Source organism: Defluviimonas sp. SAOS-178_SWC (assembly GCF_039830135.1).
GTDB lineage: Bacteria > Pseudomonadota > Alphaproteobacteria > Rhodobacterales > Rhodobacteraceae > Albidovulum.
This window is the reverse complement of record NZ_CP156080.1, coordinates 1-55,530: the sequence shown is the minus strand read 5'-3', so window position 1 is coordinate 55,530 and position 55,530 is coordinate 1. Positions and strand designations below refer to the sequence as shown.

The following is a 55,530-nucleotide window of genomic DNA, read 5'->3' as shown; positions in this document are numbered from 1 at the left end:
CATCCTCCGATGGCGGTCGCCGGATCGACCTTCAGCGCGGCGCGCACGCCGAGCCCGCTGGCCGCGATACAGACAACGATGATGATTCCCGCCAGCACGGCGGCGTTAAAGGGTTCCAGCACCACCCGGCGCGGGAAGTAGTCCTTGACCAGCAGGATCAGCAGCAGGCCGAAGCTCCACCCCACAAGCCCGAGGGCGAGCGATTGCTGGACGATCAGTCCGATTATGGTGCGGTCCGGCGCGCCGATCAGCTTCAGCGTGGCGATCTGCTTCAGCTTCTCCATGGTCATCGTGTAGATGATCAGGGCAATCACCACGGCCGATACGGTCAGAAGGATGCCGAGAAACAGGCCGATCTGGCGCTTGGCGCGATCCACGACCGAGTCCAGCAGGATCGCCTCCTGCTGGGCCTGGGTCATGGCGCCGAGATGCTTCCACTGCCGCACGTGCCGCGCCACGCCGTCGAGATCCGCCGCCGGCTCGAGCCTCGCGATGACCGCCGAAACGGTATCGGCGCTTTCCAGAAGGCCCGCACCACGCGCTTCCTGCACACGCTGCGCCGGCGGCGCCAGTTCGGATTGCAGGGTCTGCGCGTCGGCGAGCGTGATGAAGGCGGCCGGATCGCCCCCCGAGTTGGTGACATCCTCGACCAGGCCGACGACGGTGAAATCGTCGCGCCCGAGGCGAACGCGGTCGCCGAGCGAAAGCCCGGTCTTGCGGTCCACCACGATCTCGAAATGGCTGCGGGCGATGCCACGCCCTTCGGCGATCCGCTCCGGCCCGCCCGGGCGGCCGGGCTCGTAGCCGATCACATAGAGCCGCAGCGCGTCGCCTGCATGGGCCGTCTCGACCGTCTGATAGCTGATGCTTCCCGCGTCGGCCACGCCGTGCAGACGCGCCACCGCATCGCGCGTGCCGCCGGGAATCTTCGAGGCTTCGGCGAAGGGCCCCTGTGTGCCGGACTCGACCACCCACAGATCGACGCGCGGTGCGCGGACGATGTTCAGCGCGTCGGCGACCAGACCGTTGTAGATACCGATCATGGCGAGGACGACCGCCATCAGCAGGCTGAGACCGAGGCAGGTCAGCACGAAGCGGAACAGGTTGTGCCGGACGTCGCGCAAGGCCAGGTTCATGGCGCGTCCTTCCGGCCGGTGCGCAGCCTGCGCCCCTCGGTCAGCCCGGCGACGGGCACCGCCACGACGTCCGCGCCCACGGGCAGGCCATCCACGATCTGGGCGCGCGAATCCTCGGTGCGATGTCCGAAGGTGACGGTCGCTTCGGTTGCGGCCCCGTCCATCACGGTCCAGACCCGGCCCGTATGGCCGTCAAAGCCGCGGATCGCGATCTCGGGCACAAGCAGCGCCTCGGGCAGGGTCGCGACGGTGATGCGGATCTCTGCCTGTTCGCCGAGATACACCTGCGCCGGACAGGTGTCGCAGGTTATCCAGACGCGCCGCTCCTCGTTGACCCGGTCGCTCTCGATCCCGATCCGCGACACGTGGCCGGTGAACACCGAATGCGGCAGCGACCGCAAACGGATCTCGGCCGGCTGGCCCAGGGCGATGGCGCCGGCCCGCGCCTCGTCTATATAGGCCAGCGTCCAGACGCTCGCCGGGTCGATCAGGGTAAAGACCGGCTCACCCGCCCGCACCACGGTTCCGGCCTCGACATGCCGGGCGACCACGACCGCATCGAAGGGCGCGTGCAGCTCATGATGATCGAGAAGCACACGCTCATAGCGCAGCGCGGCCGTCGCATCGGCGTGCTGGGCGGCGGCAACGGCGATCTCGCTTTCAGCCACCGCCAGATCGGCGGCGGCGACCGCCACATCCCGCTCGGCCTCTTCTGCGGTCTGGTCCGAGATCGTGTTGCGCCGGGCCAGAGCCTGCTGGCGGGCATTGGTCAGTTCGTACTGCGCAAGATCGGCACGGGCGCGGGCAACCGCGGCTTCGGCCTTGGTCTGGCCGGCCGCGGCCGCCTCGACAGCCGCCTCGGCCCGTGCGATGCGGGCTTCCTGCTCGCTCGGATGCAAGCGCGCGAGAACCTGTCCCGCGGAGACCCTGTCGCCGCTGTCGGCGGAAAGCTCCGTCAGAGCGGCGCCGACCTCGAACCCGATCCGCGAGAGGATGCGCGCCTCCACGGTGCCGAGACCGTAGACCGTGACCGGCACGTCCCGTTCGATCGATACGATGGGAACGACCAGCGGCCGTTCGTTCAGGAACAGATATCCCGCCAGGGCCGCCAGACCCAGCGCGCCGCCGACGATGGCCAGTGTCATGCGCCGCATCAGCCTGTCCTCCCCTCATCCGCGGGGCGGCTCATCAAGGCGAGCTGGGTTTCGAGAAGCCGCCGCCCCTCCGCCTGAAGCGTGAAGGCGCGCCCGCCGAGCGTCCACCGCATCGCGAGACTCTGGACCAGCGAGATCAGCAGGAGCGCCCCATCCCCCGGATCGAGACCGCGCCGGATCAGACCCATCCCGCGCGCCCTCTCAAGTTCCGCCGCGAGCAAGCCCAGAAACCGCATCATGATCGTCCGAAACCGGCGATGAAGATCCGGATTTTCCGCCTGGAGTTCGCGCGAATGGAGGATCGCCGGGATCGCCGGGGTGCGCTCGATCTGAGCAAGCTGTGTCAGAATAAGCGCACGGAGCCTGTCTTCCGGCGCCTTGGCCTTGGACAGGACGGCGTCCCAGTTCGCGCTCATCTGCGCGTCCATCGCTTCGCCGACGGCCTGCCACAGGGCCTGCTTCGTCCGAAAGTGCCGGAAGATCCCGGGCTGGGTCAGTCCGACGGCGTCGGCGATCGCCTGCGTCGTCAGACGATCCGGGCCAAGCTCGTCCGCGAGCCGCAGTGTCGCTGCGATGATTTCGGCCTTACGGGACTCAGCAGACATGCGCTTCATGCGGGGCACCATAGTTAGTTATTGATCACTAATTAATTGGGCCCGACGCGAGATTCAAGATGGCCGCAGGCGGTATCCGGGCCGTTCGCCCCGCGACCAGCCCCGATTTGCGCCCGTGGGGCTACGCCGGCTGGCCTGGCATGACACTGGCGGTTCCTGGCATTTCCCTCGGGGCAATTCGCAGCGCGCGCAGGGCGTTCAGGATCACGGCGACGTCGATCACTTCCTGGAGCAAGGCGCCCTCGACCGGGGTCAGATAGCCATAGGCGGCGGCGATCATGCCGAGAACCGACAGGCCGATCCCGGCGATGACGCTTTCCAACGCGATCCGGCGCGAGGCGCGGGCGATCTCGATCCCCGGGCCCAGCCGGTCGATCCGGTCGACGAGAAGCACGACGTCGGCCGCCTCGGCAGAGGCGGCGGCGCCCCGCGCGCCCATGGCGACACCGACATCGGCCGCCGCCAGCGCCGGCGCGTCGTTCACCCCGTCGCCCACCATCATCACCGGGCCGTTCTTGCGCTCGGAGAGGACCAGCAGAACCTTCTGGTCCGGCGCCAGTTCCGCCCGCAGACCGTCGAGGCCGAGCCCCTCGGTCACGCGCTCGGCCACGTCCGCGCGGTCGCCGGTGGCGAGCAGGATGCGCCCGATCCCCTCGCGGCGCAGACCGTCCAGCATCGCGCCCGCACCGTCGCGCAAGGGGTCGGACATGACGAGATGCCCCGCCATGTGCCCGTCGACCGCGACCGCGACCAGCACCGATCCGGCGGCCATGGCGGGATGATCGCCGGGTCTCCGTCCGACGCGGGACGCGACGAAGCCGTCGCCGCCGACGATGACCTGGCGTCCCTCGACGTGACCCACGACGCCTTCGCCCGGGATCTCCGCGACCTCCGATGGGACCGGCAGCATGAAACACCTTGCCTTCGCGGCGGCAACGATGGCTTGCGCCACCGGATGCTGCGACGCCTGGTCGAGCGCGGCGGCGAGGCGCAGGATATCGTCCTCGGCCATCCCGTCATGGCTGTCGATGGACACGATCCGCGGGCGGCCGTCCGTCAGGGTGCCGGTCTTGTCGAGGATCAGCGTACGGATGCGCGCCATCGTCTCGAGCGGTCCCGCCCCCTTGATCAGCACCCCGAAATGCGCCGCGCGCGAAAGGCCGGCGACCAGCGCCACCGGCACCGCGAGGATCAGCGGACAGGGCGTGGCGACGACCAGCACTGCGACCGCCCGGATCGGGTCGCCGGTGAACCACCAGGCCGCAAAGGCGATGCCGATGGTGATCACGAGGAAGCCCAGCGACCAGCGGTCGGCGAGCCGCGACATCGGTGCCTTCGACGCCTGCGCTTCCTCGACCAGCCGGACGATCCCGGCATAAGTGCTGTCCTTCGCCTCCCGCGTCGCGGTCAGGTCGAAGGCCTCGCCAGCATTGGTCGAGCCGCTCATGGCGTCGGCCCCGCGCGTCAGCCGGACCGGCAGGGATTCGCCCGTCAGCGCCGAGGTGTCGACGAAGGCGGTCTCGGACGCCACGGTGCCATCGACCGGCACGACGTCGCCCTGCCGGATCAGGAGGCGGTCGCCGGGGGCGATCCCGTCGAGCGGCACGTCTTCCAGCCCGCCATTCAGATGCCGGGTCGCCGTCCGGGGCACGCGGGACAGAAGGTCGTGCATCTCGCGCCGGGCGCGGCCTTCGGCGAAGGCCTCAAGGAAGGTGCCGCCGGAATACATCACCGCGACGACCGCCGCCGCGAGCGTCTCGCCGAAGACGAGCGCCGCCGACATGGAGAGCGCCGCGACGATATCCAGCCCGACCTCTCCGCGACGCAGGCTGCGCAGGATCTCGACCACCAGCGCGGCAAGCGCGGGAACGACGCCGGCGAACCAGACGCGGCGCGCGAGGTCGGACTGGCCAGCAAAGTGGAACGCAAGTCCCGCGATCAGGCCGGTCGCGGCCAAGAGCAGGATGGCGGTCTTGAAGCGGTCGGTCCGGGTGGTTTCCATGCCCCTCATCTCCCGTCGGTTAAGGCGATTGCCGCCGGGTCTTCGGCAAAAAGCCGCCCGACTCGCACACCGCTCGCGCTGCCATCCTCATCGCGCAGGAGGAAGAGGGCGTCGAGCCCGCTTTTTCTCGCGAGGGTCGCGCCTCTCTCCGGCCCGAGTACCATGAAGGCCGTCGCCCAGCCATCGGCTTCGGCACAGGTGCGGGCCACAACGGTGACGGAGGCCGGCGGCGCGCTCAGCGGTGCGCCGCGTGCCGGGTCCATCGTGTGCGACAGGCGCCGCCCCTGTACCTCGACCCAGTGGCGGTAGTCGCCGGAGGTCGCGACGGCGGCATTCTGAAGCGCGAGGATCGAATGGGGCGTCCGGCGCCCGGCGTCCGGCGCCTCGACGGCGATGGTCCAGGCCGCACCGTCCGGGCGAAAGCCGAGGGCGCGCATCTCGCCGTCGATCCCGACGAGGGCGTTGTCGATCCCGTGATCACGCAGTGTCTCGGTCAGCCGGTCAACGCCGTAGCCCTTGGCGATGCCGTTGAGGTCGAGCGCGATGGGCGCGGACTTGCGCACAAGGGCGCCGTCGATCTCCAGCACCTCATGCGCCGGACGGCGACGGGCGCCCATCGCGGCGCGGATGCCCGTGGGCGCAGCGGCATCCGGCCCGAACCCCCAGGCCGCGACCGCGTCGCCCATGCCGATGTCGAAGGCTCCGCCGGAGGCGCGTCCGATCTCCAGGCCGAGGCGCAGGACCGCGCGCAGCCGCGTGGGCACCGCAACCCATGCGCCCGTCGGTGCCGCGTTGAGCCGCATCAGGTCGCTGACCGCATTCCAGGTCGACATCTGCGCGTCCACCTCGTCGACGGCCGCCTGAAGCGCGGCCCGGACCGTCTCTGTGTCGAAACCGGGTTCCGTGAAGAAGAGCGCGGACCAGCGCGTGCCCATGGTCGGGCCGTTCAGCGCGACGCGCGCCGGTTCAGTAGACATCCTCGACATACCGCCCCTCCGCCTTCAGGACCGCCGGCGAAAGCCCGACCGGCGCGAGAATCTCGGCCAGCGCATCGGCCACGCCCGCCGCCATGTCGCGTCCCCCGCAGACCATCACGCGCGCGCCACTGCGGATAAGCGCCGCAACCCGCGTCGCCTCGCCCCGCAGAGCGTCCTGCACGTAGTGGGGCCGCGCTCCGCGCGAAGCGGCCGCGACCAGCCGGGTGAGACGCCCCTCTTCCTGCCAGGCGGGCAATTCCTCCCCGTAGAAGAAGTCGGAGTCGGGATGACGCATGCCGAAGAACAGGTGAACCGGCCTGCGCCGCCGATTGCCGCGTATGAGACCCGCGAACGGCCCGATGCCGGTCCCGGCGCCGATCAGGATCAGCGGCGCCCGGCTCCGACCCGGACGGAAACCCGGGTTGCGGCGGAGGAAGGCGGCCACCGTATCGCCCGGCTCCAGCGCCGTGAGCTGGCCCGAGCAGAGACCGCCCGGATGCTTCCGCACAACGATCTCGATAAACCCGTCGCGGCGCGCGGATGCGAGCGAGTAAAGCCGCGGGACGGTGCCGCCTTCGGGCAGAATGCCGATCAGGTCGCCGGCCTCGAACCGGGCGAACCCGGATCCAGTCAGCCGCTGCCAGAGCGAGGCGCGCGGCAGCGCGAAGCGAAGGATCGCGGTCGGGGCCTGCACCTCGGCGCCGTAGTCCCGGCGCGAAACCAAGGTCATCGTGTCGGCTTTCGGCGGGACGGGCCGGTGCGACAATTCCAGGGGGATCCCCAGCGCCTCGCCAAGCGCGCGGCCCCAGCGCGCGAAATCCTGCGGCGACTGGCGGTCGACAGTGTCGAGCGGCAGGAGTTCGGGCCAGCCCTTCGCCTCGGCAGCTGTGGCAACGGCTTTGGCGAAGGCGCAGTAGGCGGGAAAGCTGCGATCCCCGAGGCCGAGTACGGCCAGAGGGATGTCGGGCGCGCAATCGAGCGTACCCAGCCGGTCGAGGAACCCCTTGGCCGAGGCTGGCGCCGCGCCGTCGCCATAGGTCGCTGCGAGCACGACAATCCGCTCGGCGCGGATGTAACGCTCCGGGGCGAAGCCCGACATCGCGCCGACATGGACGCTCCGCCCGGCTTGCGCGAGGGCGGCATGCAAGGTCGCGGCGAAACCCCAGGTGCTGCCGCCTTCGCTGCCGACGAGCAGAATCGTATCAGCCCGCCCCGCGGGCTGGTTGCCCCGGATGCGCGGCCGTCCGCGACGTGCTGCGAGCCAGACCAGAACGCCGGTCGCGCCCATGACCGGGACGCCGAGCGCCATGAGCCCCAGCACGAGGCCGAGCGTCGCGGCGCCCTCTCCGGTGTGCAGCATGTAGACGGTTTCCGACACGCGCTCCCACCCGGTCAGGTCCGCCCAGGCCAGAAGCGCGCCGGTGCCCTGGTCGAGATAGCCGGTTCCCCCGTCGGTCTTGAGCGTGAAGACATCGGTCGCGTCGCCGGGATAGGGAAAGCTCAGTTCGCGCAGCTCGGCGACGGGTATTTGCTGCAACGTCGTCATCTGATCGGGCGCCAGCCCCGTCTCGCCGCTCACCTCGGCCGGAAGCGCTGGCATTGTGCCGCCGCCGGGGAGCAGATCAAAGGTGGCGCCCGCCATCCACAGCGCCGTGACGGAGGATAGGACAAGACCGGCCACGGCCAGCCGGGCGATCTCGACATGCAGCCGGCCGGCGCGTGGACCGCGCAGAGGCGCGAACCAATGCCGCCAGCCGCCCGCCCGCCGCGCGACCAGCGCCGCGCCCGAGAGCGAGAGAACCAGCATCGCCGCCGCCCCCGCGGCCATCGCGATGCGCCCGCCATCCCCAAGGAACAGCGAGCGGTGCAGGTTCGCAAGCCACCGCCTGACCTGGCTGGGATCGGCCGAGGCCACGCCCTTGCCGGTCGCCGGGTCGATCACGGCGGCACCCGGCATACCCTGATCGAACCAGTAGGCGGTGATCCGGCCCGAGGGCGATCGGCGGATCTGCTCGACGCCCGGCTGGACCGCCCGGATGCGGCCCGCGAGCGTTGCGACCGTGAGATCGGCCTCCGCCTGCGGCGCGCCGATGCGCTCGGCGGCGGGAAAGACGGACAGTGCCGCGCCACTCAGGGCGAGCACGACGACAAGCGCGAGGGCCACAAGGCCCGGCCAGCGGTGGAGCGCGCGGATCATGCCCTTGCTCCTCACATGTCGTAGGCGAAGCTGGCGATATAGCGGCGTCCGCGCACCGATGTGCCGGCGCCTTCGGTCGTGAGCGGCACGGCCACTTCGTTGGGGCTGTCGCGCATGTCCTCGACGGCGGCGTCGATATGCAGCGTGAAACCCGCATCGAACAGCGCGTCGGCCAGATCGAGCGTGATCTCCAGCGTGCGGCCCGCGCCGACGCTGGCGCCGGTGATGCCGTTGATCTGGCCCGGGTCGCCGCCCGTGGCGCGATACCAGTCGCTCAGATGCTCGTAGTATTTCGACTTGCTGCCGGCCATCCACAGGCTGCCGACATAGGCGCCCGAGGCGTCGGTCACGTAAAGTGCGAGATAGGCGCCGTCGCCGCCATAGTTGTTGAGGGTGGTGGTGAGCGTCACGGGCCGGGCAATGGCAAGGCCGGGAAGCGTCAGCGCCGTGGTCAGCGCGAGAGATGCGAGAAGCGATTTCATCGGGTAGATCCTTGTTCGGAGGGGTGCGGCGGAACGGCTCAGTTCACCTGGACCTGCGGCGGGGCGCCATTCCCGAAAAGACCGTTCTGCGGCGGCGCGACAGTGCCCGCGGGCGCGGGGTTGCGGGCGCGTTTGCCGTCCTTCTCCTCGTAGTCCATCTCGACGATCTGCAATGTCGCCGGATCGAGCTTCACCTCGATCTCCCGCCCGTCGCGGTCGCGGCCCTCGATCTCGTAGCAGCCATCGTCGATCTCGAAGTCCTTCACGGTCCAGCCGTTCTGCCGGGCCAGGTGCATCAGGGCCTCGTGCGGCTGCCACCGGTCGCGGGGGGCGTTGCAATCGTCGTCGGCGAAGGCGGCGCCGGCGGGCAGAATGATTGCGAGCGCAAATGCGGTCAGGGTGGTTTTCATGGCAAGGTCTCCTTTCGTCTGCTGAACCCTGTCTGGAGAGCCGACCTGAGGACTTCCTGACGGCGGCGCGATTTCGGCTTCAGCTTCCCGTCAGAAATGAAAAGGCCGGCTGCGCCAGCCGGCCTTCCTTGCGTGTTTGGCGCGATGCCGATCATCTCTCCGTCCGCATGGCCGCCTCGACAAGCAGAGCAGCCGGGTAGAGAACGTCGATGTCGCTGGTCTGGTGCCAGATCATCGTCTCTGCCAGCCGCGCCGTTTCGGCCTCTCCGGCCTCATCCGCAGCGGCATAAAGCTCGACCAACGCGGTCACGAGTTCCACGTCACCGTCATGGAGTTGCGACAGTTCCGCCGCGATGCGACTCTGGTCGGGATAGTCTGCCGCGTTCAGACGGCCTGCCGGCGCCGCATCGGCCCAGCCAAGCAGCGGCAGGACCAGCCGTTCCTGCGCGGCATTTTGCGATGCCATAAGATCGCCGGCCACGCGGGCGGCCGCGCCGATTGCGCCGGGCATGTCGGCGGCACGTTCCAGGCAGAGCTGAAAGTCCGCGTGCACCGCACCCAGGGCGTAGGGGGTTTCACTGGCAGCCGCATGGGCCGGGATGGCAAGGGCCGACAGGGCCGCGGCGACGATCAGGGTCTTATGCATTCTAGCCTCCTCTCACTTGATGACCCCAATGTGACGGTCCTGCCTGATGCTTTCCTGACGACACCGCGATTCACGCTTCAGTTTGCCGTCAGGAAAAAAGGCCCCGCCGGGAAGGGCGGGGCCGGAGCCAGAAGGGACAGCCAGTCTTGGCGTCTGCGCCGGTCAGGCAATGTCACCGGGGCCCGCAGCGCGCTTGGCGCCTGTGACCATGGCGCGGGCGAGGTTCTCGTGATGCCGGAAGGAGGCGAGCACAACACCCCCCACATGCAGCGCGGCAAGCAACAGCATCAGGTTGGCCAGCGACTCGTGAACCTCTTCCAGCGCGCCTTCGACATCGCCGCGCGCACCATGCGCATCGCCGTCGTCATCCGCCCAGGCGGGCGCCACGATGGCGGGCATGTCCGGCAGCATCGCCACGCGGGTCTCGTCAGCCATGAGCCAGCCGCTGAAGGCGGTGCCCGAGAGCGTCAGCAGAAGCGCCACGACCATGGCGGCACCCGCCGGGTTATGGCCGAGGTAGCGCCGCTCGCGCCCTCGCGCCATTTCGCCGATATAGGCGAGCGTTTCGCCGGGCCCCTTCAGAAACCCGGCGAAGCGCGCATGGCGGCTGCCGGCAAGGCCCCAGACCAGACGGAACGCCACAAGTCCGGCGACGGTGTAGCCCGCGACCTCATGCGCGATCTGCCAGTCATCCGCAGTCAGCCAGGCAGCGGTGAAGGCGGCGACAAGGCCCCAGTGGAAGATGCGCACCAGCGGATCCCAGACCCGGACCATGCCGGCCGGGCCGGTGGCCGTCTCCGGCGCGTCATGCGTGGTTGCATCAGTCATCGGTGCGTCCTTCGCGATTGCGCTTGTCATCCTCGTCGTCGTACTCGAGCTCGATCACGCGGAGCGTCCCGGGATGGACCGTCACCTCGATCCCACGCCCTGCGGCATCCTTGCCGTCGATCTCGTAACAGCCATCGTCGATCTTGATGCGGCGCACCGCCCAGCCGTTCTCCTCGGCCAGGCGCGCGACGGCATCGCGCGGCTGCCAGTCGGCCATCGGCACGAAGCAATCGTCGTCCGCCAATGCGGCACCGGCCGGGAAGACCGCGAGAAAGCCGAGAATTGTCAACGTCTTCTTCATGGGTCAAACTCCTCGCCGCACGCCTCTTGACGCAATTTCTGCACTGCGAAGCTGACGGCAGCCTGAAGGGGCCTGGCGCACCCGCTTCAGCCTGGTGTCAGCCGAACGGATCATGGAGGGTCGGCGTGGAAGGACGGGAGCGGGGATGCGCATTCTGCTGATCGAGGACGACACGGTTCTGGGGGCCGCAGTGCGCGACCAGATCGTGGCCGATGGCCAGTCGGTGGACTGGATGACGCGCCTTGACGCCGCCGGCGACGCCCTGCGCGCCACCTCCTACGACCTGATCCTCCTCGATCTGATGCTGCCGGACGGGCGTGGCATCGGGTTCCTCAAAGGCTTGCGGGCGCGGGGCGAGGTGACGCCGGTCATGATCCTGACCGCGCTCGACCAGGTCTCGGACCGGATCGAGGGTCTGAACGCGGGGGCCGACGATTACCTTGTAAAGCCCTTCGACCTCGCGGAGCTGTCGGCCCGGATCGGTTCGGTGGCCCGGCGCTACAGCGGCAACCCCAACCCCATCGTCAAACACGGGCCACTTGAGATCGACCTGGCCGCACGCAGCGTTCACCGCGACGGCAGGCCTGTCCAGCTGACGGCCCGCGAATGGGCGCTTTTCGAAGCCTTCCTCGCGCGGCCGGGGCAGCTGCTGTCCAAGGCGCAGCTGGAAGAAAAGCTCTATGCCTTCGATACGGAAGTGGAGAGCAACACCATCGAGGTTCATGTCAGCCGGCTGCGCAAGAAGCTGGGAAGCACGGTCATCGAGACCGAGCGCGGCATGGGCTACAGGCTGGGCAGGCCATGAGGTGGCCCGCCAGCCTTCAGGCGCGGCTGGGTCTGTCGGTCGGTCTCGTGCTGACGCTCCTGTGGCTTCTGGCCGCCACCGTTACCGCGGTGATCGTCCGGGGCGAACTGGACGAGGTCTTCGACAGCGCCCTGCGGGAGACGGCAGAGCGCATCCTGCCGCTGGCCGTGACCGATATCGTCGGGCGGGAAGATCAGGCGGTCACGCAGCGGCTCGCCCAGATCCGGGAACACGAGGAGTTCTTCACCTATCTGGTGCGCGATGCCGAAGGGCGCATCCTGTTGCAGTCGCACGCGGCCGACCCCGCCCTGTTCCCGCCCTGGGACGGGCCGGGGTTTAGCCAGACACCCACCCACCGGCTCTACAGCGATGCCGCGCTTCAGGGGACAATCCGCATCACCGTGGCCGAACCGCTGGCGCATCGCGCGGCGGTCGCGGGGGACATCCGGATGGCCCTCGGCCTGCCGCTGCTCATCGTCCTGCCCGTCGCACTGGCGGCGATCGTCCTCGCCGTCCGCTTCAGCCTCGGCCCCCTGCGCCGGTTCCGTGCGCGTCTCGATGCGCGCGGCGCCCGCGACCTGACGGAGGTTCCGGCAGAGGACCTGCCGACAGAGATCGGCCCGCTGGCCGAGACGCTGAACAGCCTTCTGGCCAGGTTGCGCGAGGCGTTCGAGGCCGAACGCAGCTTCGCCGCGAACGCCGCGCACGAATTGCGCACCCCGCTCGCCGGCGCCATCGCGCAGGCGCAGCGGCTGAAGGCCGAGACCACCGACCCCGCCACGGGGGCACGGGTCCGCGATATCGAGGAAACGCTGAAAAAGCTTACCCGCCTCGCCGAGCGTCTTTTGCAACTGGCCCGTGCGGAGGGGGGACGGCTTCGGCTGGATCACGCGTCCGACATGCGGCTGGTCGCGCGCGTCATGGTGGAGGACCTTGCGCGCAGCCACGGGCCCGGCCGCATCGCGCTTTCGCTGCCCGACGCGCCGGTGATGTCCGATCTCGATCCCGATGCCTTCGCGATTCTCTGCCGCAACCTGGTGGAGAACGCGCTGCGCCACGGGGACAGGTCTGAACCGGTCGAGGTGACGCTGTCCGCCGACGGAACCCTGACCGTCGCCAATGACGGCCCTGTCCTGCCGCCCGAGGCGCTCGCGCGGCTCACCGACCGGTTCGAACGCGCGGGAGCGATGCGCGACGGCAGCGGCCTCGGTCTTGCCATCGTGAAGGCCATCGCGACAGGGGCCGACGCCGACCTTTCGCTGCGATCTCCCCGTCCCGGCCGGGCGACCGGCTTTGAGGCGCGCGTCCGCTTCCCGCTATCCCGCTCGGGATCGTGATCCGTCGCGCGCCATCGTCAGGGCCGTGCGAGTCCGGTCATGTCGACCGACGTCTTCTCGCCCAGGCTCTCCAGGCTGTCGTGCAGAAGCTGGATCGCATAAAGCGGGTTATGAACATGGGCCGCCCCGTCCTTGGCCACGAACTGATAGTTGTAAGCCGCCTTCAGTAGGCGCGGCGTCCAGTTCTGGTATCGGTTAGGAAAGATAGCCTCGTCCTTGCCGGCGATGCCGTCGCCATTGGTGTCGGCGAAGAAGTAGGGATAGGCATGGGCGTCATAGGCGATCGGGCTACCGGCCACCTGCATGCCGTAGGTCCGGATCGCCTCGCCCAGCCTTTCGTGCAAGGTGGCAACCTCGGCGGCGATGCCTTCCGTGGTATCGCCGTCGCCATCGCTGTCGAGCCTGGTGATGCGGATGGCGGAATACTGCGTCGTGCCCTTGTGGCATTCGGCGCAGGTCTCGATCGCGGCCGGTTTCAGGCTGTGCTGATTGTGGCAGGTGAGACAGGTCGAGGGCTCGTTCTTCACATGGTCGAAGCGCCCGGCATAGGTCTTGCCCGGATATTGATAGCCGCCGGCCGCGAGACTGCCCGCCTGGGTTGCCGCGGCCGCCCTGTAATGGATGTTGATGAAGCCCAGGTCGCCCGCGACCGCGTCGTCCTCGCGGCCCGCGACGGCCTTGTCGACATCCGCGCCCGACGCCCGGCCCTGATGGCAGGTCGAACAGATCGCCTCGTGTCCCAGCCCGTCGAGCCGCGCGCCCGAGGGAAAGACGACACTTTGCAGCGCCATCGAGCCGGGGTTGTGGCAAGTCACGCAATCCACCGTCGAGCCGAGCGGCTGCGGCGCATCGACGACATTGACCGCGCGAAGGTCGGCGCCGAGATAGTCGATGATGCCGCGGCTGGTGTGGCAGGTCGCACACTCGCCGGGCACGGCACGCTCCGCCTCGCCATCCCAGTGGCGGAAGGCTTCGGCGGTGCGGTCGGCATGGGGCGAGGCAAGCCAGGCCGCGGTGATCTTCGCCAGATCCGGCTTCGTCCCTTCCTGCGCGAGGGCCGGAAGGGTCGCCACCGCGCCGGCGAGAAGCATGATGGCGACAGTGAGGTTTCGAGAACGCATGGCAAGACCCCGGGTGCAGTTTCGTTTCGAGTGCGCGCGAGTCGCATCGACGATCAGGAGAGGACGGGAACCTGTCCTTGATCTGGGTCAAATCGACACTGCGATAGCCCGGAAAGGTCGAATATCGCCGCGCGCAGTCAATCCTATGGAAGCCGACGCGGGGTGGCGGCCCTGCCCGATGCGGCTGGTGTCAGAATCCGGGTGCCGGCAGCGTCACCCTGACGGTGAAGCCGCCCTTGTCCTTCGCGTCCTCGAACCCGACCTGCCCCCCATGCAACGCAACGATTCTCGATACGATGGACAGCCCCAGGCCGCAGCCGGGCCGGTGATTGCCCTCCACACGGTAGAACCTGTCGAACACCCTTTCTCGCAATTCGGCCGGGATGCCGGGGCCGCTGTCGACGACCCGCAGCACAACCTCGCCACCGCCGGATTCGACCGCCGCGGTCACCTCTCCGCCCGCCGGCGTGTAGCGAACCGCATTGTCGATCAGGTTGCGGATCATGACGCGGAGCAGTTCGCGATTTCCGGTCACGACCGTTTCGCCACCGCCGGCTTCGGCGGCGCCCAGATCGACGCCCGTCAGTGCGGCGCCGGGGGCTGCCTCGGCAACGCAATCAATGACCAGGGCACGCAGATCGACCGGCCCGGTCGCGCCGGTCAGCGCGTCCTGATCCAGACGCGAGAGCACGAGCAGCTGTTCGACGAGGCGGCTGCCCCGGTCGCTGCCTGCAATCACCCCCTCGATCGCCTCGGCGCATCGTGTGGGGTCGCGTTCCTGCCGGGCGACTTCGGCGTGGGTCCGGATGGCGGCGAGCGGTGTGCGCAGTTCATGGGCGGCGTCGGCGGCAAAGCGCCGTTCCCGCTCCAGAAGGGCGGCGATCCGGGCAAGGAGCCGGTCAAGCGCATCGATCAGCGGCTGCACCTCAGACGGTGCCCAGCGAATGTCGAGCGGCTGCACATCGTCGGCGCGGCGCCGCTCGACCGTTGCCGCGATCGCCCGCAACGGCTTCAGCCCCCAGCGCACCGAGAACCAGACAAGAAGGGCGAGCAGGGGAACCGCAAACCAGAGCGGGTGCAGAATGTGCACCGCCACGCGGTCGGCAAACCTGGCGCGCGCCTCCTGGCGCAACGCCACCTCGACGAAACGGCCGGCCCCGTCGGCAGCGCCGAACACCCGCCAGCGGCCCCCATCGGTGACGGTATCGGTGAAGCCCGACTGCCACTTGTCGGTCGGAAAATCCGGGTCGCCGACTGACTTCCATGCCGTGCCGCCGTCATTCACCGACACCCGGTAGGCGATCATCCGGTCCGCCCCGGCGGCCGGCAGGTGAAGCGACGTGCCGTCGAGGCGCTCCTGCGGCACGCGGTCGAGCAGGGTCAGAAGCAGGGAGGCCGACTGTTCGAGTTGCGCATCGAGCATGTCGTCGATCAGCCGCCTTGTATCGAGATAGGTGAAGAAGGCCGTGGCCAGCCAGGCCGCGACGATGCTGGCGCCCAGGATCAGCAGCAGACGCCGGCCAAGCGAACGGTTCATGTCTCGGACCCCGGGATGACATAGCCCACGCCCCGGACCGTGCGGATGAGCCCGGCATAGAGCTTCCGGCGCAGGTTGTGGACGTAGACCTCGACGGTGTTGCTTCCGATCTCGTCGCCCCAGCCATAAAGGCTGTCCTCGAGCTGGCTGCGGGTTCGCACCCGGCCGGCATTCAGCATCAGTTCCTGCAAGGTGGCGAATTCGCGGGCCGACAGCGCGACGGGTACGCCGTCCAGCAGCACCGTGCGGCCGGCCGGGTCGAGCGCGACCCGGCCATGGTGCAGGATCGGTGCCGCCGCGCCCTTCGACCGGCGCACGAGCGCCCGCAACCGGGCTTGCAGTTCGGCGAGTTCGAACGGCTTGACCAGGTAATCGTCGCCCCCTGCATCGAGGCCGGCGACCCGGTCGGCAGTCGTGTCTCGGGCGGTCAGCACGAGAACCGGCGTCGGATCCATCTTGGCCCGCAACTGCCGGAGCACCGTGAGCCCGTCGATGCCCGGCAGGCCGAGATCGAGAACGACCGCGTCGTAGGCGGTGGCGCGCAGGGCCGTCTCGGCATCGAGGCCGTCGGTCACCCAGTCGACCGCCCAGCCGGCCTGGACGAGCCCCGCCGACACGCCCCGGCCCAGCAGCGTATCGTCTTCGACCAGCAGAATGCGCATCGTGCCAACCTCTCCGTTCGGCAAGCGGATGTCAGTCCGTGTGCCGCATCAGGCACGGGCCACCATGCCGGGCGGCCCGTGTCGCTGCAATCGGGTCCGCCGCTCAGTTCAGCGATTGCCAGCCCGGATGCACAAAATGCTCGCCATAGGCGTTGAGGGCCATGACGACCTTCACCGCGCCGCCGCGTGGCGCGTCGCTTTCCTCCATGTCCGACACGCCCTCGATGATCTGCCCGAGGACGATGTGCAGCTGCGCGTCGGTCTCGGGCTCAAGGTCGCAGTTCTCGATCATGAAGTCGGTCTGTCCCATGACCGTGGCGGCAAGCGCCCGGTACTCTTCCTCGGGCAGGCGATCCTCATGAATGGCGTCGAGACGGGCGGCCACGGCCTGCCGGATCGCGTCCATGCCCTTGTGCATGTTCTCGTCGCCCTGCCATTTCTGCCCGGCATTCAGCGAAAGCGCGATCTCGCCCGCCGCATGTCCCTGGTGGGAGGCGGTCTCGGCAAGGCCGGGTCCGCCGGCGAGCGCGAGGGAGGCCGCGACCAGCGCGGGCGCGATCTGTCTGATGGAAAGCATGTCGGTTTCTCCTTTAACATGGATGTCGGCGCCTTGTGGATGCGCTGGCCCCGGTTTGCTTAACGAATCTTAAACGTCGCTTAAGCGCCGGGATAAATTCGCGGATTGAACCGCGCCACGGGGCGCGGGGGGCGCGGGGCTGTCATGCCCTGCGGCTTGCCTTGGGGATGCGCCAGCCCGTCATCGCATCGAGCAGGGCAATGGCGATCGCGACGGTGAACGCGCCGGCCAGCGTCAGCACGGTCCGCGTGAAGATGGCATAGGCGACATCCTGCGTGCTGAACGCCCCGGCCACCAGCGCCAGCGCAACCGAGAAGGCGTATTGATAGACCATGCTGGGTTGCGGGCCGAACAGCATCTTCTGGGCAAGCCAGAGACCGCCGAGGAAGGTCAGCCCCAGGATGATCGGCAGATGCGGCGAGACGACGAACGGCGCAAGGATGCCAAGCGCCGGCGCGCCGCCGTAAAGCGTCGCCCGCATGCGCTGGAACGCTTCGGAGAATACTGCCTTGCGCGTCGGGAAGACCAGCACCATGGCCGCCGTACCGGGAGTTCGTGGAGGGTCCTGCCCCGCAACTCGTAACCTATGATCTGCCCGTCGACCCAGGCGTAACCGCCATCGGGTACCTCAAGGTGGTTGATGCAGCGCAGCAGCGTCGCCTTGCCACTGCCGGAAGGCCCGAGGATGCACAGAACCTCGCCGTAGCTGACCTCGAGGTCGATGCCCTTCAATACCTCGTGGCCGGTGAAGGCTTTCCGGATGCCGACAGTGCGGACGGCGACGGTCATGCCCGCCTTCCGGCGCTGCGGCCGAAAAGGCGCTCGAGATAGTGCTGGCCGATCGACAGGACGGTCGTCCCCGCCAGATACCAGATGGCGCAGACGAACAGCATCTCGATCACGGCGCCGTTGATGAAGTAGATCCGCTGCGCCGCGTTCAGCATTTCCGGCATGGCGATGGTCGCGGCGAGCAAGGTGAACTTCAGCATCCCGACCGCGCTGTTGCCGAGAACCGGCAGGATCAGCCGCATGGTCTGGGGCAGGATGATGCGCGACATGGTCCTCGCCGGGCTCATCCCGAGCGTATGCGCCGCCTCGATCTGGCCGCGATCCACCGAAACGATGCCACCGCGAACGGCCTCGGTGAGATATGAGCCTTCGTTGATCCCCAGCCCGAGGATCGCCGCCACGAACAGATCTACAGAACCGCGCGCGCGGCGCGTGTCCTGCGGCCCAAAATGCTTGACCAGGACGGTCCCTTTGCCGAAGCCCGAAACCTAGGCTTCGGAGCCGCGAGCGATCAGCACATCGCAGGGAGGATCCCGGACAAGATCAGCAGTGAAATGCCCGAGGCCCGTGAAAGACACCGCCCGCGTGTTTGCTCCGACGGCCAGCAGGTCCGGCGCGAAGCTCTTCATTTCGCGGCTCAGACCCTGGGCGACGCTGTCGTGGATCAGATCGACTTTTGCCAGCGATGCGGGCAGGCTTGCGGACCAGGCCGTCGCCTGCGCTGCCGTCTCACGCTGGACGGCCCGCGCGAAATCCGAGGACGCCCCCCCGGTAAGCCCTTCAAATGGCGCCATCCACGCATGGAAAAGGCGGAACGCCGCTTTGGGAGCGAGGCAAAGCGAAACTTCGACCACCCGTTGACACGCCGGAGAAAAGCCGACCGGCGCGAGGACGCGACCGTAGGCGGCATGGGCCGGTGCGGCGACAAGCAGAATTGGTCTCAGCGATTGGGAAACGACACTCTCAACGGTCGTTGGTCTCAGCCCGTCAAAGACGCCACGACTCCTGTGTATTCCGACGACAGCCATGTCGAAGCCACCCGAGTTCACGATCTCCACCAGCTGAGAGATCGCGTCGCCCCTTCTGACAATGATTTCAAACTCGACGTCGCCCGCGAGAGACGATGCGGTCGCATGCAGGAGGTCACGGCTCCGCCTCTCAAGCTCCGCTATCAACTCCTCCGGCAGCGAGTCATCCATGATCGAAACGACAGTTGCGCGTGCGCCCATTTCGGCCGCCAGCATAAAACCGCGCTGAATGGCGCGATCCGAACGTTCGGACAGATCCGACGCAATGAGCAGAGACTTGATCGGCACTATTTCTGACCCTTCTTGACTTACCCAGTTTGAATTTGCGGAGGCGGATCGCGGAAACTGCCCGAATCTGGCCCTGGCCAACGCATTTGGCAGCGCAGACCGGGAATGCATCATCCGGCTTGGGATCACGAATTTCCCCGGAACGTGGACGCAGCGTGTCCCGCCCGGATCAGGAGCGGTTCGGCAACGATCCTGCGAGGCGCGGGAATCTCCTCTGAAGGCTGAACGTCGTCATCTCTCCTATATGGCCGTTGCGCCAAAGGTTTCAATCGGCGGGGTGGCGGTCATCGGGGATGATGACGGCATGTGTCTTCTGGCGGCCGCTCAGGGTGCCGAAAGCGGGAAGCACCCGGCCCTCCGCCTGACCGCCGTTCTCAGCGCCAGAATCGTCGACCGGCAAGAGGGAAGCCCGGGGCCGGCTGGCTCACCACGTCGAGAAGCGTGATCGTGCCGAAAGTGAAATCCGAGCGCAGCAAGGGCGCGCTGTGACCCGCGGACAATCCGATCACCGTCGCCCCGGCGAGCGAGCACACCGACAGATGATCCGAGTCGGCCTGCCGCGATACCCGATGGAAGAGCAGTCCGGTTCGCGGATCGTTTTCGTTTATCCGGTAACGGATCAGGCTGTTCCCGATGGCCAGTTCGGGCGGAACATCCGCCTCCTCGACGATCTGGCTATGGTCAAGCTTCTTTCGAAGGATTTCGCCGACCAGCCTGGGAATGACGGCGTTCGACGCCTCGCACTGGTGAAGATGCGTTTCGATCTGCCGGACATCCTTGATGGTCAGGCGCGTCGCGGCACCCTGGTCGCGCAGCGTTGCAAGCACTGCGGCGGAAAGGCCGGACGGTCCGAGCTGAGCCTCGTTGTCGTAACTGCCAAACATGACATCTCCTCGACGGACGCGCCGTCGTTTCGCGGGAAGCTGCGCAATTCAGGAGAGCCCCGGGCGGTGATGTCAGTTGCAGACGCTCACACCACCCGGGGAAGCGGGCGCGTCAGGAGGATGAACCTCAGATCCACATCGCGTTCGACCATCGGCGGAGGTTAGGAAAGCCGCCACCGGGTGTCAATCGCGAAGGTCCGGCACCTGGGCCCGACACCTGCCGGGCACCGCGGGCCGATTGCGTCCGTCGCCCGCGTCACGGGCTGGTTCAAACGCTCGCCTGGCCTCCGGCGCGCGGCCGGGGCTGGCCGGTCCGGGTACCGGCCGCGCCGCGGCTTTGCGGTCATGCCCGGAAGACAGAAACTCGTCGAAGTCGGCCTTGCTGAGCATCATCGGTTTCGCTCCTCTTCATATCCGTTTCAGGTTTGCTGGTGGAATTCGCGGGATGGCGCGCCGCCGGCAACTCAGGATGCCGGGACGTATCCCGACCGCTCCGCCGTTTCCTTGCACGAGGCCGCGGCCAGCGGAGTCATGCCAAGCTCCCGGTCATCGAAGCCCTCGACAACAAGCGTAATGTCGGCGCGGGCGATCCCGATATCGGCGAGCGTCCGGTCGCTCAGACGCTCCAGCGCGGCGGTCATGCGGCGCCGGCGCCAGCGGCGCGCGGCCGCGTCGAACGCGCTTTGCAGGATGCCGCCGAGCCGCCTCGGCGCATCGGGCCGCGCGATTTCGGCAAGTCTGCTCTGGCTCAGATAATCCCGGTGGGACAGGAACGGATGCATGTCATTCTCCAATCTCAAGCACATATGGGCCGGAACGTGGGCGCCTGCGGGCACGGCAACTGGCCCTGCGATCTTGCGCAGGCCACCGTCCGGGCCACGCGCGGCGCACCGTTTCGAGCGGTCAGATCAGGAAAATCCCCAAGGCGTGGAATGGCGCGACGGCCAGCCCCGCCCGGGGTCAGACGCGGTTCAGCAGATTTCCCGCGAAAAGCAGGAACCTCTTATGGAGCGCAGACATTATCATGGCCTCTACATGGCCGCGACGGCTCCGGGTATCAATCGACCGGCCGTCCGGTGCGACCTTTTGGCTCGATCCTGCCTGTTTTCGGGCCATTTTTGTCACTCCGGCGCGCAGGCCGGCGCCGCCGGCGTGGCGGTCATTGACGCAAAGGCGACCGCGCCCTAACTATGGCCTCATGTTGGTCCATGCAGATCATTTCCGCTTCCTCCTGCTGACCCGCCCGCATCCCCGGGCGGTCTAGGCGCGTTCGCGCCTGCCATACCTCCCGGGGTCTCCTCATCGTCCTGAACCGAACCTGCGACGCGCGATCGTCCGAGGAGAGATCATGTCCAACATCCGTCCGTCACACCTGCCCGCAGCCGGTCACCGCGCGCATTCGGCAACCTCACGCCGCAATCGCGCGCTTTTGCATGATATCGACCGCCAGCAACTCATGCGGCATCTGGCATCGTGCGAAGCGGCGCAGCAGACGTCCTCGCCCTTCCTCGCCCCGGTCATCCACCGGAAGATCGAGACCAGCCTGCCCTGTGGCGCGGAGCCGCCCGAAGATGTCGTGACCGGCAGCTGCCGCGTGACCTATTCGATCGACGGCGGAGAGGCGCAGACCGGCCTCCTGACCCATAATGCGCGTATGCCGGTAACGAACAGCGGTGTCATCCCGGTTCCCTCGCTGCTCGGTGCGACGCTGATCGGGCTGAGGGTGGGTCAGACGGTGCCGATGCTCTGCGAGGACGGCAGCGTTCTGAGACTGACGGTCCTCGACGTTACCCACGCCTGAACATCCGCCTGGCGGACGAACCTGCATGAACCGCGCATCTTCGGCGCGGCCTGCGCCACCTGTAGCCAAAGGAGCTGACCCGATGATGACTCACATGAACGGCATCGCGAAAACGAAAGGCCGGACGCGCCACCCGAAGATCGTCGTCAATGCCGACGACCTCGCCCGTATCGAAGCGCTCGCGGAAGGCGCGATGCAGCGCAATCCCGTGCTGGCGGACCGGCTGCTGGAAGAGCTTGGCCGCGCCCGCGTCGTGCCCGCCGCAAAGATGCCGGCATCCGTCGTCGAGATCGGCAGCAGGGTAACCTACCGTGACGAGGCCACCGGACAAGTGAAATCCGTGACGCTGGTCTTTCCCGAGGCCGCCGACATATCCCGCCAGCGGGTGTCGGTGATGACGCCGATCGGCGTGGCGCTGCTGGGCCTCGCCGAAGGCGCGGCCTTCCATTGGGACACGCGCGACAACCAGCGGCGGACGCTGACCGTGATCCGTGTCGAGCAGAACGCCGACCGCGATGACTGACGCTGTGCCCCGCGACGGCAACCGGGCGGCGCGGACAGGCCGCGCCGAAGCCGGCTCCCGGACGGAGTGATCCGGGTGCCGGCTCCGGCCGGCCGTACCCCGCCCGTTTCCAAGTTTCCCCTCCCGTGGAGTGAGCGCCATGACCCTGCGCCCCATTCGACAGACCTGCGGCAACTGCGACAAGGCCCTGCCGCGCGCTGCCCTCGCCAGATGCCCGCACTGCCGCAAGCCCGTGGCTCCCGTAGCGGCGGCATTGGTCGTCTCATGCCGGCGCTGCAAGCGTCCCCTGCCGGGCGCCCATGCCGGCCAGTGCCCGACCTGCGCGGTTGCCGCCCGGCACGGCGCGGACCGGGCGGGGGTCGGGGGGCGGCCGCGATGAGCACGAAGCAGCATGCACTCCTGCTGGTCTGGCCGAGCGTCCTGATGGTCCTGAGCCTCGCTCTGGCCCTCTTCGGCGTCGATCTGACCGCGCGGCTCGGGCTTGGCGACGATGTGACGCTCGGCGCAACGGCGCTGGCCTATTTCGCTGCGGCATGGTTCGTAAGCCGCATACTGTCGCTGGCGCTCGACCGGGCCGGACGGCGGCGGCCCTACCCGCGGCTCCTGAAGGATATCATCGCGGCGATCCTGTTCCTTGTCGCCCTGGCGGCGGCGGTGGCGCTATTCTCCGGACAAGGCGCGGCCGGTGTGCTGGCCGGGTCGGGCCTCCTGCTCGCCATGCTCGGCTTTGCCATCCGCAACGTCGTGGCCGACACGCTCTCGGGGGTTGCGCTTGGTATCGAGGCGCCGTTCCGGATCGGCGACTGGGTCGACATCGATGGACTGGCCCGCGGCAAGATCATCGAGATCGGCTGGCGCACCACGCGACTGCTGACCCGGGACGCGACCTACATGATTCTGCCCAACAGCCAGATCGCCCGCCAGCGCATCACCAACTATTCCGCGCCGAAACCGCAGTACCGGGCGCAGATTTCGATCACACTGGATCACACCATGCCGGTCGGCGACGCGCGCAAGGTGATGCTTGAAGCGGTCAGGGACGCGAAGCTGATCCAGCAGGATCCGCCCCCGGATGTCCGTGTGACCGCTTACGAAGAAAGCGGGATCACCTATGCCCTTCGCTACTGGCTCGGCCGCTTCGACCGCGACGTGGATTGCCGGGACGAGGTCTACAGCCTGGTGGACGACGCCCTGCGCCGGGCCGGCTCGGTCGCACCGCATCGGCGGATCGAGCTGATCCGCACGAAAGCGCGCCCCGCATCGGCCCGAATGCCGGCGGAACCGGGGCGGGCGCTGCACCCGTTCAGACCCTGACGACGACGACGGCCGCGCCGCCGTCGAACGCGGGGAGCGCCGGTGCCGCCCGGCAACCGGACGGCAACCTGCGGGCAAGGCCCGCGCCCTTTCGTGGCTGTGGATGGGCGCGGAAACCTGTGTGCTGGAACGTCACGACCGCCGCGCCGTTGCCAGCCAAGCGCTTTATCGGCCTGGATGCCCCCGGTCTGTGATCACCTCGCGCACCGACGCGGCGGTCAGACCGCTCGCGATCAGGTCGTCCACGATGTCCGGGATCAGCCCCCGCGAAATCCCGAGATCGGCGAGCATCGCGTCGCTGAGTTGATGCAGGGCCGCAATCGCCTTGCGCCGCTGCCAGTACGTAACCGGCGCGGAAAGCAGCCGGCTGAAGACGCTCTTGCGCTGTGCCGCCGGCTCCTTGACCGGCCCCTCGGCCTTCCAGTGTGTTTGCTCCTGGTACATCATGACCTTGTCCTTCTCGGAAAGGCTGCGCGTCCGACGCAGCCGCGCCTGCACGAAGCCGGATCGCGCGACCTACCTGAACGCGGCCCCCGACCAACGCATCTGGCGGGGCACACCGGTAGTGCTTCATCCGACCTGGGATCACGAATTTCCCCGGAACGCGGACGCAAAAGTCGCGTCCCGCCCGGGGTCAGGAGCGGTTCAGCAACGATCCTGCGAAGCGCAGGAACCTCCTATGAAGGCTGAACGTCATCATGTCTCCAGTATGGCCATTTCGCCGGACGTTGCAATCGGCGGGATGACGGTCCGGGTGCCGGGCCGGTCGGCACCCTCAGGCAGGTCCGATCCCGGCTCTGCGGGGACGCCGTCCCTTATGCGGCGCAAGGACCAGGCGATTCTGCACGGCCGGCCGCGCGGCCTCGTCTGAAACTCGCGCGTCGGTATGCATCCCGACGGGTGGCAGTGGCGGGTACGTCAAGCACAATGTCGCCAATGTTTTCCACCGCGAGAGGCACCGCGATCAGCCCCGCTCCGAGGGGGATCTTGCTGAAACCACATCACACAACTCAGTCACTCGGACGCGGGAAAATACTCTGGCGGCGAAAGTCTGAAGTTCTGAGGGGTGTCGAAGGGCCCTGTCAGCAATTCGATGGTCAGCGCTTCGCCCTCTTCGCCGAGACGACCTGCGAGAACATCGTCAACCCGCTGCATCGCCAAGCGGCCCTGCGCGATCGGATCATCGAACGCCAGCGCCCGAACCTTTCCGGAGGTCAAACCGCGCAGCACGGAATGGCTGACATAGGTGGCGACCAGCGCAGGCATATCCGCCACCGCGCCCGTCGCCGCAAGGCCCATGGCCGCTTCGATGGCGGGCGCGCTACCGATCAGGTAATCTGCATCAGCGAATTGGCTCAACGCTACCTCGACCTCGCCCAGCTGCTCTCTCACGCTGGTATCGGCGTGGTAAACCGCGGCCAGACGCACCGCGCTGTTCTCCAGAGATCGCCTCAATCCCGTTTCGAGGGGCGCCGTCCATCCCGCTTGCTCGGGGCCGGTTATCAGAACGGCCGTCACGGGCGGTTGCCCCTTTGGATGCCGCCGTGCCAGATAGTCCCCGATGCGGCTGCCCATGACGCGCCAGTCCACGCCAACGAATCCGGCAAGCGCCGTGGACCGGCTCTCGTTCACGAAACCCACCACAGGAATGACCCGCGCAGCATCGGAAATGGCCTGAAGCAGTTCGGGATCATCCGATGAGACGACGCCAATCACCATTGCAGCGGCGCCGGAGGCGGTGCAGGCGGCGATCTGCTCTGTCTGGCGGCGAACCGCCCGATAGCCGCCCGCCTCCAGAAACCGCGGCGACAGACCAAGCGTTTCAGCTTCGGTGGAAACCCCGTAAGCAACGCTCAGCCAGTATTCGTCCTTGAAATGCGGAACCAGAACACAAACCTCCGGTTCTCCGCCGGCATCGGCAGCGGCCGAAAACCCCGACCCCATTCCAACAGCGAGAATTGCCGCGTGAAAGAAGGCCCGGTACGTTGGCATCATGCGAGCTACGGGATTTGATAAACGGCTGATCCAGATCATGACGGCCATGGGCTTGCTCGCCGTCATCGTGAGCACCGCCGCCGTGGTGGTCAATCGCTATCTGGTGAATGTTCACAACACACTGATCGAGGAAAACCTGCCGGCCGTGGACATCGCCAACCGGATCGGCAGTCAGGCAGACTTTGTTCCGCAACTTGTCACGGCATTGCGGAATGCGGATAGCGAAAAGGAAATCGACCGGATTACGGATGCCCTGCGGGGCGCCGTCGTCAGTATCGAAACCGGGCTGGTGGCCCTCCACAGCTTCCCGGATATGCAAACGGGTGCCGCGGACATTGTCATGCGCATTTCCGCAAACACCAAGCAGGCCCGGAAGGCCACGGACACGATACAAGGCAAGATCAACGAACTGGCCACGACCGCAGAGGAACTGGACGCGGTCATTGCATCTGCCATGGATCTGGCCCGGCTGCGGATCACGGCCGATATCGCGGGCATCTATGGCAATCAGAAGGTGGACAACCGCCCGACATTGGACGCGCTGGCAGATCGCCATTTCTTTGCGTTCGAACGGTTAACCGAGGTGGTTCGGGTGCTCGACCGCGTGAAACTCAACCTGCAAGCGGTCAATCGACTGCGCAGCCCCGAAGCGCTTGAAAACATGCGGGACATGCTTGCGCGAGATCTGCGGTTTCTCGACAGGCGACTTGTCTTCGTACCGTCGGAACAGGCCCGCCAGTCCGCGCGGATCCTGGTCGAGGCACTTGAACCAATTGTTGCCGGTGACGGCTTGATTGACATGGCAGCGCGGCGCCTGTCCTTGCAGGACGCTGCCGAAGCGGATGTGCTGCGCCTGACGGAAACGGTCATATCGCTATCGGAAACGGCAAAGCAGGCGCAGATCGCCGTTCAGGCCGAAGGCATGGATCTGATCGCGCAGAGCGACCGCACGGCCTCGCGCATCATCCACGGATTGCTGGCCCTTGCGCTGGTTTCACTTCTCACCTCGTTGTCGCTGTGGGTGTATGCGCGCAGAACCGTCGTCAACAGGTTGGCCAATATCTCGCGCCGCATCATCGACGTCGCGCGAAACGATTTCGGATCCCCCGTCCCGATCTCCGGTCATGACGAAATCGGACGGATGGAAAAGGCGGTGAATGTCCTGCGCCGGAGACTGGCAGAGGCGGCTTCGCTTCGCGCGGATCTGGAAGCCGCCGTGATCGCGCGGACCGGCGACGTGCTGGAGCAGATGAAAGACGCCGACAGGGCCCGCACCGACGCCGAGGCGGCCAATGCCCAGAAGACGGAGTTCCTCGCCCGCATGACCCACGAAATCCGAACGCCGCTCAACGGTCTGATCGGAATGCTGCGCCTGCTGGAGACGGAGCTGCGCGACGTCGACGGCCGCGCACGGGTCCGGATCGCGCTTGGATCGGCCTGCGAATTGCGGGATCTGACCGACGACATTCTGGATTTCGCCAGCGCCGAGGTGACCGCCCCGCGTGACAATCCGGTACATTTCGTGCTGCGCGATCTGGTCGGGCAGCTGGGTCAGCAGTTGCTGGGTCTGACGAGCGGAAAGGGGCTGGCCGCCGATATCGACATGGCCGAGGACGCGCCCGTCGTGCTGTTTGGCGACAAGGTCAAGATTCGCCAGATCGTGGGCAACCTGATATCCAACGCGGTCAAATTCACGAAAGCAGGGCGCGTGGCGTTGACGGTCGATCATGCGGAGGATCCCAAGACCGGGCGCCCGGTTCTGAGCTTTACCGTTGCCGATACCGGTATCGGCATGTCGCTTCAGGAGATGGAACGGGCCTTCGATGCCTACAGCAGGGGCGAAGCTGCCCGTGCCGAGGGCATCGAGGGCACCGGCCTGGGGTTGGCGATCTCACGCAATCTGGCCGATGCCCTGGGCGGGTCGATCAGCGTCGAAAGCCAGCCAGGCCTGGGAAGCCGGTTCACGTTTACGGTGCCCTTGGTGGCAGGCGATCCCGAACAGATCGTCACCGCGATGGAGGACACGCCACAGGCCGAAGCAGGTTTGCACGTGCTGGTGATCGACGATCATGCGGTCAACCGGATGGTGGCACGCGGCTATCTGGAAAGGCTGGGCTGCGAGGTTGCCGAGGCAGAAACCGGCAAAGGCGGGGTTGCGGCCTGTGCCAGCGACTCTTTTGACCTGGTGTTGCTGGATATCGACCTGCCCGACATGCGGGGCGAGGATGTCGCGGCGCGGTTGCGGCAGCTGAACGCCGATACCCGCATCGTCGCCCTGACCGCCCATCCTATCGCAGATACGCAGGCCAACCGTGCACGCATGCATGTGGCGCGAATCCTGGCGAAACCCGTATCGCCGCGCGCGCTGGCCGACCTGATAGAGAAAACGGGGGCGCGGCACGGTTCCGAGGCCGCCGCCGCGGACAGCTTGCGCGCACCCGAGCGCATCCTCCAAGACGATATCGCCGACTTGGGTCACGACACCACCCGGCAGATCGTGGACGCCTTTCTGGACGGCCTGCCAAACGCGCTTGCCGCCATCCGCGACCGCCAGGGGGACGCGCGGCGCAAGGCTGCGCATCGGCTCAAGGGGGCGGCCGCCAATTTCGGGCTGGTCGCGTTTTGCGAGACGCTCAGGCAAATCGAAACCATGCAGGGTGATGCCGGTACAATCGACATGATGGAGCATGAGGCTGAGAACGCCGCCGGTATCTTGCGGGCTGCCGCGTACAATGTGGGCCTGTGTCACTCCGTGCCCGGATCGACGAAGTGATAGCCGTGGCCGTGCTCGGTCAGGATCCAGTCGGGGTTCGAGGGGTCTTTCTCCAGCTTCTTGCGCAGCCGGCCGACGATCACGTCGATGATCCTGTCCCCTGAACGTCCGGGATCACGGCCGATCATTTCCGCCAGTCGCGTGCGCGGAATCGTCAGGCCGGGATGATCCGTCAGGGCGACCAGAACCGCGAATTCCTGCGGCGACAGCGTTTCCGTCCGGACCGCAGACACAAGCCGCCGTCGGATGCGGTCGAACCGCCAGGGGCCGAATGTATCCACGTGATGGTCGTTTTCCGGCGCCTTGCCGATATCGCCGATGCGCGCCAGAAGGTTCTTGACCCGCGCCGCCAGCTCGCGCTTGTCATAGGGTTTGGTGACGTAATCATCCGCGCCCATTTCCAGGCCCACGATCTTGTCGACCTGATCGTCGCGCGCTGTCAGAAGGATGATGCCCACCTTCGACACCGCCCGCTGTTCGCGGGTGATGGTCAGGCCATCCTTGCCTTCGAGGTTGATGTCAACGATCAGCAGTTCCGCCGGGTCGGAGGCGATGATATCCTCCATCTGCTCGGCATCCTCGGCCTCGCTGACCCGGTAGCCCAGGTGGCGCAGATAGGCCGCGACCCGCATGCGCGACGTGCGCTCATCTTCGACGATGACGATGTGACCGGCCATGGGTCTTGTTACATTCCTTTACAAAATCGCACAACTGGAATTGCGCCGGATCAAGGCTCGCCGTTCAGCCTGCCGCCTATTATTGCGCCAGATCGACAATCGTGCGGAGGCGAAAGATATGTCATTCCAAACTCCAACTCGTCGGGCCTTTCTTCAAGGCGGTCTTGCGGCGATCGGTGCCACATCCCTGATGAACAGCACGGCCCTGGCCAGCATCGACCCGAACTCCTTCTCCGGGCGCATCTTCCATGCCACCCACTACGGCCCGTTCGAGGCGGTCGTGCGCGATGGCAGGCTGGTCGGCCTGACGCCGATGATCCAGCTGGACGCGCGTCCGACCGAGATGCTGACCTTCGGTGTGATGGACCGCACCTACGACAAGACTCGCATCAGTGCGCCCATGGTACGCAAATCCTATCTCGAGGGTTGGAAGACCGGCGACACGAAGCCCGAACTGCGCGGCAAGGAAGAATGGGTCAAGGTCGATTGGGACACCGCATGGGGTCTGACCGCCAAGGCCCTTCTGGACACGGCCACCAACCACGGCAACGAAGCGATCTTCAGCTCGTCCTATGGCGGTTGGTCCAATGCCGGACAGTTCCGCCCCAACGTGCTTCAGGGTCGCCTGATCAATCTCATGGGCGGCTGCACCAACACTGCGGGCGACTGGTCCGCCGGCGCGGGCCAGGTTCTGCTGCCGCATGTGCTCGGCGACATGGAAGTGTATTCGGCTCAGTCCGCATGGGAGACGATCCGCGACAATAGCGAGGTCTTCGTTCTGGTCGGGTGCGACCCGATCAAGAACAACCGCATCGAATACACGGTGGCCGACCACGGGATGTATGGCCCTTGGGAGCAAATCCGCGATGCCGGGGTCAAGTTCGTCTCGATCAACCCGCAGCGCACCGCGTCGGATGAATATCTCGATGCCGATCATGTCCGCATCATCCCCAACACCGACACCGCGCTCTTCCTCGCGATGGCCTATCACGTTCTTGAAAACGGCCTGGAGGACAAAGAGTACATCGACAGGTACACCGTCGGAGTCGACAAATGGATCGCCTATGTGAAGGGCGACACCGACGGCACACCGAAAACGCCCGCCTGGGCGTCCGGGATCACCGGCATCGACGAGGCGAAGATCAAGGAACTGGCCGAGCTGTTCGCCACGTCGAAAACCTCCATCGCCGGATCCTGGGCCATCCAACGCGCCCAGCATGGCGAAATGGCCTATTGGTCCATCGTCAACTTCCAGGCGCTGACCGGCAAGATCGGCAAGCCGGGTCAAGGTGTCGGCTTCAGCTGGCACTACGGCAACGGCGGCATGCCGCAAGGCGGCAACAAGGTGCCGATCGGCATGAGCCAGGGCCGCAACTTCGTCAAGAAGATCGTGCCCGCGTCGCGGATCACCGAGGCGCTGGAAAACCCCGGCAAGGAGTTCTTCTACAACGGCCAGACCAACACCTATCCCGACATCAAGATGGTGTTCAACTCGGGCAACAACTTCATGTCGCACCAGCAGGACACCAACCGGCTGATCCGCGCCCTGAACAAGGTCGATACGGTGGTCTGCGTCGATGTCTGGTGGACGGCGGCAACCCGTTGGTCCGATATCGTGCTGCCCGCCTCCTCGACGCTGGAGCAGGATGACATCAGCATGGGCGGCACCTATTCCAACGACAAGGTCTACGCCATGAAGAAGGTGATCGAGCCCGTGGGCGACAGCCTGCCGGATTACGAGATCTTCGAAGGGCTTGCCGACAAGCTGGGTCTCTGGACACAGTTCACCGAAGGCGAAGACAAGATGTATCACATCAGGCTGGCCTATGAAGCGTCCGGCGCGGCCCTGAATGTGCCATTCGACGAGTTCTGGGAAAAGGGCTATGCCCGGATGCCGGTACCGCAAGAGGCCCGCAAGTGGACACGCCACGGTGCCTTCTACGAAGACCCCGAGGGCAACCCGCTGCACACCGCATCCGGCAAGATCGAAATGTTCTGCGAAAACATCGCGAACTTCGGCATCGACGACTGCCCCGGCATGCCGGTCTGGATGCCCAAGCATGAATACCTGGGCAGTGCGCGCGAAGGCCAGCTTCATGTCGTCTCGCCGCACCCGTGGTATCGTCTGCACAGCCAGATGGCCAACTCGGAGCGGCTGCGCGCGCTTTACATGGTGCAGGGCCGTGAACCGGTGCGGATCAACACCCAGGACGCTGCGGATCGCGGCATCGAGGATGGCGATCTTGTCGAGCTCTACAACGAGCGCGGCACCGTCATCGCCGGCGCCGTCGTCAGCGACGGCATCATGCCGGGCGTGGTTTCCATCTACGAAGGCGGCTGGCCGCAACTGGACAGCAAGGGCCGCTGCAACTCGGGGTTGGTCAACTTCCTCACTTCGACGCAGCCGTCTTCGGGCTTCAGCCAGGCGACATCGGCGAACACCGTCCTGGTCGAGATGCGCAAATGCGAGGATCCCGAAGGGCCGAACACGGCCTACGATCCGCCTGCGATCATCGACGACATGGAAGTCGCCGAGGTCGATGACGACAGCGTTGGGTCGGACCGGCTGTCTGCCCTGACCGAGGCGCTCTATGCCGACATGACGCCGGGCGAAAAGATGTTCTTCGAACGTTGCACCGTCTGCCATGCGCCGCGCGAGGTGACCCACTACACGCAGCAGCAGTGGAAGGGCATCACCCCGTCGATGTTCGAACGGGCCGGCCTTGACGAATCCGAGAAGGCGCTTGTCATGGAATACCTGATGGAGAATGCCGCAGACGCCATGTAGTCGGTTCCGGGCGCCCGGCCCAACCAGTGGTCGGGCGCCTCGCTTCCTTTCGACGTGGCCAGTTCAGGAGGGCACGATGGACGGCGATTTCCATTCCCGGGGCTGCGCCTGTGACGATCCCCGCATCGGCCAGTCGGACCCGATGTCCACTCCAAAGGCCGTGGCCATTGCTCTAGCCCAGATCCAGCCCGCAACCCGACACCATGCCGCACGGCAGCGCGACTGCACCGTGCCTGTCCGCGGCGGCGCCAGCCCGCGCCCCTTCCGCACGTGAGGCTCCGATGACCCTTTCCTTTCCTCTCGCGGCCATTCCGTTTGAAACCGGCGATATCGACGGCTGCCTCGCAACCGTGGCGGCGCGGCTCTCGCAACGGGGCTTTCGCGTCCGCGGCGCGCTGCAGTCGCGCGGCCTCGCTACCGGGGAATGCCACTGCGCGGACATGGACCTGACGACGATCGGCTCAAACCGGGTTTTCCGCATCTCGCAACCGCTGGGCAATGGATCGCGCGGGTGCCGCCTGCATCCCGGTGCGCTGGCCGATTGCGCGGCGTTTCTGGAACGCGAACTGGATCAGGGCGCCGATCTGCTGATCCTCAACCGGTTCGGCCGAGGCGAAAGCGAAGGCCGCGGCTTTCGCGATCTGATCGGCGCGGCGGTCGCCCGCGACATACCGGTTCTGACCGCGCTGCGTCCGACCTACGCCGACGCATGGGATGCCTTTGGGGGGGACATTGCCTGCACCCTGCCGATGCGGGCGCAGGCAGTCTGTGACTGGTTGGATCATATCCACGAGAACCGCCATGCCGCTTGATGCAAACCCGGCCCCGCTTGTGGACGCCTTCGGTCGCACCGTCACCTACCTGCGTCTGTCGATCACCGACCGCTGCGACCTGCGCTGCACCTATTGCATGGCCGAAAAGATGACCTTCCTGCCGCGCAAGGACGTGCTGGATTTCGAGGAACTCGCCCGTCTGTCGGCGCTGTTCATCCGGCACGGCGTGCGCAAGCTGCGCCTGACCGGCGGCGAACCCCTCGTGCGTCGCGACGTGATGGACCTGTTTCGCGATCTGTCGCGCCATGTGCAGAGCGGCGATCTGGATGAGCTGACGCTGACCACCAATGGCACGCTTCTGGCGCGCCATGCCGAAACATTGGCCGCCTGTGGGGTCAGGCGGGTCAATGTCTCGCTCGACACGCTGGACCCGGAGCGCTATCGCGCGGTCACCCGGATGGGCGACATTCGTATGGTGTTGGCGGGGATCGAGGCGGCGCAGGCCGCCGGGCTGCACGTGAAACTGAACGCCGTCGCCAGCCGGGGCGCCTTTGAAGCCGAGGTCGATGACCTGATCGACTTTGCCCACACACGCGGCATGGACCTGACGCTGATCGAGGAAATGCCGCTGGGCGACACCGGAACCGACCGGGCGGAAACAGCGCTGTCGCTGCGCGATCTGACCGGCGATCTGTCCCGGCGCTGGACGCTGATACCGGACCGGCACAGATCGGGCGGACCGGCCCGCTACATGCGGGTGGCGGAAACCGGGGGGCGTATCGGGCTGATCTCGCCCATGTCGTGCAATTTCTGCGCGCTCTGCAACCGCGTTCGGGTGTCATGCACGGGCAGGCTCTACACCTGCATGGGCGCCGAAGGCTCGGTCGATCTGCGTGCGGCCTTTCGCCAGTCGGACCACGCCGCCCTGTCCTGCATCCGCGCGGCGCTGGCGGCCAAGCCGGAAAGCCACCGCTTTGACGCCGACCGCATCGGCACCCCTGCCCTGCGGCGTCACATGTCCGCCCTGGGGGGCTAAATTGTGATCGCGCCCGGTGCCGCCTTTCGGTGACGGCGAAGTGAGCCTTGAATGCAAGACCGTTCCACCGCACCCTGATTTGACTACCGAGACTTGAAGGAGGCCACAGCATGACACAAGACTTGCCCGGAGGCGCCGGAGACATCGCGCGGGACTACCCCGATGTCTGGACAGCCTACACAAACCTGGGAGAGGCCACCGCCAAGGCAGGGTCGCTTTCGGCGCGGGAACGGCGGCTGGTCAAGCTGGCCCTGGCGATCGGTACCGGGTCCGAAGGGGCGGTACATTCGCACGCCCGCCGCGCCGAGGCCGACGGTGTGTCGGCGGCAGACATGGAGCAGGTCGCGCTCCTGGCAATTGGCCCGCTTGGATTTCCGCGCGCCGTTGCCGCACGGTCCTGGATCACCGACGTGACCGAAGGCTGATACCCGTCACGGATCTCCCGGCCGGTACGCCACTTCTTTTCGGATCTGATCGCCTCGCGGCAGGCGCAGGCGCAGGCGCCCGACGATGACGCGCCCTGGCCTGTCATGATCATGCTCGACGATCCTTGCAGCAATCCCGGCGACGGCCAGCGGCGGCGACGGTTTCTTCGGGCTTGCCGGCCGCTTTCAGTCGGATCGCCTCATCGGCGGCAATGTCGTCGGAGGGGCTCACGAATATCTTGACTTTGGCGTGATCGACACCCGATCCCTCCGCTTTCACACGAACCTTCACGTTGTCGTCGATCACGCGCTTGGCCGGCGCTCGTACCTTCCCGGTTCCGGGGCTCCGTCAGAAAAAAGCCTGGAGACCGGTCTGAGCCCGGCCGATGATCAGGGCATGGACGTCGTGGGTGCCCTTGTAGGTGTTGACGGTCTCAAGGTTCACCATGTGCCGGATCACACCGAATTCCGCCGATATGCCGTTGCCGCCGTGCATGTCGCGTGCCTTGCGCGCGATGTCGAGCGCCTTGCCGTAGTTGTTGCGCTTGATGACAGAGATCATCTCCGGCGCCATCCGGCCCGCCTCGAACAACCGTCCGACCCGCTAACAGCCCTGAAGGCCGAAAAGGACGAAGCGATGACCGCGCTTGTCGCGCGCGCCGAACAAGCCGTGGCGCAGGCTTCTGCGAGGTCGCGTTTGAAACACGCCGTCACCTACCACGACGTATTTCACCACTGTGAAAACGACCCCGATGCCGCACGACGGCTGGAAGATGCCTTGCAGGCAGAGGGCGTTCCGCGCGCAATTGCTGAATTGCCCATGCGCAGGTCCGAGGATTTCGGGCGGTTCCGGAGCCACTCCAAATCAGCGATGTTCCTGCTCGGCTCCGGCACCGGCAGCCCGAGTCTGCACAATCCGGACTTCGACTTTCCTGATGAATTGATCGCCGTCGGGGCCCGTGTTTTCGTCCGAGCCCTTCGGCCCTTGTGCTACGATCTGGCATAACGTGCCCGTCAACACTGAACCTTGCGGCAAGACCAACGGGCCGCGATCAGTGATCATGCGGTCCGAGTTGCCGGTGCAGACGGGCGTCATGGGTGCGGAAGTGGTCGATGAACCAGGCTTCAAGCACCTCCGTCAGCCGTTCGGCGGTGACGTTCCTGTCCGCCGGATCACTGTCCATGATGTCCCGCAGGGAATCGAGCAGCCGTTCGTGATCGTCCTTGTGCGGCTGGTACTGCGCGTAACCGGCGCGCTTCATCTGCGTTTCCTCATGGGCGAAATGGGCCGTGATGGCGCGCATCAGATCGCCGAGACAGCGCTCGATGTCCGCGTCGGGCCGGCCATCGAGGATCGCGGCCGCGGCGGTGTTGACCAGGTCCACGAGTTCCCGGTGTTCGTGATCGACGGCGGGATCGCCGACACTGTATTGGGGTTTCCATGCGATCGGGGCCATGGGTCTTTCCTTCCGCTCAGTGCAGGTAGAACCGGCCGGCCGTGGCGTCGAAGTCGATGGCGACGCTGTCGGCCGGGTCGAGCTTGAGATCGAAGGCGGCTTGCTGGGTGAAACCTGCCGCCGCCGGATCGTCGCGCATCCGCACCGCGACCCGGTGATCGCCCGCCGACACGACGAAGCGCCGGTAGAGCCGCGATGGGCCGCTGCCGGAAAGCCCGCTTGGCGCCAGGGCTGCGGCAAAGACCGTCTGCCCGTCGAGATCGAATTCGATCTCCACCGGGGCGCGGCGCCTGTCGCAAACCTCGGCCGTCCGCATGTTGCGCGGCAGGGCGGCCAGCTCCTCATCCGTGCGGGCGCGGCAGTTGCGGGCGCCGCTATGGGCGAAACTAAGCCGCAGCAGCGCGTCGCTCTCGCCCAGACTCTGCCACTCGGGCCAGGCAGAGAGCCGCGCAACGCCGAGCATCAGCGCGATCATCGCGGCGCTGCCCGTCGCAAGATGCCGCCAGCGGCGGCGCCAGTCGATGCCGATCCTCATTGTCCCGCACCCCCCGCCCGCCGCGCTGTCGCTTCGGCATGCGCGACCTCGTCCGCATCTATCGGGCGGATATTCTCGTAGGGCCCGAGGGAAGAGAGACGATTGCCGAAGGCTGCGAGTTCCTCTGCAAGCCGCGCACCCTCGCTCGGCCCCGCCCAGACGGTCAGGAGGCGCTCGCGCGGCACCCGACGGCGCAGCTGCGGATCGCGCTCGCGGGAGAAACGGGCCTCGGTCCAGGCCATGCCGAGCCGGTTGTAGCAATCGCGGGCCGCGCAACCGGCGACCGCGACACCGTCGGCCAGCCCGCGCGAGATGATGAAGTCGATGAGCGCGGGCGGCGCCATCGCCACGCACGGCAGCACCACCCGCCCCGGCACGGGCGTTGCGCTTGCCGCATGGGCGCAACCCAGCGTCAGCACGCGCCCCGGCCCCGAAAGTGCCGCGCCTGCCTCGATCACCTCGGCCCGCAGCGTGGCAAGCGGTCGTTCGGGCAGGTCGATGCCGGTGACGAGATCGCCCGAGCGGCGGAACGGGGACGACGACGGGCACGAACCCATGCAGATGCCGCAGGCGACGCAGCGCGCGGGGTCGACCTCGGCCTGGTGGCTGAAGGGCAGATCGTCGGTCCGGGGCACCATCGTGATCGCGGCATAGGGGCAGTCCTCGGCGCAGCGCGTGCAGCCGTTGCAGAAATCGAGAAACACCTGCGCCGCGCCGCTTTCACGCCGGGGCGGCATCCAGGGCAGCCCGACCAGCAGCACGGTAAAGACGAGGACGCCCGCCCAGATCACGCCGGGTGGAACGCTCTCGATCACCGGGTAGAGCGACAGGACGAACCAGTCGAGCCCGACCCGCTGCGGCACGGTGGCCAGATCGGCCGGCGCTTCGAGATTGGCGGGCAGCGCAAGGGACGCAAAGACGAGCCCGACCAACGTGATCAGGGCCAGGCCGCGCGGCGGCGACGTTCGGGCCTCGGTGATGCGCTGGATGTGGATCCACATCAGCAGGAGCAGCAGCAGCGGGATCGCGATGTGCAGGAACACCATCAGCGTGAAGAACCGCCCCGAGAGCGTGTCGGGGGCAAGGAAGTTGCGCGCGATGGGCTCGGCGAAGATGCCGAGGCTGTCGAGAAGCTCGGTCGTGGTCAGCGCCACGTATTGCGCCAGCTTGTCCCAGATCAGCCAGTAGCCGGTGATGCCCGACAGGTAGACGAACCAGATCAGCGGCACGCCGGAGACCCAGGAAAACCAGCGCTTGCCGCGGTAGCGGTCCATCGCCCATTCGCGCACGAGGTGGACGAACATCACCACCACCATCATGTCCGAGGCATAGCGGTGCAGGCTGCGGGCCAGCCCGGCATGCCACCAGTGATCGCGGCTGAGCCAGGCGACCGAGTCGTAGGCGGCCGTAACCCCGGTGTCGAAGAAGATGAAAAGGTAGATGCCGGTGGCGGCGACGATCCAGAACAGGAACCAGCCCAGCGGGCCAAGCTGCCCGAGCGGGTTCCAGTCGGCGCCGAACAGCCGGTCGAGCCCGCGCTCGACCCGGTCGAAGCCGCGCCGCAAGATGTCCCGCATCATGCCGTCCCGCTTTGCGAGGTCTTCAGCGCGCGCCGCCGCTCGAGCCAGAGCCGGACGATGACGAACCCTGTCAGGATCAGCGATACGGCCCCGAAAAAGATGCCGAAGAAGATGCCGTAGTCGAAGCGGTAGGCGCCGGTCAGCGGGTTGTAGACGGTGCAGAGGAAGGCGACGCGGTCCCACAGATCGGCCGGCGCCACCGAGCGGGTAACCGTGCCGAGCGCAAGCTCCTTCAGCGGCTCCATCAGCACGGGCAAGGGGAAGGTATCACCATAGACCTGCCGATAGACGCGGCCCCCGGCGTCGAGGATCGTGGTCTGGGTGACATGGTCGAAACCGCCGGCCGCCGTGCGGAACGAAAAGCCGAGTTCGCTCAGGAAGGCCTCCGTCGTGGCCGGATCGGCGCTTGCGATCAGCCAGTTTGGCACCTCGAGCAGCCGGTGTGTGCCGGCGAAGCCCGCAAGCTGCGCCGGCCGGTCGCCCGAGGCATCGAACCCGAAGGTCAGGGTCGTGAAGGCGTCGCCGCCGACGGCCTTCTGCGCGGCCACTATCGCGTCGCGGAGATGGTCCGTCGTCAGCGGGCAAACGGTGGCGCAACTGGTGAAGACAAGCGCCACGACCACCGGCTTTCCGCGCAGGTCCGCAAGCGCAAGCGTCCGGCCGCGGTGGTCGGTGAAGACGTGATCGGCGGTCTGGTTGCCGATCGCGGCCTGGCTTTCCTCGTAGGCGACTTCGGCATCGAGCTTTCCCGATGCCGCCAAGACCGCAGAGGGTGTGACAATCCCGAGCAGTACGATGGCAAGCGCCCTCAAGGGAGCCATCGTACGGCCCCGTCGAGCAGCGCGCCCGTCGATACCAGCGCGAAATGAACCAGCGAGGCACGGAACGCTGCCATCGCCGTGCGGCGGTCGGGGCGGCGCATCAGCACCCAGCTTTTCTGGACGAACAGCGCGCCGCCGATCGCGGCACAGACACCGTAGATCGGGCCGAGGCCAAAGAGGAGCGGTCCGAACGAGAGAAGCACCAGCACGATGACGTGGCTGAAGATCACCGGCCCCCAGATCTCTGGCTCGCTGACGACCGGCAGCATCGGGATACCGGCGCGGCGATAATCCTCGCCCTTCGCCGCGGCCAGCGCCCAGAAGTGGGGCGGCGTCCAGAGAAAGAGCATCGCCGCAAGCAGGATCGGAACGGGCGTCAGGCTCGGCCCGAACTGCGGCGCGGCGGCGGCGGCGCCGGCGAGGAGCGCGAAGCTCCCCGCCGCGCCGCCGATCACGACGTTCCAGACCGTGCGCCGCTTGAGCCAGAGGGTGTAGACGACGCCGTAGGTGAAGGCGCCGAGAAAGACGAAAAGCGTGGCAAGCGAACCGCCGACCGACCACGCCATGACCAGCGAGGCGACGAGAAGAAGCGTGAAGGTCACGGGCCAGATCGGCCCCGCCTTGAGCCGGCCGCTGGCAAAGGGTCTGAGCGCGGTGCGCGCCATCAGCCGGTCGCTGTCACGCTCGAAGTAGTGGTTGAAGGCCCCCGCCGCGCCCGAGGCACCAAGCACCGCGAGAGTAAAGACGGCGGCCTCGACCCAGCGCATTTCGCCGCCGCCCGTGACGATGCCGACCAGGGCGGCGAGGGCCACGAAGGAACCGATCCTGAGCTTGAGGATCGAAGCCGTCATTGTCAGGGCAGCGGTCATGGGCACGCTCCGGGTTGTAGGGCGGGCAGCATCAGCGGAACAGCCAGAGTTCCGACAGATACTTCCAGTTCACGAAGTAGTAGAGCACGAAGCTGGCGAAGAAGATCCCGACCAGGATCAGCGTGCCGGGCAGCTTCAGGGTGCCGTGGCTGCCGTATTCCGACACCGCCTCGCGGCTCTTGTCGTGCAGCGGGAAGGTCAGCTTCGCGCCGGCCCGGTCCAGTCGCGGTCCGGCAAGGATCGAGCCCACGACGATGACGATGAACATCACCCCGCCGAGGGCCGCCAGCAGCGCCGAGATTCCGTTCAGCCCCATCATCAGATAGGCCGCAGCCGGAAACTCGAACGGATGGGCGGCGTCGGCAAGCGAGATGTCCCAGTGCCGGCGCGGCACGCCGAGCGTCCCCGCCCCCATCATGAAGAGAGAGATGCCGCCGGCGCCGATGCCGAAGACGAAGGGCTGCCATTTGGCAAGACCCGGCCAGAGGATGTCGCGCTGGAAGATCAGCGGCACAACGAGATAGGTCATCGCCATGAAGGCCAGCGTCGTGCCCGCCACGACCGTTCCGTGGAAATGGCCGGGGACGTAGATCGTGTTGTGCATCAGGACGTTGAGCTGCTCGGTCCCGAGAACGACGCCCGAGATGCCGCCGATGAAGCCGAACATCACCAGGCTGAGGAACATGCCCGCGAAGGCCGGGTTGCCCCAGGGCGCCTTGCGCAGCCATTCGAACGCGCCGCGGGTGAAGCCGTTGCGCCGCTGCGCCGCCTCGATCGCGCCCGGAACGGTCAGCCCGTGGATCATCGACCCCATGACCGCGAGATACATCATGTAGCTCGTGTTCACGATCTTCCAGGTCGAGGACATGCCCGGTTCCGCCAGGATGTGGTGGGCCGAGGCCAGCTGCAGGAACAGGATGTACATGAAGAAGGCCATGCGGCTGACCTTTTCCGACAGCGGCTTCGCGCCCACCACCATCGCGCCGATCGCATACCAGATCGAGACATGGGCGGAGACGTTGATCTGCTGGCTCGAATGGCCCATCCCCCACCACACGACCTTGTACATGAGCGTGTCGATGTTGGAGATCAGGCCCAGCGACCAGAGCCAGGTCGGGATCAGGATGATCGCGCCCGAGGCCAGGGTGAAGACCGCGATGATGCCCGCGGTGATCGCCCCGAAGGTGACGAGCGGCACCGAGCCGTCATAGGTGTTCTCGGCCTTCGCCACGACCAGCGTCGCGAAGAAGATCATCACCGAGACCAGCGCCCCGACCGCGAAGATGATCAGCGAAAGATAGAACCACTGCGACGCCTGCATCGGCGGATACGAGGTGAACATCACCGTGGAATCGCCGCGCAGCACGGCGTAGTTCGCCATCACCGCGCCGACCACCATCAGCACGAAGCCGAGCCAGGCGATCCGCGGCGCGGCAAGCCGGCATCCCAGGATCACCGCCGAGGCGAAGTAGAGCACCGCGATCTCGAAGAAGATGATCCAGAACAGGAGCACGTTGGCGCCGTGCCCGGTCAGAACCAAGTAGAACCATTCGGCCGGCAGGAGTTGCACCGCCGGCCAGCGGGTCAGCGCCACCATGAGCCCCATCAGGCCGCCGAGCGCCAGGAACAGCACCGCGGCCACCGCGTTGACCTTGATGAGCCTTTCCGCGTTCGACTCGATCCGCAGGCCGGAGAACCGGCAAATGCGGTATTGCGCATCTGCGCCTGCGGCCGGGACGGCGCCGTGATCAACCGTTGTCATTGCCTTTCCTCCCTCACTCGACGACGCGGATGCGCCCGGTCATCGTGTGATGTCCGATTCCGCAGAATTCGTTACAGACGATGCCGAAATCCCCGCTGCCGGTCGGCGTCAGGGTGATGACATGCTCGTAGCCGGGATGAACCGAGATGTTGATGTTCGTGGGCTGCATCGAAAAGCCGTGCTGCCAGTCCGCAGACGAGATGTGGATCCGGTAGCTTTCGCCCTTCTTCAGTTCCAGGATCGGCCAGAACTCCCACAGGCGGGCAAGGATATAGGCATCGCCGCCCACGGGCGGGCGCACCACCGGCACGCCGTCTTCCTCGAGCGGTTCTCCGGCGGCGTCCGTGGCCTGGAATTCCTCGGCGAAGGCCTCGACCTTCTCCTGATACGCCTCGGGTCGGATCCGGTAGGTCTCGCTCGAGAGGTTCTGATTGCCGATGAAGTGCCAGGCGATCATGAAGAAGAACATGAACAGCCCCCAGAGGAAGGCGATGACGATCCAGCCCAGCTCGATGCCGTGGATCGGCTCCTTCCACCACAGGCGGTTTGACGGAGGATTGATGGCCATTTTCTCGCCCTTCCCGCTAAGCGATCACTCGAATACCGGGACCGAGGCGACTTCCATCACGCCCCAGACCAGATAGAGCACCGTCGGGATGGTGATCCCGAGGAACAAGAGCAGGAACGGGTTGTCCAGCACCTGCTGCATGAAGGGTATGCGCTCGGGCGGTTGCCCTTGCGCCGGCCGGTTTGCCTTTGTCTCAGTGTCGTCCATTCACCTTCCCCCCTCTGAGGTTCGCTCAAGCGCCTTCTTGGAAAAGTCACGTCCCGCTCCCGAAACGATGCGGGCGCCTATCCGTATGATCGATCACTGTTCGTTCGTAACCTCCGGCATCTCCGCGGTAGCTGCCCTGTCGGGAAGGTCACACCGCCGACCGGAGATGCCGGTCCTCGCCCGGTAACTAGAGATGCGCCGTCGTGGCCATCCGCCACTCAGTCGGCAACGTTAAAGCCGAGCATGACATGACTTTGACAATCGCCATTTGACTTTTATCAAGGATCGGCAAGGCGGCCCTGCGCGTCACGCGGGATCGTAGATGTAGCCGATACCGCGCACCGTGCGGATCACCTCGGGCTTTTGCGGGTTGTGCTCGATCTTCCTGCGGATGCGCGAGATGCGGATGTCGATCGACCTGTCGAACGGATCCCAGGATCGGTCATGCGCCCCTTCGAGGATCTGGTCGCGATTGAGCACGCGGCCGCGATTCTCGGCGAAGAGCTTCAGCAGCCGGAACTCCATCGCCGTCAACGGTATCTCGCTCCCGTCGGCATCGACCAGCTTCGCCGCGTCGACATGCAGCCAGGTCTTGCCGAATGGATGGACCTGCGGCCGTGCGGGCGGAGCGAGCGGCACGACATCCGGAGACCCCGTGCCGGCCGTCGGGGCGAACGCGCCGATCAGCATGTTCACCAGGGCGGCCTCCGGCGCGTCGCCCGACCCTGCTGCCGCGACGGGGTGCGGATCGGCGCGGCCGGCGGCGGATGCGCCCTTGAACGCGGTCACGTTTCCCGCAACCGGGCTGGCTTTCGTCGCCAGCTGCCGCTGGACGGAGGTGAGGTCGACATGCCTCGCGACCATGCTCATGAGCGCGAGGAACGAGCCGACGTCGATCTGGACGACCGGTGCCGGGCCGGCAACAGGCTGTTCATATGCCAGGGAGGTGACGGACATGGTCCATTCCTTTTCATTCATGGGGAAGCGGCTTGCCGCCTGAACCGTTGATCAGAATCTCGGATCGCGGCTATTCCGGCCCCGGGGCAGCCCGATATCCCGAAGGATGTGATCGCTCAGATAGCCCATCTCGGCTTCGGCCAGCCGGCCAATCCGGGCAACCTTCCGCGCCGTCCGGTTCATCATGACGGTGTGCATCAGGCGGAGACAGGCGGCGACGGGTCCGCCGCGGCGGCCGGGGGCCGTGGAGGTTTCGGGCAAGGCGTCCGGAAAGCGGGCCGATGCGCCACCCTTGATAAGGATGAGCGGACGACGGGCCCTGTTCGCGGGCGGGATCACGGCCGGGGACGAAGTGTCATGCCGCGAAATTGCTGCGTTTGCATTAACGTTCTGCATGCCGTTTCCTTTCGTGCGGCCACGGCAAGGCGCGACCGCCGTTCACGCGCGGTGCCGACCTGATCCGGCCGGTCCGGCATCGGGGATGGGTGGTGGCGCGGCCGACCGGGATCGGCATGAGGCAAATCTCGCGCGCCACCGCACTGCCACGACGCCGGAAAACCCACCGGCCCATGGCAACATAGACAAAACAATTACTTAGAGCTGAAAAGCTCTTTCGTGCTATAGTCTCGGTCGAAAGTCCTTGGTTGCTTCAGTCGCCACGCTCCGACCGGACTGCCAAGTGCCGAAATACACTCCATGTGGCTGTCGTCCGGTCTGAACGTAGGCAAGTTTTGATTGATCGGCCGGTCAATATCAAACAAATTGTTCGTATGCACCCAATAAGGAACGCTAATGGACACGGAACTCTACCGCACGTTCCTCGCCATCGCCGATTCCGGCGGGTTCACCGCCGCGGCTCAGATCGTCGGCCGCACGCAATCCGCCGTGAGCCAGCAGGTCAGGCGGCTCGAAGAGCTGCTCGGCCAGCCCCTGATCGACCGGAGCGCGACTCCGGTCACGCTCACCGAATACGGCAAGGCGCTCTTGCGGCCCGCGCGCGAGATCGTGGACATGCACGACGAGACGATGGCGCTGTTCCGGCGGAAGGCGTTCGAGGGGATCGTCGTCGTCGGGGTGGCGGATGCCTATGTGAACCGGATCCTGAAGGACGTCATGACCGAGTTCGCGAAGCTTCTCCCGCAGGGCACGATCAGCATCGTGATCGACGATTCCCTCGGCCTGTCGCGGCGGATCGCCAACGGGTCGGTCGACCTCGCCTTCGTGACCGAGGGAAACTGCCCCACGCGCGGGCCCGTGGCGTTCACCGACCGGCTCGTCGTCGTGGGGCCTGCGGCGGTCGATCTGAGCAAGGTCGATCCCCTGCCCGTCGCGGTCTGGGACGAGCGCAACCAGGACGAACTGCCGCTCGTCGCGGCGCTGGAGGCCATGAACCGCCGCTACCGGCCGGTCTGCGTGTGTCGCAGCGTCTTTGCCCAGCATCAGGCGGTCACCGCCAATCTCTGCGTCGCCGTCCTGGTCGAGGGCAGCATGGTCGCGGGCGAACGGGCCTATCTGGAGGCGGACGGGTTTCCGGTGATGAACCACCTCACCATCCGGCTTGAGCGTTCCTACGCCAAGCGGTCGCATGTCATCGACCAGCTAGAGAAGCACTATCTCGACTTCTTCGGCAGGCAGGACGCGGACAGGTCGGCAAAAGAGACGTGAGCCAGCTTTACCTCTTCGACGATGCGGGCGATCCCGAAACCTCTGCCGCAGACCGGGCCTGAACGCGCCCTTTGCCGGTATCCTCCGCGTTCTCGCGCGCGCGGACCCCGTTCAGGAAGATCGCGATCGCCCTGTCCCTGCGGGCGGCGTTTTCCTCCGGCAGGCGCAGCAGGCGTTCGGGATCGAGCAGGCAGGGGATGGTGTTGCCGACCACCATGTCCACGAGAAGCTCCGCAGAGGCCGGGATGTCGTCCGGGTCGAGGGCAATCTCACCCGCCTCGACTGCGCCGGCCAGTTCGGCGCAGAGCATGTCGCAGACCTGGCCGGGGCCGGTGCGGCTCAGACTTCGGCTCATCTCGGGGTAGTTGCGCGCTTCGGCGATGACGACGCGCAGCATCTCGAGCGGGACCGAGGGGTTTTCCATCTTTGTGTCGAAGCTCAGCAGGATGCGCAGCCGCTCTTCAAGGGACGCGTCGCGTTCCTCGGGTGCGAGCGGACGGAACAGCGTCTTGCCGATCCGTTGCAGCCCCGCGCCCAAAAGTTCCTCGCGGCTGCGGTAAAGCGCGTAGAGCGTCCGCTTCGACATACCGGCCCGCCGGGCGATGTCGGCCATCGTCACATCGTCCGGCCCGCGTTCCGACAGCAATTCGATCGCGCAATCGAGCACCAGCGTCTCGCGTTCGGCGGGGTCCATCTGCACCGGCCGGCCGCGCCTGCGCGTCTTGCCGCCGCCGCAATCTGCCGAATTTTCGGGCATCCAGCCACCCTCCCGTGTAGTCTCCCCAAAGGGAATCCGCCCCGACAACCTATCCGAACTTTACAAAACTATCCAGTTTCCTTATTCCGAATCCCGTCGATCCGCCGCCGCGGCGGACGTATCCTGCCGGAGCTTGCCGTGTCTGTCCTCCATTCCCCCCTTCCGATCCTCGCCGTGGCGATGGCGCTTGCGGCGGCCTTGCCGGCGAGAGCCCAGGAACAGGGCAACCAGCCCCCGCCGATGCCGGTCACCGTGGTGACGCTCGAGGCCAGCGACGTGATCCTTACCTCGACGCTTCCGGGCCGCGTCGCCGCATCGGGCCTCGCCGAGGTGCGCCCGCAGGTGAGCGGGATCGTGACCGAGCGGCTCTTCGACGAGGGCGGGCCGGTCGAACAGGGCGCGCCGCTCTACCGGATCGACGCGGCAAGCTACGAGGCCGCGAAGGCCGCGGCGGAGGCGGGCCTCGCCCAGGCCGAGGCGCAGGTCCGCGCCGCGCAGCGCGAGGCGACGCGCCAGCAGGAACTGCTCGACCGCAATGTGACCAGCCAGCAGACCGTGGACAACGCGGTCGCGGCCCGCGACGTGGCCGAAGCGGCGGTCAAGGTGGCCGAGGCGCAGGTGCTGGCCGCCACGATCGACCTCGACCGGACGACGATACGCGCACCGATCTCGGGGACGGTCGGCCTCAGCCAGACGACGCAGGGCGCGCTCGTGACCGCCGGGCAGACCGCGGCGCTGACCGTGATCCGCAAGCTCGACCCGGTCTATGTCGACGTGACGCAATCGGCCGCCGAGATTCTCCATTGGCGCCGCTCCGGTCAGCAAATGGCCAGGGACGAGAACGCGACCGTGACGCTGCGCCTCGCCGATGGCGGGGAATACGAACACAAGGGCATCCTCGCCGCCGCCGAACCGCATGTGAACGAACAGACCGGCGTGATCGTGCTGCGGCTGGAATTCCCCAACCCCGACAGCTTTCTCCTGCCGGGCATGTATGTCCAGGTCGTGATGCCGCAAGGCGTGGTCGAGGATGCGATTCTCGCCCCGCAGGAAGGTGTGACGCGCGACCGGCGGGGCCGGCCCGTGGCGATGGTGGTGAATGCCGACAACCAGGTCGAGAGCCGCGAACTGACCGTGCAGCGCGACCAGGGCAACCAGTGGGTCGTGACCGAGGGCCTCGCGCCCGGCGACCGCATCATCGTCGCGGGGCTTCAGAAGGTCTCGTCCGGGATGACCGTCACACCGGAAGAGCGCGCGGCCGCCGCAGCCGCGCCGGCCGGAAACTGATCTCAACCCGGGGAGCCCGCCATGGCCCGTTTCTTCATCGACCGGCCCGTCTTCGCCTGGGTGATCTCGATCCTCATCATGGGGGTCGGCCTTCTGTCGATCTTCACGCTGCCGGTCGCCCAATATCCCCAGATCGCGCCCCCCTCGGTGCGGATCAGCGCACAATATCCCGGCGCCTCGGCCGACACCGTCGCCAACACCGTGACCCAGATCATCGAACAGCAGATGACCGGCCTCGACGGGATGCGCTACATGTCGTCGTCCTCGACATCGGCGGGGACGGCCAGCATCACCCTCACCTTCGAGGCCGGAACCGATCCCGACGTGGCGCAGGTCCAGGTGCAGAACAAGCTCGCCCAGGCGACCCCGCTCCTGCCGGAAACGGTCCAGCGGCTGGGGGTCCGGGTGCAAAAGGCGTCCTCCTCCTTCTTCATGGTGATCGCGCTGATCTCCGAGGACGGGCGGCTCGACCAGGCCGACCTGTCCGACTATCTCAACTCCAACCTTGTGGACGAGTTCAGCCGGATCGAAGGCGTCGGCGGCGCGCAGGTCTTCGGCGCGCAATACGCGATGCGGATCTGGCTCGACCCCTCCAAGCTCGCCGCCTTCGAGATGACGCCCTCGGACGTGGTGAACGCGGTGGCGGCGCAGAACGCGCAGATCTCGGCGGGGGCGTTCGGCACGCTGCCCGCGCCCGAGGGCCAGCAGCTCAACGCCACCATCACCGCGCAGTCGCTGCTGTCGACGCCCGAGGACTTCAGCAATATCGTGCTGCGCTCCGAGACCGATGGCGGCCTCGTGCTGCTGCAGGACGTGGCGCGGGTCGAGATCGGCGCCGAGAACTACGCGACCATCGCCCGCTTCGATGGTCAGCCCGCCTCCGGCATGGCCCTGAACCTCGCCTCGGGCGCCAATGCGCTCGACACAGCCGAGCGGGTCAAGGAGCGCATCGAGGAGTACAAGCAGTATTTCCCCGAAGGCGTGACCTATGTCATCCCCTACGACACCACGCCCTTCATCGAGATCTCCATCCACGAGGTGCAGAAGACGCTTTTCGAGGCGATCGGGCTGGTGTTCCTGGTGATGCTGCTCTTCCTCCAGAATTTCCGCGCGACGCTGATCCCGACGCTGGCGGTGCCGGTCGTCATCCTGGGAACCTTCGCGATCCTGTCGCTGGCGGGGTTCACGATCAACACGCTGACCATGCTGGCCATGGTTCTTGCCATCGGCCTTCTGGTCGACGACGCGATCGTGGTGGTCGAGAATGTCGAACGGATCATGGAGGAGGAGGGCCTGCCCCCGCGCGAGGCCACCCGCAAGTCGATGGGGCAGATCACCGGCGCGCTGATCGGCATCGCGCTGGTCCTGTCGGCGGTCTTCGTGCCGATGGCCTTCTTCGGTGGCTCCACGGGCGTCATCTACCGTCAGTTTTCCATCACCATCGTGTCGGCCATGGCGCTGTCGGTCCTCGTGGCGCTGACGCTGACGCCGGCGCTTTGCGCGACGATCCTCAAGGCCAAGGACGCGCATCACACCCACCGGGGTCCGCTCGGCTGGTTCAACATCGGGTTCGAGAAGCTGACCGGGGGATATGCCGGGACCGTGGGCCATCTCGTCCGGCGGCCGGTCCGGGTGCTGATCGTCTATGCCGCACTCGGCTACGGCATGGTGTTCCTGTTCCAGAACACGCCGACCGGCTTCCTGCCGGACGAGGATCAGGGCATCCTGATGACCCTGATCCAGGCACCCACCGGCGCCACGGCCGAGCGCACGCAGGCGGTGGTCGAGGAGGTCGAGCGCTACTTTACCGGCGTCGAGGCCGAGAACGTCGAATCGATGTTCGGCGTGGTCGGGTTCAGCTTCGCTGGTCAGGGCCAGAACATGGGCCTTGCCTTCGTCCGCATGAAGGACTGGGACGAACGCCCCGCGCCCGGCCAGTCGGTGCAGGCGGTGGCGGGGCGCGCCTTCCCCGCCTTCATGGGCATCCGCGATGCGATGGTCTTTCCCATCGTGCCGCCCTCGGTCATCGAGCTCGGCAACGTCTCGGGCTTCGACTTCTACCTTCAGGCACAGGGCGGCCAGACGCATGAGCAGCTTCTCAACGCGCGCAACCAGCTTCTCGGCCTCGCCGCGCAAAGCCCGCTGATCGCCTCGGCCCGGCCCTCGGGGCTGGAGGACGCGGCGCAGTTCAAGCTCGACATCGACTGGCGCGCCGCAGGCGCCGTGGGGGTGACGCCCGCCAATGTCGGCACCACGCTCAATATCGCCTGGGCAGGGGCCTATGTGAACGATTTCAACGACAACGGCCGGATCAAGCGGGTCTATGTGCAGGGTGAGCCTGACAGCCGGGCGACCCCGTCCGACCTGCAGAAATGGCGGGTCCGCAATGCCGGAGGCGATCTCGTGCCCTTCGCCAACTTCACCAGCGAGAGCTGGGAACACGGGCCGCAGGGGCTCAACCGCTACAACGGCGTGCCGGCCATGCAGATCCAGGGATCGCCCGCGCCCGGCGTGTCCACCGGCGAAGCCATCGCCGAGATCGAGCGCCTGGTCACCCAGCTTCCGCCCGGCTACAGCGTCGCCTGGACGGGGCTGTCGCTGGAGGAGCAGGAATCCGGCGGCTCGGCGCCCCTCCTTTACGCGCTTTCGCTCGCCGCGATCTTCCTGTGCCTCGCGGCCCTCTACGAAAGCTGGGCGATTCCCTTTTCCGTCATGCTGGCCATGCCGATCGGCGTCCTCGGCACGATGGGTGCGGCATACTGGTTCGGGTTCGAGAACGGCGTGTTCTTCCAGGTCGGCCTGCTGACGGTCATCGGCCTTACCGGCAAGAACGCGATCCTGATCGTGGAATTCGCCCGCGAACGCTTCGAGGCGGGGGAAGATCTCTACTCCGCGGTCAGGGAAGCGGCGCGCCAGCGGTTCCGCCCGATCATCATGACCTCGCTGGCCTTCTCGCTGGGCGTCATGCCGCTCGCGCTGTCCACCGGCGCAGGCGCGGGCGGACGCACCGCCGTCGGCTCCGCGGTCCTGGGCGGAACCATCACGGGCACCGTTCTGGGCGTCGTTTTCGTGCCGCTCTTCTTCGTTATCGTGGCGCGCATCTTCAGCAGGACGAAGGTCAGGGACCAGGCCGGGATGCCAGCCCCCGACACCAACGTGGTTTGAGGAACGCCCGGCCGGGGGCGGCGGGGCACCTGGCCTTGCCCGCCCTCCCCGCCAAGTTCCGTGATCGCTACAGCAACTCCGAAAGCCGTGCTTCGGTTTCGGGAAGCCGCTTGAGGCTCGCCGCCATGCGGGTGCGCCAACGCGGGCCGCGCGACAGGGCGTCCTGATAGGCTTCCGCAAGCTCGTCGGGCCGGTCTTCGGCCAGGACAGCGATCAGGAACGCCGCCTGGGCACGATCCTTGCGGGATTTGAGGTGGTCGGGTCCACCCCGGCGGCGATCGGCCACGATCAGCTTGTGGATCGCGAACCGCTCGGGCCGCGGGATCTGGACCAGAACGCCACTGCGATAAAGCGCGACCGCCGGAATGGGGTCGGCGATCAGGAAGTTCAGGTAGTTCAGAGCCTGGGCACTCACCCCCAGGGCCGGCAGCGGTCTGACGCATTCCTCGCCGAAGGCCGGCGTCAGGAACTCCACCATCGCCTCGGAATGGCTTTGCCGCCATCTCCAGACCTGCCGGTCGGCGATCCCCGGCACCGCCTCGAATTTGAGGGTCGCGAGAATATCGCCGGGGTTCTCCTCGACCTTGTCCTCCAGTGCGACGGAAAGCCGCTCGAAACTGGCGAGGTCGATATCGCCGGTTTGCGCCAGTTCCTCATAGTCCATCCGCACGCCAAGCTCGCCCTGATAGAGGCTGTAGGCCGTCGTTCCGACCAGCGTCCCGCCAAGCCGGAAAACGCCCACGCGGGAAAAGGCCAGCAGCATCGAGCCGGTTTCGCGATCGGTGGTCACGAACCCCTCGGCGCGCAGGGTTCTTGCAAGCCGGGTCATCCGCGCGCGGCGCTGGTCGCCTTGCGCCTTGAGGGCCTGCGCCTTCTCCAGCCGGGCGCGCAACTCAGGCGTGTCTTCGCCAAGGTATCGGCTCTGCATCTCCGTCCCAAGCCGAAACCGTTCATAGAGATAGGTGCGCCCGTTGCGCGTCCGTTCCTCGATGCTGCCCGTGAACCCGGCGGCGCGCTCGTCAAGATGGAGGCGCAGAAGATCCTGGTAGGCCACCAGCGCCGGTCGGCTGTGCGCTACGATTTCCATGAAGGACGCCCACTGTGTGCATCAAATAGGATATTGATACACACAATCCGCGTGTGCAGCAATGTTTTTCACGATGCACACACGGCCCAATCCGCTTGGCGCATGTGGCGTCGGTCACTCCATCGCCGCCCAGACCCGGTAGCGCCCCTGCCCCGTCACCTCGCGGATCAGCCCCCGCGCCGCAAGGGTGTCGAGGTTGCGCTGCGCCGCCGCGCGCGAGGCGCCGGTCAACTCCTCGGCCATCGGGGCGGAGAGCATCGGCCAGGCGGTCAGAGCCTCGATCAGCCGCGCCGGGGTTCGGCCGGACAGGTCGCGGGTCGCGGTTTCGGCGCGCGCCTGCCAGTCCCGGATCCGGTCGAGGTGCAGAAGAGCGGCGAGCACCGCCTGCGTCGCCCCGGCAATCCAGCGCGACAGGCGGTCCGGCACGGCCCCGGCCGCGCGGAGCGCCGTCGGTCCGGTCAGGGCGAGCGGCAGGAACAGCGCGCCACCGCCCCGCGCCATCGTCGCGGCGTGGCGGGCGGCCATCGCGGCGGCCTCCACATCGGTCGCGCCGCCCTGCCCCAGCATCCGCCAGGCGTGAAACAGCATCGCCGCCCGCGTCACCGGGTGAAGCCCCCCTGCCCCGGCCATGATTTCGGCCAGATCAGAGACGGTTTCGACGGCCTCCTCGCCCGTCGGCGCGCTGCGTCCCAGGAAGGCGGTCAGCCCCGCCTCCCATCCGCCCGCCTCCGGCCCCGGCCCGCCGGAGAGCCGCCGCACCGCCCAGCCGGCCCGCGCGAGCGCCTGGGCGTCCGCGCCCACCGCGCCGAGCCTGAGCCCGACCCAGAGTGCCAGCCGCTCGATCCCGATCCGCTCGCCGGTCCACCAGCCGAGATCGGCGACCTCGAGAAGCGCGAGCCGGTGGCGCCAGCCGGCGGTCCGCTCGGGCGGCCCGGCGCGGAGCCGCTCGTCGAGCGCGCCGAAGAGAAGCGTAAGCTCCGCCAGGTCCGCGGACAGACGGTCCTGCGCCGCGCCCCATTCCGCCGGATCGAAGAGCGGCCGCCGCTCGGCCCGCGGCCCCGGCGGCAAGAGGTCGAGCTCGTCCGCGACCTCGCCCGGTAGGAACCAGAGATTCTCTTCGGAGACCGGGTCCGGATCGTAGAGTCCCGCAGCTGCCGCCTCCGGATCGTCTGGATCATCCAAGGGAGTTTGATGGGTTCGGCTCATGCTGCGCACTATTGGATGATTTTGCACAGCACTCAAGCATGTTCGCGGAGATCGAATCAATCATGATAAGTATGCGTTATCATGACTCTTGAAATCAACGCGCGATTTCGGGCAGAGTGGGCCGCAACTCGGGCAGGAAAGGCGTGGGAGATGCGGATGCCAGAGAGGATCGCAGCCTCGGCTTTCAGGCGGGTTAAAGCGCCGGCTCGTACGCGGGGCGCGACATGAGGCCCCCTGCCCTTCCCCTGCCCCACGCGCTCTCGGACGAAGACGAGGCCGCACTCGGTGACCTTTTCCGCAAGGGCACGCCGGACAACACGCTCCGCGCCTGGGAGCGCGACCTCGTCTATATCGCCGCGTGGAAGCGGGCGCGGTTCGGGCAGGACCTCGCCTGGCCCGAGGAGGAGCGCGTGGCGCTGCGCTTCGTCCTCGACCATGCCTCCGATCTCTCCGACACGCCCGGCAAGGCGCAAGACGCCGCGCTGGCGCTGATCGGCGCGGGGCTGAGGCGGACCCTCGCCTGCCCCGCCCCGGCGACGCTCGACCGCCGCATCGCCTCATGGCGGGCCTTCCACCGGATGCGCAACCTGGCGAGCCCGTTCGACGCGCCGCTGGTCGCCGCGACCCGGATCAAGGCCCGCCGGGCGGCCGCAAGACCGCGCAAGCCGAAATCGCCCCGCCCTCTGACCCGCGACGTGCTGGAGAGCCTGATCGAAACTTGCGACTATTCCTTGAGGGGTCTCCGCGACCGGGCAATCCTGATGCTGGCCTTCGCCTCCGGCGGCCGGCGGCGGAGCGAGATCACCGCGCTTCACCGCGAGGACATCGGCACCGGCGACTACGCCACCAAGGGCCTGATCTGGCTCAGGCTTCTGGAGACCAAGACCACCCGGAAGGACGAGGCCCCGCGCCTACCGCTGAAAGGCCGCGCCGCGAAGGCCGTCATGGACTGGATCCGCGCCGCCGCAATCGCCGACGGTCCCCTCTTCCGCCCCGTCAGCCAAGCCGACCGCGTGCTCGACCGCCGCCTCAAACCCGATGCGATCCGGGTCATCCTGCGCCACCGGCTGCGGCTGGCCGGCCTGCCGGAGGATTATGCCACGCCGCACGGGCTCCGCGCCGGCTTTCTGACCCAGGCCGCGCTCGATGGCGCGCCGCTCGCCGCCGCGATGAAGCTGTCGCTGCACCGCTCGGTCGTGCAGGCGCAGAAGTACTACGCGGATGTGGAGATCGAGGAGAACCCTGCGACCGATCTGCTTGGGTAGAAACCTTCCCCGCGGGGAAGGTCCGCCCCCTGCCCTACCCGTCCAACTGGTCGAGCATCATCCGCACCGCCTGTTCCAGCCGGCGGCGGTCGATGGTCGTGAAGTCGCGATCGAGCTGGATTTCCAGCTTGCCACGCGCCGCGACGCATTTCCCCCGACCCTCGCGCCGGTCGAACTGGAAGCTGGTCTTGGCCTTCGCCGGCCGGGTCGCCGCCACCGCCTGCTTCACCACCGCCGGCGAGGTGCGGTCGTCGCCGTCCGGAATATCGCCGGTGAACCGCCGGAGCAGGTTCAGCTCGTCCTCGACGGAGCGGTTGTCCCAGTCCTTCAGCGCCTCGCGGATCATCAGGACGAGGCCGTCGACCTCATCGAGCTTCTGAGCCAGCGCAAGGCCGAGCGCGCGCGGAATCTCCTCGACGAAGCGCAGTTCTCCACCCAAGCGTTCGACCACCCGAATGAAGGTGCGGATGTAGCTGCGCTTCTGGTAGCCCGCCGACTTGTAGAGGACCGCGACCGCCTTGTCGGGATCGTCCACCCCGGTATCGGGATCGCGCGCGTAATCGAGCGCGAGCATCGCCATCTCGGCGAACGAGATGTCCTTCCGCACAAGGTTCTCGTCGACCATCTTGCGGTAGAGCGCATCGAGGCTGTCGCCCGGATGGCTGACGGCGGCCGGGATCGCGCCGTAGCGCTCCGCGTCGCCGGTTTCCTCCAGAAGCTCCCTGAAGGCGCTCAGCCGGCGGTAGCCCTGAATCAGTTCGTAGCCGCCATCGGCGCGCGCCTCGACCCGGATCGGGTTCGACAGGCCAAGCTCCTGGATCGAGGCCTTCAACTCCTTCAACTCGTAGTCGAGGCCCTTCTTGCGATCGCGCACCAGCTTCTGCATCCCGATCCGGTCGAGCGGGATCAACTCCACCACGAGGCCGAGGCGCTTCAGCCGCACATGCTCATGCGCGAGCGCGTCGTTCTCGGCCCGGATCTGCGCCTCGATCTCCTGGCGGTCCCGCGACGCGCCGGCGGTTTCGGCGATGGCGGCGGCCATCGGTCCGCGGCGGGCAGGGGCCTCGACCAGCTTCCCCGCGGGGAAGGTTTTCGGGCCGTCGGTCACGACCTCCACCGGGATGTCGATGTCGAACATGCGGCGCTTCTTGCTCATGGTCCGCCCCTCCTCAGATCTTGTCCCAGGCCGCGGTGACGCTGCCCTTGAATTCGTCATAGGCCCGGTCGAAGCTCGCCCGCGCCCGGCGCCAGGTTTCCCGCGTCATCTCCCGGTAGTCGATCTCGTAGACCGAGGAGAGGAAGCGGCCCGACTGTTCGACCGCGCGCGTCATCTCGATCGGGTGTTCGGCCACATGTGACGCGAAAACCTTTCGGAACGCTTCGAACATCGCGCGGTGCAGGTCGTTGCCGGTCTCGAACCGCGTCATCAGGAAGCGGATATCGGCGAAGGCCTTTGGCAGGGTAATCTTCCCCGCGGGGAAGGTCGCGTCGAAGCCGGAAAGATCCTCAAGCGCCTCGGCAAGCTGGCCGATGAAGCTGGTGGTGGAATCGTATTCCCAGTAGCCGGGGCCAGACGGAATATAGAGCATGTCGGCGGCGAAGACCGCGTTCATCGACTGGTAGCCGATGGCGGGCGGGCAGTCGAAGAGAATGAGGTCGTAGTCGTCGTCGCCAAGCCCGTCGAGATAGCGCGACACGGCGGCGAAGAAGGACCATTCCGGGTTCAGGTGCCGGTACTGGGCACTGGCGAACTCTACGAAGGCGGCATTGGCGCAAGAGGGCACGATGTCGATCGTGGACCAGGCGGTCGGCTTGATGAAGTCGGCGTGGCGCAGTTCACCAAGCCCGAGATCGCGGATCGAGGCGGGGATCTGGCGGCGGGGCAGGGCGGTTCCGGACGCGGCCCCGGTGGTGGTGGCGTTCATGCGGTCGGTCTCGCGGATCAGGTCGCGGGCCATGATGCCCCAGACCGTGTAATCCTCCGCCACGTCGGTCAGGCCCATCGAATGGCTGAGCGTGGCCTGCGGGTCGAAGTCCACCACCAGCACCCGGTAGCCGTCGAGTGCCGCCGCATGGGCGAGGTGCAGGGCCACGGTGGACTTGCCGGCGCCGCCCTTGAAGTTGGCGACGGCGACGCGGAAGGCGCGCTTGCCGGCGGGCCGGGCGGGCATCAGCGACTTGCGGTTGATCTTCATCTTCCGCCTGAGTTCGTTGATCTCGTCGAGCGAGAACCAGCGCTGCCGCCCGTCCGGCTCCACTTCCCCGCCGGGAAGGTCGGGCTCCGCCGCCAGCCGCCCGCGGAAGGTCGACTGGTTGATCTTGAAGATCAGTTCGGACACTTCCCAGGACGAAAAGCGCCGCAGCGTCTTGACGTTTTCGGGGCTGAAGGTCTGCTGGCGGATCCAGCTTTGCATCTTCAGGGACTGGGCCTGGAGCCGGGCCAGGTCTTCGTGGGTATACAT

The 55,530-nt window shown here is 66.9% G+C and carries 54 protein-coding genes and 3 pseudogenes (1 of these 57 only partly in view); 16 read left to right on the top strand and 41 right to left on the bottom strand.

What is annotated here, in order from left to right; genetic code table 11:
* The 11 genes from V5734_RS00285 to V5734_RS00235 all read right to left on the bottom strand — a co-directional run.
* Positions 1-1,136, bottom strand: the 5' portion of a protein-coding gene (locus V5734_RS00285) for an ABC transporter permease (RefSeq protein WP_347309693.1). The gene continues 1 nt to the left of window position 1, outside the view; only the first 1,136 of its 1,137 coding nucleotides appear in the window; the start codon lies at positions 1,134-1,136; its stop codon straddles the left edge of the window (only 2 of its three bases are visible, at positions 1-2).
* The gene (locus tag V5734_RS00280; RefSeq protein WP_347309692.1) at positions 1,133-2,290 is read right to left on the bottom strand and encodes an efflux RND transporter periplasmic adaptor subunit; all 1,158 of its coding nucleotides are present in this window, start codon (positions 2,288-2,290) and stop codon (positions 1,133-1,135) included. The genes V5734_RS00285 and V5734_RS00280 overlap by 4 nt, the downstream gene beginning before the upstream one ends.
* Complete coding sequence (locus V5734_RS00275) at positions 2,290-2,895, bottom strand: TetR/AcrR family transcriptional regulator (RefSeq protein WP_347309691.1); 606 nt, start codon at positions 2,893-2,895, stop codon at positions 2,290-2,292. Before V5734_RS00275 ends, V5734_RS00280 begins: the two co-directional genes overlap by 1 nt.
* Positions 2,896-3,025: 130 nt before the next feature.
* Positions 3,026-4,906, bottom strand: coding sequence for a heavy metal translocating P-type ATPase (locus V5734_RS00270; RefSeq protein ID WP_347309690.1), 1,881 nt, complete (start codon positions 4,904-4,906; stop codon positions 3,026-3,028).
* A gap of 5 nt (positions 4,907-4,911) precedes the next feature.
* Entirely contained in the window at positions 4,912-5,892 is a 981-nt protein-coding gene (locus V5734_RS00265; RefSeq protein ID WP_347309689.1) for an FAD:protein FMN transferase, read from the bottom strand.
* Positions 5,873-8,080: a PepSY domain-containing protein gene (locus V5734_RS00260; protein ID WP_347309688.1), complete on the bottom strand. Its 2,208-nt coding sequence runs from the start codon at positions 8,078-8,080 to the stop codon at positions 5,873-5,875. The genes V5734_RS00265 and V5734_RS00260 overlap by 20 nt, the downstream gene beginning before the upstream one ends.
* Before the next feature lie 11 nt (positions 8,081-8,091).
* Positions 8,092-8,562, bottom strand: coding sequence for a DUF2271 domain-containing protein (locus tag V5734_RS00255; protein ID WP_347309687.1), 471 nt, complete (start codon positions 8,560-8,562; stop codon positions 8,092-8,094).
* A gap of 38 nt (positions 8,563-8,600) precedes the next feature.
* Positions 8,601-8,972 (bottom strand): PepSY domain-containing protein, encoded by a 372-nt coding sequence (locus V5734_RS00250; protein WP_347309686.1) that lies wholly within the window; start codon positions 8,970-8,972, stop codon positions 8,601-8,603.
* 151 nt (positions 8,973-9,123) lie between these two features.
* On the bottom strand, positions 9,124-9,618 hold the full coding sequence (locus V5734_RS00245) for a hypothetical protein (protein WP_347309685.1): 495 nt from the start codon (positions 9,616-9,618) through the stop codon (positions 9,124-9,126).
* Between the two features lie 162 nt (positions 9,619-9,780).
* Complete coding sequence (locus V5734_RS00240) at positions 9,781-10,446, bottom strand: cytochrome b/b6 domain-containing protein (RefSeq protein ID WP_347309684.1); 666 nt, start codon at positions 10,444-10,446, stop codon at positions 9,781-9,783.
* Complete coding sequence (locus V5734_RS00235) at positions 10,439-10,747, bottom strand: PepSY domain-containing protein (RefSeq protein WP_347309683.1); 309 nt, start codon at positions 10,745-10,747, stop codon at positions 10,439-10,441. The genes V5734_RS00240 and V5734_RS00235 overlap by 8 nt, the downstream gene beginning before the upstream one ends.
* Before the next feature lie 145 nt (positions 10,748-10,892).
* On the opposite strand from V5734_RS00235, the gene V5734_RS00230 reads away from it, so the two are divergent.
* Positions 10,893-11,552 (top strand): response regulator transcription factor, encoded by a 660-nt coding sequence (locus V5734_RS00230; RefSeq protein ID WP_347309682.1) that lies wholly within the window; start codon positions 10,893-10,895, stop codon positions 11,550-11,552.
* Positions 11,549-12,889: an ATP-binding protein gene (locus tag V5734_RS00225; protein ID WP_347309681.1), complete on the top strand. Its 1,341-nt coding sequence runs from the start codon at positions 11,549-11,551 to the stop codon at positions 12,887-12,889. The genes V5734_RS00230 and V5734_RS00225 overlap by 4 nt, the downstream gene beginning before the upstream one ends.
* Before the next feature lie 17 nt (positions 12,890-12,906).
* Here V5734_RS00225 and V5734_RS00220 read toward each other — a convergent pair whose 3' ends face one another.
* The 11 genes and pseudogenes from V5734_RS00220 to V5734_RS00170 all read right to left on the bottom strand — a co-directional run bounded on the left by V5734_RS00220 (position 12,907) and on the right by V5734_RS00170 (position 20,557).
* Positions 12,907-14,010 (bottom strand): polyheme membrane-associated cytochrome C, encoded by a 1,104-nt coding sequence (locus tag V5734_RS00220; RefSeq protein WP_347309680.1) that lies wholly within the window; start codon positions 14,008-14,010, stop codon positions 12,907-12,909.
* A gap of 190 nt (positions 14,011-14,200) precedes the next feature.
* A complete protein-coding gene (locus V5734_RS00215) occupies positions 14,201-15,547 on the bottom strand; it encodes an ATP-binding protein (RefSeq protein WP_347309679.1) in 1,347 nt (448 codons plus the stop codon).
* On the bottom strand, positions 15,544-16,209 hold the full coding sequence (locus tag V5734_RS00210) for a response regulator (RefSeq protein WP_347309678.1): 666 nt from the start codon (positions 16,207-16,209) through the stop codon (positions 15,544-15,546). Before V5734_RS00210 ends, V5734_RS00215 begins: the two co-directional genes overlap by 4 nt.
* 103 nt (positions 16,210-16,312) lie before the next feature.
* On the bottom strand, positions 16,313-16,786 hold the full coding sequence (locus V5734_RS00205; RefSeq protein ID WP_347309677.1) for a hypothetical protein: 474 nt from the start codon (positions 16,784-16,786) through the stop codon (positions 16,313-16,315).
* A gap of 142 nt (positions 16,787-16,928) precedes the next feature.
* Entirely contained in the window at positions 16,929-17,321 is a 393-nt protein-coding gene (locus tag V5734_RS00200) for an FUSC family protein (protein WP_347309676.1), read from the bottom strand.
* Positions 17,322-17,377: 56 nt separating this feature from the next.
* Positions 17,378-17,575, bottom strand: a pseudogene (locus V5734_RS00195) (ATP-binding cassette domain-containing protein); the annotation flags it as partial.
* Positions 17,572-17,976 carry an amino acid ABC transporter permease gene (locus V5734_RS00190; RefSeq protein WP_347309675.1) on the bottom strand — a complete coding sequence of 135 codons (405 nt, stop codon included), beginning with the start codon at positions 17,974-17,976 and terminating at the stop codon, positions 17,572-17,574. The gene V5734_RS00190 and the pseudogene V5734_RS00195, both read right to left, overlap by 4 nt.
* Before the next feature lie 87 nt (positions 17,977-18,063).
* The gene (locus tag V5734_RS00185) at positions 18,064-18,891 is read right to left on the bottom strand and encodes a universal stress protein (protein ID WP_347309674.1); all 828 of its coding nucleotides are present in this window, start codon (positions 18,889-18,891) and stop codon (positions 18,064-18,066) included.
* A gap of 374 nt (positions 18,892-19,265) precedes the next feature.
* Positions 19,266-19,775: a hypothetical protein gene (locus V5734_RS00180; protein ID WP_347309673.1), complete on the bottom strand. Its 510-nt coding sequence runs from the start codon at positions 19,773-19,775 to the stop codon at positions 19,266-19,268.
* 183 nt (positions 19,776-19,958) lie between these two features.
* Positions 19,959-20,168 (bottom strand): hypothetical protein, encoded by a 210-nt coding sequence (locus V5734_RS00175; protein WP_347309672.1) that lies wholly within the window; start codon positions 20,166-20,168, stop codon positions 19,959-19,961.
* A 71-nt stretch (positions 20,169-20,239) separates the two neighbouring features.
* Positions 20,240-20,557, bottom strand: a complete 318-nt coding sequence (locus V5734_RS00170; RefSeq protein ID WP_347309671.1) for a DUF1127 domain-containing protein — start codon at positions 20,555-20,557, stop codon at positions 20,240-20,242.
* Between the two features lie 566 nt (positions 20,558-21,123).
* Between V5734_RS00170 and V5734_RS00165 the strand changes: the two genes are divergently transcribed.
* From V5734_RS00165 to V5734_RS00155, 3 genes are all read left to right on the top strand, one after another.
* Positions 21,124-21,576 (top strand): hypothetical protein, encoded by a 453-nt coding sequence (locus V5734_RS00165; protein WP_347309670.1) that lies wholly within the window; start codon positions 21,124-21,126, stop codon positions 21,574-21,576.
* A gap of 82 nt (positions 21,577-21,658) precedes the next feature.
* Positions 21,659-22,099, top strand: coding sequence for a nucleoside diphosphate kinase regulator (gene rnk, locus V5734_RS00160; RefSeq protein ID WP_347309669.1), 441 nt, complete (start codon positions 21,659-21,661; stop codon positions 22,097-22,099).
* Between the two features lie 375 nt (positions 22,100-22,474).
* Positions 22,475-23,413, top strand: coding sequence for a mechanosensitive ion channel family protein (locus tag V5734_RS00155; RefSeq protein ID WP_347309668.1), 939 nt, complete (start codon positions 22,475-22,477; stop codon positions 23,411-23,413).
* A 165-nt stretch (positions 23,414-23,578) separates the two neighbouring features.
* Here the strand turns inward: V5734_RS00155 and V5734_RS00150 are convergent, their stop codons facing one another.
* On the bottom strand, positions 23,579-23,860 hold the full coding sequence (locus tag V5734_RS00150; protein ID WP_347309667.1) for a DUF1127 domain-containing protein: 282 nt from the start codon (positions 23,858-23,860) through the stop codon (positions 23,579-23,581).
* 567 nt (positions 23,861-24,427) lie between these two features.
* On the bottom strand, positions 24,428-25,456 hold the full coding sequence (gene torT / locus V5734_RS00145) for a TMAO reductase system periplasmic protein TorT (protein WP_347309666.1): 1,029 nt from the start codon (positions 25,454-25,456) through the stop codon (positions 24,428-24,430).
* Here torT and V5734_RS00140 point away from each other — a divergent pair.
* Complete coding sequence (locus V5734_RS00140; RefSeq protein WP_347309665.1) at positions 25,446-28,181, top strand: ATP-binding protein; 2,736 nt, start codon at positions 25,446-25,448, stop codon at positions 28,179-28,181. The two genes, torT and V5734_RS00140, sit on opposite strands and share 11 nt — an antisense overlap.
* Here V5734_RS00140 and V5734_RS00135 read toward each other — a convergent pair.
* Positions 28,154-28,858, bottom strand: a complete 705-nt coding sequence (locus V5734_RS00135) for a response regulator (RefSeq protein WP_347309664.1) — start codon at positions 28,856-28,858, stop codon at positions 28,154-28,156. The genes V5734_RS00140 and V5734_RS00135 overlap by 28 nt on opposite strands.
* Before the next feature lie 118 nt (positions 28,859-28,976).
* Between V5734_RS00135 and V5734_RS00130 the strand changes: the two genes are divergently transcribed.
* The 5 genes from V5734_RS00130 to V5734_RS00110 all read left to right on the top strand — a co-directional run bounded on the left by V5734_RS00130 (position 28,977) and on the right by V5734_RS00110 (position 33,880).
* Positions 28,977-31,646: a molybdopterin-dependent oxidoreductase gene (locus tag V5734_RS00130; RefSeq protein ID WP_347309663.1), complete on the top strand. Its 2,670-nt coding sequence runs from the start codon at positions 28,977-28,979 to the stop codon at positions 31,644-31,646.
* A gap of 76 nt (positions 31,647-31,722) precedes the next feature.
* Complete coding sequence (locus tag V5734_RS00125; RefSeq protein ID WP_347309662.1) at positions 31,723-31,920, top strand: hypothetical protein; 198 nt, start codon at positions 31,723-31,725, stop codon at positions 31,918-31,920.
* A 7-nt stretch (positions 31,921-31,927) separates the two neighbouring features.
* Positions 31,928-32,458, top strand: coding sequence for a DUF2478 domain-containing protein (locus V5734_RS00120; protein ID WP_347309661.1), 531 nt, complete (start codon positions 31,928-31,930; stop codon positions 32,456-32,458).
* A complete protein-coding gene (moaA, locus tag V5734_RS00115) occupies positions 32,448-33,455 on the top strand; it encodes a GTP 3',8-cyclase MoaA (protein WP_347309660.1) in 1,008 nt (335 codons plus the stop codon). The genes V5734_RS00120 and moaA overlap by 11 nt, the downstream gene beginning before the upstream one ends.
* Positions 33,456-33,565: 110 nt before the next feature.
* Positions 33,566-33,880 (top strand): carboxymuconolactone decarboxylase family protein, encoded by a 315-nt coding sequence (locus V5734_RS00110; protein WP_347309659.1) that lies wholly within the window; start codon positions 33,566-33,568, stop codon positions 33,878-33,880.
* A 148-nt stretch (positions 33,881-34,028) separates the two neighbouring features.
* Here V5734_RS00110 and V5734_RS00105 read toward each other — a convergent pair.
* A pseudogene (locus tag V5734_RS00105) lies at positions 34,029-34,187 on the bottom strand (electron transfer flavoprotein subunit beta/FixA family protein); the annotation flags it as partial.
* Between the two features lie 42 nt (positions 34,188-34,229).
* Positions 34,230-34,484, bottom strand: a pseudogene (locus tag V5734_RS00100) (acyl-CoA dehydrogenase family protein); the annotation flags it as partial.
* On the opposite strand from V5734_RS00100, the gene V5734_RS00095 reads away from it, so the two are divergent.
* Positions 34,371-34,886: a M20/M25/M40 family metallo-hydrolase gene (locus tag V5734_RS00095; protein WP_347309657.1), complete on the top strand. Its 516-nt coding sequence runs from the start codon at positions 34,371-34,373 to the stop codon at positions 34,884-34,886. The pseudogene V5734_RS00100 and the gene V5734_RS00095 sit on opposite strands and share 114 nt — an antisense overlap.
* A 46-nt stretch (positions 34,887-34,932) precedes the next feature.
* Here the strand turns inward: V5734_RS00095 and V5734_RS00090 are convergent, their stop codons facing one another.
* The 9 genes from V5734_RS00090 to V5734_RS00050 all read right to left on the bottom strand — a co-directional run bounded on the left by V5734_RS00090 (position 34,933) and on the right by V5734_RS00050 (position 42,636).
* Positions 34,933-35,337, bottom strand: coding sequence for a bacteriohemerythrin (locus V5734_RS00090; RefSeq protein ID WP_347309656.1), 405 nt, complete (start codon positions 35,335-35,337; stop codon positions 34,933-34,935).
* A 16-nt stretch (positions 35,338-35,353) separates the two neighbouring features.
* Positions 35,354-35,872 (bottom strand): hypothetical protein, encoded by a 519-nt coding sequence (locus V5734_RS00085; protein WP_347309655.1) that lies wholly within the window; start codon positions 35,870-35,872, stop codon positions 35,354-35,356.
* Positions 35,869-37,449 carry a cytochrome b N-terminal domain-containing protein gene (locus V5734_RS00080; protein WP_347309654.1) on the bottom strand — a complete coding sequence of 527 codons (1,581 nt, stop codon included), beginning with the start codon at positions 37,447-37,449 and terminating at the stop codon, positions 35,869-35,871. Before V5734_RS00080 ends, V5734_RS00085 begins: the two co-directional genes overlap by 4 nt.
* The gene (locus V5734_RS00075) at positions 37,449-38,273 is read right to left on the bottom strand and encodes an SCO family protein (RefSeq protein ID WP_347309653.1); all 825 of its coding nucleotides are present in this window, start codon (positions 38,271-38,273) and stop codon (positions 37,449-37,451) included. The genes V5734_RS00080 and V5734_RS00075 overlap by 1 nt, the downstream gene beginning before the upstream one ends.
* Positions 38,261-39,142, bottom strand: a complete 882-nt coding sequence (cyoE, locus tag V5734_RS00070) for a heme o synthase (RefSeq protein WP_347309652.1) — start codon at positions 39,140-39,142, stop codon at positions 38,261-38,263. The genes V5734_RS00075 and cyoE overlap by 13 nt, the downstream gene beginning before the upstream one ends.
* A 31-nt stretch (positions 39,143-39,173) precedes the next feature.
* Complete coding sequence (locus tag V5734_RS00065) at positions 39,174-40,904, bottom strand: cytochrome c oxidase subunit I (protein WP_347309651.1); 1,731 nt, start codon at positions 40,902-40,904, stop codon at positions 39,174-39,176.
* A gap of 13 nt (positions 40,905-40,917) precedes the next feature.
* Positions 40,918-41,472 (bottom strand): hypothetical protein, encoded by a 555-nt coding sequence (locus V5734_RS00060; RefSeq protein WP_347309650.1) that lies wholly within the window; start codon positions 41,470-41,472, stop codon positions 40,918-40,920.
* A gap of 24 nt (positions 41,473-41,496) precedes the next feature.
* On the bottom strand, positions 41,497-41,679 hold the full coding sequence (locus V5734_RS00055; protein ID WP_347309649.1) for a hypothetical protein: 183 nt from the start codon (positions 41,677-41,679) through the stop codon (positions 41,497-41,499).
* Positions 41,680-41,985: 306 nt separating this feature from the next.
* Positions 41,986-42,636 (bottom strand): winged helix-turn-helix domain-containing protein, encoded by a 651-nt coding sequence (locus V5734_RS00050; protein ID WP_347309648.1) that lies wholly within the window; start codon positions 42,634-42,636, stop codon positions 41,986-41,988.
* Positions 42,637-43,428: 792 nt separating this feature from the next.
* Here V5734_RS00050 and V5734_RS00045 point away from each other — a divergent pair.
* Positions 43,429-44,301 carry a LysR family transcriptional regulator gene (locus tag V5734_RS00045; RefSeq protein ID WP_347309647.1) on the top strand — a complete coding sequence of 291 codons (873 nt, stop codon included), beginning with the start codon at positions 43,429-43,431 and terminating at the stop codon, positions 44,299-44,301.
* 7 nt (positions 44,302-44,308) lie between these two features.
* Here the strand turns inward: V5734_RS00045 and V5734_RS00040 are convergent, their stop codons facing one another.
* On the bottom strand, positions 44,309-45,058 hold the full coding sequence (locus V5734_RS00040; protein WP_347309646.1) for a TetR/AcrR family transcriptional regulator: 750 nt from the start codon (positions 45,056-45,058) through the stop codon (positions 44,309-44,311).
* Between the two features lie 180 nt (positions 45,059-45,238).
* Here V5734_RS00040 and V5734_RS00035 point away from each other — a divergent pair, with 180 nt between their 5' ends.
* Complete coding sequence (locus tag V5734_RS00035) at positions 45,239-46,345, top strand: efflux RND transporter periplasmic adaptor subunit (protein ID WP_347309727.1); 1,107 nt, start codon at positions 45,239-45,241, stop codon at positions 46,343-46,345.
* Positions 46,346-46,366: 21 nt separating this feature from the next.
* Positions 46,367-49,510 (top strand): efflux RND transporter permease subunit, encoded by a 3,144-nt coding sequence (locus tag V5734_RS00030; RefSeq protein ID WP_347309645.1) that lies wholly within the window; start codon positions 46,367-46,369, stop codon positions 49,508-49,510.
* A gap of 67 nt (positions 49,511-49,577) precedes the next feature.
* Here V5734_RS00030 and V5734_RS00025 read toward each other — a convergent pair whose 3' ends face one another.
* Together V5734_RS00025 and V5734_RS00020 are read right to left on the bottom strand one after the other, a co-directional pair.
* The gene (locus V5734_RS00025; RefSeq protein WP_347309644.1) at positions 49,578-50,597 is read right to left on the bottom strand and encodes a nucleotidyltransferase family protein; all 1,020 of its coding nucleotides are present in this window, start codon (positions 50,595-50,597) and stop codon (positions 49,578-49,580) included.
* Between the two features lie 114 nt (positions 50,598-50,711).
* The gene (locus V5734_RS00020; protein ID WP_432759617.1) at positions 50,712-51,803 is read right to left on the bottom strand and encodes a helix-turn-helix domain-containing protein; all 1,092 of its coding nucleotides are present in this window, start codon (positions 51,801-51,803) and stop codon (positions 50,712-50,714) included.
* Between the two features lie 224 nt (positions 51,804-52,027).
* Here V5734_RS00020 and V5734_RS00015 point away from each other — a divergent pair, with 224 nt between their 5' ends.
* The gene (locus V5734_RS00015) at positions 52,028-53,068 is read left to right on the top strand and encodes a tyrosine-type recombinase/integrase (protein ID WP_347309642.1); all 1,041 of its coding nucleotides are present in this window, start codon (positions 52,028-52,030) and stop codon (positions 53,066-53,068) included.
* A 34-nt stretch (positions 53,069-53,102) separates the two neighbouring features.
* On the opposite strand, the gene V5734_RS00010 is transcribed toward V5734_RS00015, so the two are convergent.
* A complete protein-coding gene (locus tag V5734_RS00010; RefSeq protein WP_347309641.1) occupies positions 53,103-54,224 on the bottom strand; it encodes a ParB/RepB/Spo0J family partition protein in 1,122 nt (373 codons plus the stop codon).
* Between the two features lie 13 nt (positions 54,225-54,237).
* Complete coding sequence (locus tag V5734_RS00005; protein WP_347309640.1) at positions 54,238-55,530, bottom strand: AAA family ATPase; 1,293 nt, start codon at positions 55,528-55,530, stop codon at positions 54,238-54,240.

Bases quoted from the DNA above. Each gene is read 5' to 3' on its own strand.
- V5734_RS00010 (WP_347309641.1), bottom strand. From the start codon at position 54,224: ATGAGCAAGAAGCGCCGCATGTTCGACATCGACATCCCGGTGGAGGTC.
- V5734_RS00035 (WP_347309727.1), top strand. From the start codon at position 45,239: ATGGCGCTTGCGGCGGCCTTGCCGGCGAGAGCCCAGGAACAGGGCAAC.
- V5734_RS00025 (WP_347309644.1), bottom strand. From the start codon at position 50,597: ATGGAAATCGTAGCGCACAGCCGACCGGCGCTGGTGGCCTACCAGGAT.
- V5734_RS00165 (WP_347309670.1), top strand. From the start codon at position 21,124: ATGTCCAACATCCGTCCGTCACACCTGCCCGCAGCCGGTCACCGCGCG.
- V5734_RS00030 (WP_347309645.1), top strand. From the start codon at position 46,367: ATGGCCCGTTTCTTCATCGACCGGCCCGTCTTCGCCTGGGTGATCTCG.
- V5734_RS00255 (WP_347309687.1), bottom strand. From the start codon at position 8,562: ATGAAATCGCTTCTCGCATCTCTCGCGCTGACCACGGCGCTGACGCTT.
- V5734_RS00005 (WP_347309640.1), bottom strand. From the start codon at position 55,530: ATGTATACCCACGAAGACCTGGCCCGGCTCCAGGCCCAGTCCCTGAAG.
- V5734_RS00275 (WP_347309691.1), bottom strand. From the start codon at position 2,895: ATGTCTGCTGAGTCCCGTAAGGCCGAAATCATCGCAGCGACACTGCGG.
- V5734_RS00110 (WP_347309659.1), top strand. From the start codon at position 33,566: ATGACACAAGACTTGCCCGGAGGCGCCGGAGACATCGCGCGGGACTAC.
- moaA (WP_347309660.1), top strand. From the start codon at position 32,448: ATGCCGCTTGATGCAAACCCGGCCCCGCTTGTGGACGCCTTCGGTCGC.
- V5734_RS00020 (WP_432759617.1), bottom strand. From the start codon at position 51,803: ATGAGCCGAACCCATCAAACTCCCTTGGATGATCCAGACGATCCGGAG.
- V5734_RS00085 (WP_347309655.1), bottom strand. From the start codon at position 35,872: ATGAGGATCGGCATCGACTGGCGCCGCCGCTGGCGGCATCTTGCGACG.
- V5734_RS00040 (WP_347309646.1), bottom strand. From the start codon at position 45,058: ATGCCCGAAAATTCGGCAGATTGCGGCGGCGGCAAGACGCGCAGGCGC.
- V5734_RS00180 (WP_347309673.1), bottom strand. From the start codon at position 19,775: ATGTTTGGCAGTTACGACAACGAGGCTCAGCTCGGACCGTCCGGCCTT.
- V5734_RS00050 (WP_347309648.1), bottom strand. From the start codon at position 42,636: ATGTCCGTCACCTCCCTGGCATATGAACAGCCTGTTGCCGGCCCGGCA.
- V5734_RS00200 (WP_347309676.1), bottom strand. From the start codon at position 17,321: ATGGTGCTGGTCTTCCCGACGCGCAAGGCAGTATTCTCCGAAGCGTTC.
- V5734_RS00015 (WP_347309642.1), top strand. From the start codon at position 52,028: ATGAGGCCCCCTGCCCTTCCCCTGCCCCACGCGCTCTCGGACGAAGAC.
- V5734_RS00135 (WP_347309664.1), bottom strand. From the start codon at position 28,858: ATGGCCGGTCACATCGTCATCGTCGAAGATGAGCGCACGTCGCGCATG.
- V5734_RS00125 (WP_347309662.1), top strand. From the start codon at position 31,723: ATGGACGGCGATTTCCATTCCCGGGGCTGCGCCTGTGACGATCCCCGC.
- V5734_RS00240 (WP_347309684.1), bottom strand. From the start codon at position 10,446: ATGACTGATGCAACCACGCATGACGCGCCGGAGACGGCCACCGGCCCG.
- V5734_RS00155 (WP_347309668.1), top strand. From the start codon at position 22,475: ATGAGCACGAAGCAGCATGCACTCCTGCTGGTCTGGCCGAGCGTCCTG.
- V5734_RS00075 (WP_347309653.1), bottom strand. From the start codon at position 38,273: ATGGCTCCCTTGAGGGCGCTTGCCATCGTACTGCTCGGGATTGTCACA.
- V5734_RS00280 (WP_347309692.1), bottom strand. From the start codon at position 2,290: ATGCGGCGCATGACACTGGCCATCGTCGGCGGCGCGCTGGGTCTGGCG.
- V5734_RS00045 (WP_347309647.1), top strand. From the start codon at position 43,429: ATGGACACGGAACTCTACCGCACGTTCCTCGCCATCGCCGATTCCGGC.
- V5734_RS00230 (WP_347309682.1), top strand. From the start codon at position 10,893: ATGCGCATTCTGCTGATCGAGGACGACACGGTTCTGGGGGCCGCAGTG.
- V5734_RS00150 (WP_347309667.1), bottom strand. From the start codon at position 23,860: ATGATGTACCAGGAGCAAACACACTGGAAGGCCGAGGGGCCGGTCAAG.
- V5734_RS00205 (WP_347309677.1), bottom strand. From the start codon at position 16,786: ATGCTTTCCATCAGACAGATCGCGCCCGCGCTGGTCGCGGCCTCCCTC.
- V5734_RS00220 (WP_347309680.1), bottom strand. From the start codon at position 14,010: ATGCGTTCTCGAAACCTCACTGTCGCCATCATGCTTCTCGCCGGCGCG.
- V5734_RS00090 (WP_347309656.1), bottom strand. From the start codon at position 35,337: ATGGCCCCGATCGCATGGAAACCCCAATACAGTGTCGGCGATCCCGCC.
- V5734_RS00250 (WP_347309686.1), bottom strand. From the start codon at position 8,972: ATGAAAACCACCCTGACCGCATTTGCGCTCGCAATCATTCTGCCCGCC.
- V5734_RS00215 (WP_347309679.1), bottom strand. From the start codon at position 15,547: ATGAACCGTTCGCTTGGCCGGCGTCTGCTGCTGATCCTGGGCGCCAGC.
- cyoE (WP_347309652.1), bottom strand. From the start codon at position 39,142: ATGACCGCTGCCCTGACAATGACGGCTTCGATCCTCAAGCTCAGGATC.
- V5734_RS00060 (WP_347309650.1), bottom strand. From the start codon at position 41,472: ATGGCCATCAATCCTCCGTCAAACCGCCTGTGGTGGAAGGAGCCGATC.
- V5734_RS00225 (WP_347309681.1), top strand. From the start codon at position 11,549: ATGAGGTGGCCCGCCAGCCTTCAGGCGCGGCTGGGTCTGTCGGTCGGT.
- V5734_RS00175 (WP_347309672.1), bottom strand. From the start codon at position 20,168: ATGATGCTCAGCAAGGCCGACTTCGACGAGTTTCTGTCTTCCGGGCAT.
- V5734_RS00065 (WP_347309651.1), bottom strand. From the start codon at position 40,904: ATGACAACGGTTGATCACGGCGCCGTCCCGGCCGCAGGCGCAGATGCG.
- V5734_RS00270 (WP_347309690.1), bottom strand. From the start codon at position 4,906: ATGGAAACCACCCGGACCGACCGCTTCAAGACCGCCATCCTGCTCTTG.
- V5734_RS00235 (WP_347309683.1), bottom strand. From the start codon at position 10,747: ATGAAGAAGACGTTGACAATTCTCGGCTTTCTCGCGGTCTTCCCGGCC.
- torT (WP_347309666.1), bottom strand. From the start codon at position 25,456: ATGGCCGTCATGATCTGGATCAGCCGTTTATCAAATCCCGTAGCTCGC.
- V5734_RS00245 (WP_347309685.1), bottom strand. From the start codon at position 9,618: ATGCATAAGACCCTGATCGTCGCCGCGGCCCTGTCGGCCCTTGCCATC.
- V5734_RS00055 (WP_347309649.1), bottom strand. From the start codon at position 41,679: ATGGACGACACTGAGACAAAGGCAAACCGGCCGGCGCAAGGGCAACCG.
- V5734_RS00210 (WP_347309678.1), bottom strand. From the start codon at position 16,209: ATGCGCATTCTGCTGGTCGAAGACGATACGCTGCTGGGCCGGGGCGTG.
- V5734_RS00120 (WP_347309661.1), top strand. From the start codon at position 31,928: ATGACCCTTTCCTTTCCTCTCGCGGCCATTCCGTTTGAAACCGGCGAT.
- V5734_RS00130 (WP_347309663.1), top strand. From the start codon at position 28,977: ATGTCATTCCAAACTCCAACTCGTCGGGCCTTTCTTCAAGGCGGTCTT.
- rnk (WP_347309669.1), top strand. From the start codon at position 21,659: ATGATGACTCACATGAACGGCATCGCGAAAACGAAAGGCCGGACGCGC.
- V5734_RS00080 (WP_347309654.1), bottom strand. From the start codon at position 37,449: ATGCGGGACATCTTGCGGCGCGGCTTCGACCGGGTCGAGCGCGGGCTC.
- V5734_RS00265 (WP_347309689.1), bottom strand. From the start codon at position 5,892: ATGTCGAGGATGTCTACTGAACCGGCGCGCGTCGCGCTGAACGGCCCG.
- V5734_RS00140 (WP_347309665.1), top strand. From the start codon at position 25,446: ATGACGGCCATGGGCTTGCTCGCCGTCATCGTGAGCACCGCCGCCGTG.
- V5734_RS00170 (WP_347309671.1), bottom strand. From the start codon at position 20,557: ATGCATCCGTTCCTGTCCCACCGGGATTATCTGAGCCAGAGCAGACTT.
- V5734_RS00260 (WP_347309688.1), bottom strand. From the start codon at position 8,080: ATGATCCGCGCGCTCCACCGCTGGCCGGGCCTTGTGGCCCTCGCGCTT.